53 protein-coding genes and 3 tRNA genes (2 of these 56 running past the window's edge) are annotated in these 55424 nt (G+C 64.3%); 14 read left to right on the top strand and 42 right to left on the bottom strand.

The window, feature by feature from the left end; all coding sequences use genetic code 11:
- On the top strand, window positions 1-573 hold the 3' end of the coding sequence (locus Herbaro_RS09215) for an AAA family ATPase (RefSeq protein ID WP_275013515.1). 1221 nt of this gene lie to the left of the window's left edge; only the last 573 of its 1794 coding nucleotides appear in the window; the start codon falls outside the window, past its left edge; its stop codon occupies window positions 571-573.
- Between the two features lie 8 nt (window positions 574-581).
- On the opposite strand, the gene Herbaro_RS09210 is transcribed toward Herbaro_RS09215, so the two are convergent.
- Complete coding sequence (locus Herbaro_RS09210) at window positions 582-1235, bottom strand: hypothetical protein (protein ID WP_275013514.1); 654 nt, start codon at window positions 1233-1235, stop codon at window positions 582-584.
- Between the two features lie 32 nt (window positions 1236-1267).
- On the opposite strand from Herbaro_RS09210, the gene Herbaro_RS09205 reads away from it, so the two are divergent.
- The gene (locus Herbaro_RS09205) at window positions 1268-2491 is read left to right on the top strand and encodes a phosphoadenosine phosphosulfate reductase domain-containing protein (RefSeq protein ID WP_275013513.1); all 1224 of its coding nucleotides are present in this window, start codon (window positions 1268-1270) and stop codon (window positions 2489-2491) included.
- A 14-nt stretch (window positions 2492-2505) separates the two neighbouring features.
- Here Herbaro_RS09205 and Herbaro_RS09200 read toward each other — a convergent pair whose 3' ends face one another.
- On the bottom strand, window positions 2506-2757 hold the full coding sequence (locus Herbaro_RS09200; protein WP_275013512.1) for a hypothetical protein: 252 nt from the start codon (window positions 2755-2757) through the stop codon (window positions 2506-2508).
- 29 nt (window positions 2758-2786) lie between these two features.
- Here Herbaro_RS09200 and Herbaro_RS09195 point away from each other — a divergent pair, with 29 nt between their 5' ends.
- Both Herbaro_RS09195 and Herbaro_RS09190 read left to right on the top strand, forming a co-directional pair.
- Window positions 2787-3698, top strand: coding sequence for a phage Gp37/Gp68 family protein (locus Herbaro_RS09195; RefSeq protein WP_275013511.1), 912 nt, complete (start codon window positions 2787-2789; stop codon window positions 3696-3698).
- Window positions 3695-4105 (top strand): hypothetical protein, encoded by a 411-nt coding sequence (locus Herbaro_RS09190; protein WP_275013510.1) that lies wholly within the window; start codon window positions 3695-3697, stop codon window positions 4103-4105. The genes Herbaro_RS09195 and Herbaro_RS09190 overlap by 4 nt, the downstream gene beginning before the upstream one ends.
- A gap of 20 nt (window positions 4106-4125) precedes the next feature.
- On the opposite strand, the gene Herbaro_RS09185 is transcribed toward Herbaro_RS09190, so the two are convergent.
- Entirely contained in the window at window positions 4126-4356 is a 231-nt protein-coding gene (locus Herbaro_RS09185; protein ID WP_275013509.1) for a hypothetical protein, read from the bottom strand.
- 34 nt (window positions 4357-4390) lie between these two features.
- On the opposite strand from Herbaro_RS09185, the gene Herbaro_RS09180 reads away from it, so the two are divergent.
- From Herbaro_RS09180 to Herbaro_RS09170, 3 genes are read left to right on the top strand one after another with little or no spacing between them, the layout of a single operon-like run.
- The gene (locus tag Herbaro_RS09180; RefSeq protein ID WP_275013508.1) at window positions 4391-5101 is read left to right on the top strand and encodes a hypothetical protein; all 711 of its coding nucleotides are present in this window, start codon (window positions 4391-4393) and stop codon (window positions 5099-5101) included.
- Complete coding sequence (locus Herbaro_RS09175) at window positions 5098-5325, top strand: DUF4224 domain-containing protein (RefSeq protein WP_275013507.1); 228 nt, start codon at window positions 5098-5100, stop codon at window positions 5323-5325. The genes Herbaro_RS09180 and Herbaro_RS09175 overlap by 4 nt, the downstream gene beginning before the upstream one ends.
- Entirely contained in the window at window positions 5322-6485 is a 1164-nt protein-coding gene (locus tag Herbaro_RS09170; RefSeq protein ID WP_275013506.1) for a tyrosine-type recombinase/integrase, read from the top strand. The genes Herbaro_RS09175 and Herbaro_RS09170 overlap by 4 nt, the downstream gene beginning before the upstream one ends.
- An 80-nt stretch (window positions 6486-6565) precedes the next feature.
- Here Herbaro_RS09170 and Herbaro_RS09165 read toward each other — a convergent pair.
- The 4 genes from Herbaro_RS09165 to Herbaro_RS09150 all read right to left on the bottom strand — a co-directional run bounded on the left by Herbaro_RS09165 (window position 6566) and on the right by Herbaro_RS09150 (window position 8513).
- A tRNA-Pro gene (locus tag Herbaro_RS09165) sits at window positions 6566-6642 on the bottom strand.
- A gap of 99 nt (window positions 6643-6741) precedes the next feature.
- Window positions 6742-7008, bottom strand: a complete 267-nt coding sequence (locus Herbaro_RS09160; protein ID WP_275013505.1) for a hypothetical protein — start codon at window positions 7006-7008, stop codon at window positions 6742-6744.
- Between the two features lie 169 nt (window positions 7009-7177).
- Window positions 7178-7984, bottom strand: coding sequence for a hypothetical protein (locus Herbaro_RS09155; RefSeq protein WP_275013504.1), 807 nt, complete (start codon window positions 7982-7984; stop codon window positions 7178-7180).
- Window positions 7985-8294: 310 nt separating this feature from the next.
- A complete protein-coding gene (locus Herbaro_RS09150; RefSeq protein WP_275013503.1) occupies window positions 8295-8513 on the bottom strand; it encodes a hypothetical protein in 219 nt (72 codons plus the stop codon).
- A 315-nt stretch (window positions 8514-8828) separates the two neighbouring features.
- Here Herbaro_RS09150 and Herbaro_RS09145 point away from each other — a divergent pair, with 315 nt between their 5' ends.
- Window positions 8829-9995: a glycerate kinase gene (locus Herbaro_RS09145; RefSeq protein ID WP_275013502.1), complete on the top strand. Its 1167-nt coding sequence runs from the start codon at window positions 8829-8831 to the stop codon at window positions 9993-9995.
- A 320-nt stretch (window positions 9996-10315) separates the two neighbouring features.
- Here the strand turns inward: Herbaro_RS09145 and Herbaro_RS09140 are convergent, their stop codons facing one another.
- The 5 genes from Herbaro_RS09140 to Herbaro_RS09120 all read right to left on the bottom strand — a co-directional run bounded on the left by Herbaro_RS09140 (window position 10316) and on the right by Herbaro_RS09120 (window position 15498).
- The gene (locus Herbaro_RS09140; RefSeq protein ID WP_275013501.1) at window positions 10316-11329 is read right to left on the bottom strand and encodes an LLM class flavin-dependent oxidoreductase; all 1014 of its coding nucleotides are present in this window, start codon (window positions 11327-11329) and stop codon (window positions 10316-10318) included.
- Window positions 11330-11405: 76 nt separating this feature from the next.
- Window positions 11406-12626, bottom strand: a complete 1221-nt coding sequence (locus Herbaro_RS09135) for an acyltransferase family protein (RefSeq protein ID WP_275013500.1) — start codon at window positions 12624-12626, stop codon at window positions 11406-11408.
- 118 nt (window positions 12627-12744) lie between these two features.
- Window positions 12745-13821, bottom strand: a complete 1077-nt coding sequence (locus tag Herbaro_RS09130; RefSeq protein WP_275013499.1) for a glycosyltransferase family 2 protein — start codon at window positions 13819-13821, stop codon at window positions 12745-12747.
- A gap of 55 nt (window positions 13822-13876) precedes the next feature.
- Window positions 13877-14908, bottom strand: a complete 1032-nt coding sequence (gene galE / locus Herbaro_RS09125) for a UDP-glucose 4-epimerase GalE (protein ID WP_275013498.1) — start codon at window positions 14906-14908, stop codon at window positions 13877-13879.
- Between the two features lie 59 nt (window positions 14909-14967).
- Complete coding sequence (locus tag Herbaro_RS09120) at window positions 14968-15498, bottom strand: serine acetyltransferase (RefSeq protein ID WP_275013497.1); 531 nt, start codon at window positions 15496-15498, stop codon at window positions 14968-14970.
- A gap of 397 nt (window positions 15499-15895) precedes the next feature.
- Here Herbaro_RS09120 and Herbaro_RS09115 point away from each other — a divergent pair, with 397 nt between their 5' ends.
- The 3 genes from Herbaro_RS09115 to Herbaro_RS09105 are packed head-to-tail and all read left to right on the top strand — an operon-like array spanning window position 15896 to window position 19207.
- Entirely contained in the window at window positions 15896-17239 is a 1344-nt protein-coding gene (locus tag Herbaro_RS09115; protein ID WP_275013496.1) for a lipopolysaccharide biosynthesis protein, read from the top strand.
- Window positions 17236-18240: a polysaccharide pyruvyl transferase family protein gene (locus Herbaro_RS09110; protein WP_275013495.1), complete on the top strand. Its 1005-nt coding sequence runs from the start codon at window positions 17236-17238 to the stop codon at window positions 18238-18240. Before Herbaro_RS09115 ends, Herbaro_RS09110 begins: the two co-directional genes overlap by 4 nt.
- Before the next feature lie 7 nt (window positions 18241-18247).
- The gene (locus Herbaro_RS09105; RefSeq protein ID WP_275013494.1) at window positions 18248-19207 is read left to right on the top strand and encodes a beta-1,6-N-acetylglucosaminyltransferase; all 960 of its coding nucleotides are present in this window, start codon (window positions 18248-18250) and stop codon (window positions 19205-19207) included.
- A 68-nt stretch (window positions 19208-19275) separates the two neighbouring features.
- On the opposite strand, the gene Herbaro_RS09100 is transcribed toward Herbaro_RS09105, so the two are convergent.
- From Herbaro_RS09100 to Herbaro_RS09090, 3 genes are all read right to left on the bottom strand, one after another.
- Entirely contained in the window at window positions 19276-20691 is a 1416-nt protein-coding gene (locus tag Herbaro_RS09100; protein WP_275013493.1) for a mannose-1-phosphate guanylyltransferase/mannose-6-phosphate isomerase, read from the bottom strand.
- 304 nt (window positions 20692-20995) lie between these two features.
- Window positions 20996-22195 (bottom strand): WecB/TagA/CpsF family glycosyltransferase, encoded by a 1200-nt coding sequence (locus Herbaro_RS09095; protein WP_275013492.1) that lies wholly within the window; start codon window positions 22193-22195, stop codon window positions 20996-20998.
- Window positions 22182-23369: a glycosyltransferase family 2 protein gene (locus Herbaro_RS09090; RefSeq protein WP_275013491.1), complete on the bottom strand. Its 1188-nt coding sequence runs from the start codon at window positions 23367-23369 to the stop codon at window positions 22182-22184. Before Herbaro_RS09090 ends, Herbaro_RS09095 begins: the two co-directional genes overlap by 14 nt.
- 298 nt (window positions 23370-23667) lie before the next feature.
- Between Herbaro_RS09090 and Herbaro_RS09085 the strand changes: the two genes are divergently transcribed.
- Entirely contained in the window at window positions 23668-25074 is a 1407-nt protein-coding gene (locus Herbaro_RS09085; protein WP_275013490.1) for an Atrophin-1 multi-domain protein, read from the top strand.
- A gap of 53 nt (window positions 25075-25127) precedes the next feature.
- Here Herbaro_RS09085 and Herbaro_RS09080 read toward each other — a convergent pair whose 3' ends face one another.
- The 11 genes from Herbaro_RS09080 to epsL all read right to left on the bottom strand — a co-directional run bounded on the left by Herbaro_RS09080 (window position 25128) and on the right by epsL (window position 40024).
- On the bottom strand, window positions 25128-27197 hold the full coding sequence (locus Herbaro_RS09080) for an acyltransferase family protein (RefSeq protein ID WP_275013489.1): 2070 nt from the start codon (window positions 27195-27197) through the stop codon (window positions 25128-25130).
- 45 nt (window positions 27198-27242) lie between these two features.
- Window positions 27243-28373 carry an acyltransferase family protein gene (locus Herbaro_RS09075; RefSeq protein ID WP_275013488.1) on the bottom strand — a complete coding sequence of 377 codons (1131 nt, stop codon included), beginning with the start codon at window positions 28371-28373 and terminating at the stop codon, window positions 27243-27245.
- Window positions 28370-29626: a glycosyltransferase family 4 protein gene (locus Herbaro_RS09070; protein WP_275013487.1), complete on the bottom strand. Its 1257-nt coding sequence runs from the start codon at window positions 29624-29626 to the stop codon at window positions 28370-28372. Before Herbaro_RS09070 ends, Herbaro_RS09075 begins: the two co-directional genes overlap by 4 nt.
- A gap of 74 nt (window positions 29627-29700) precedes the next feature.
- Window positions 29701-31131: an O-antigen ligase family protein gene (locus Herbaro_RS09065; RefSeq protein WP_275013486.1), complete on the bottom strand. Its 1431-nt coding sequence runs from the start codon at window positions 31129-31131 to the stop codon at window positions 29701-29703.
- A 140-nt stretch (window positions 31132-31271) separates the two neighbouring features.
- Window positions 31272-32912 (bottom strand): exosortase B, encoded by a 1641-nt coding sequence (gene xrtB, locus Herbaro_RS09060; protein ID WP_275013485.1) that lies wholly within the window; start codon window positions 32910-32912, stop codon window positions 31272-31274.
- 23 nt (window positions 32913-32935) lie between these two features.
- On the bottom strand, window positions 32936-33817 hold the full coding sequence (gene epsG / locus Herbaro_RS09055) for a chain length determinant protein tyrosine kinase EpsG (protein ID WP_275013484.1): 882 nt from the start codon (window positions 33815-33817) through the stop codon (window positions 32936-32938).
- A gap of 55 nt (window positions 33818-33872) precedes the next feature.
- Window positions 33873-35273: a chain length determinant protein EpsF gene (gene epsF / locus Herbaro_RS09050; protein WP_275013483.1), complete on the bottom strand. Its 1401-nt coding sequence runs from the start codon at window positions 35271-35273 to the stop codon at window positions 33873-33875.
- Window positions 35274-35343: 70 nt separating this feature from the next.
- The gene (epsE, locus tag Herbaro_RS09045; protein WP_275013994.1) at window positions 35344-36132 is read right to left on the bottom strand and encodes a polysaccharide export protein EpsE; all 789 of its coding nucleotides are present in this window, start codon (window positions 36130-36132) and stop codon (window positions 35344-35346) included.
- Between the two features lie 80 nt (window positions 36133-36212).
- Complete coding sequence (locus Herbaro_RS09040) at window positions 36213-37142, bottom strand: EpsD family peptidyl-prolyl cis-trans isomerase (protein WP_275013482.1); 930 nt, start codon at window positions 37140-37142, stop codon at window positions 36213-36215.
- Window positions 37143-37260: 118 nt separating this feature from the next.
- Window positions 37261-38676, bottom strand: a complete 1416-nt coding sequence (locus Herbaro_RS09035) for an undecaprenyl-phosphate glucose phosphotransferase (RefSeq protein ID WP_275013481.1) — start codon at window positions 38674-38676, stop codon at window positions 37261-37263.
- Between the two features lie 10 nt (window positions 38677-38686).
- Entirely contained in the window at window positions 38687-40024 is a 1338-nt protein-coding gene (gene epsL, locus Herbaro_RS09030; protein WP_275013480.1) for an XrtB/PEP-CTERM-associated polysaccharide biosynthesis outer membrane protein EpsL, read from the bottom strand.
- A gap of 346 nt (window positions 40025-40370) precedes the next feature.
- On the opposite strand from epsL, the gene Herbaro_RS09025 reads away from it, so the two are divergent.
- A complete protein-coding gene (locus tag Herbaro_RS09025) occupies window positions 40371-40979 on the top strand; it encodes a phosphatase PAP2 family protein (protein ID WP_275013479.1) in 609 nt (202 codons plus the stop codon).
- A 57-nt stretch (window positions 40980-41036) separates the two neighbouring features.
- On the opposite strand, the gene Herbaro_RS09020 is transcribed toward Herbaro_RS09025, so the two are convergent.
- The 9 genes from Herbaro_RS09020 to thrS all read right to left on the bottom strand — a co-directional run bounded on the left by Herbaro_RS09020 (window position 41037) and on the right by thrS (window position 49562).
- Window positions 41037-41525, bottom strand: a complete 489-nt coding sequence (locus tag Herbaro_RS09020) for a GNAT family N-acetyltransferase (RefSeq protein WP_275013478.1) — start codon at window positions 41523-41525, stop codon at window positions 41037-41039.
- 112 nt (window positions 41526-41637) lie between these two features.
- Window positions 41638-42039: a MerR family transcriptional regulator gene (locus Herbaro_RS09015; protein WP_275013477.1), complete on the bottom strand. Its 402-nt coding sequence runs from the start codon at window positions 42037-42039 to the stop codon at window positions 41638-41640.
- A 3-nt stretch (window positions 42040-42042) separates the two neighbouring features.
- Window positions 42043-42456, bottom strand: coding sequence for an integration host factor subunit alpha (locus tag Herbaro_RS09010; protein WP_275013476.1), 414 nt, complete (start codon window positions 42454-42456; stop codon window positions 42043-42045).
- 66 nt (window positions 42457-42522) lie between these two features.
- The gene (pheT, locus tag Herbaro_RS09005) at window positions 42523-44949 is read right to left on the bottom strand and encodes a phenylalanine--tRNA ligase subunit beta (RefSeq protein WP_275013475.1); all 2427 of its coding nucleotides are present in this window, start codon (window positions 44947-44949) and stop codon (window positions 42523-42525) included.
- 65 nt (window positions 44950-45014) lie between these two features.
- Window positions 45015-46043 carry a phenylalanine--tRNA ligase subunit alpha gene (gene pheS / locus Herbaro_RS09000; protein ID WP_275013474.1) on the bottom strand — a complete coding sequence of 343 codons (1029 nt, stop codon included), beginning with the start codon at window positions 46041-46043 and terminating at the stop codon, window positions 45015-45017.
- 193 nt (window positions 46044-46236) lie between these two features.
- A complete protein-coding gene (gene rplT / locus Herbaro_RS08995; RefSeq protein ID WP_006712690.1) occupies window positions 46237-46599 on the bottom strand; it encodes a 50S ribosomal protein L20 in 363 nt (120 codons plus the stop codon).
- A 25-nt stretch (window positions 46600-46624) separates the two neighbouring features.
- Window positions 46625-46822: a 50S ribosomal protein L35 gene (gene rpmI / locus Herbaro_RS08990; RefSeq protein ID WP_006712688.1), complete on the bottom strand. Its 198-nt coding sequence runs from the start codon at window positions 46820-46822 to the stop codon at window positions 46625-46627.
- A gap of 233 nt (window positions 46823-47055) precedes the next feature.
- Window positions 47056-47580: a translation initiation factor IF-3 gene (infC, locus tag Herbaro_RS08985; RefSeq protein WP_446719333.1), complete on the bottom strand. Its 525-nt coding sequence runs from the start codon at window positions 47578-47580 to the stop codon at window positions 47056-47058.
- 74 nt (window positions 47581-47654) lie between these two features.
- Window positions 47655-49562: a threonine--tRNA ligase gene (gene thrS, locus Herbaro_RS08980; RefSeq protein ID WP_275013473.1), complete on the bottom strand. Its 1908-nt coding sequence runs from the start codon at window positions 49560-49562 to the stop codon at window positions 47655-47657.
- 536 nt (window positions 49563-50098) lie between these two features.
- Between thrS and Herbaro_RS08975 the strand changes: the two genes are divergently transcribed.
- Window positions 50099-50290 (top strand): hypothetical protein, encoded by a 192-nt coding sequence (locus tag Herbaro_RS08975; RefSeq protein WP_275013472.1) that lies wholly within the window; start codon window positions 50099-50101, stop codon window positions 50288-50290.
- Between the two features lie 122 nt (window positions 50291-50412).
- On the opposite strand, the gene Herbaro_RS08970 is transcribed toward Herbaro_RS08975, so the two are convergent.
- From Herbaro_RS08970 to Herbaro_RS08940, 7 genes are all read right to left on the bottom strand, one after another.
- Window positions 50413-50820 carry a response regulator gene (locus Herbaro_RS08970; protein WP_275013471.1) on the bottom strand — a complete coding sequence of 136 codons (408 nt, stop codon included), beginning with the start codon at window positions 50818-50820 and terminating at the stop codon, window positions 50413-50415.
- Window positions 50821-51196: 376 nt separating this feature from the next.
- Window positions 51197-51273 (bottom strand) — tRNA-Val (locus Herbaro_RS08965).
- 161 nt (window positions 51274-51434) lie between these two features.
- The gene (locus tag Herbaro_RS08960) at window positions 51435-53687 is read right to left on the bottom strand and encodes a RelA/SpoT family protein (protein ID WP_275013470.1); all 2253 of its coding nucleotides are present in this window, start codon (window positions 53685-53687) and stop codon (window positions 51435-51437) included.
- A 6-nt stretch (window positions 53688-53693) separates the two neighbouring features.
- The gene (locus Herbaro_RS08955; RefSeq protein WP_275013469.1) at window positions 53694-54044 is read right to left on the bottom strand and encodes a RidA family protein; all 351 of its coding nucleotides are present in this window, start codon (window positions 54042-54044) and stop codon (window positions 53694-53696) included.
- Between the two features lie 61 nt (window positions 54045-54105).
- The gene (locus Herbaro_RS08950; RefSeq protein WP_275013468.1) at window positions 54106-54972 is read right to left on the bottom strand and encodes an alpha/beta fold hydrolase; all 867 of its coding nucleotides are present in this window, start codon (window positions 54970-54972) and stop codon (window positions 54106-54108) included.
- A gap of 181 nt (window positions 54973-55153) precedes the next feature.
- Window positions 55154-55246: transfer RNA gene (locus Herbaro_RS08945), tRNA-Leu, on the bottom strand.
- A gap of 149 nt (window positions 55247-55395) precedes the next feature.
- On the bottom strand, window positions 55396-55424 hold the end of the coding sequence (locus Herbaro_RS08940) for a hypothetical protein (protein ID WP_275013467.1). The gene runs 193 nt beyond the window's last position; only the last 29 of its 222 coding nucleotides appear in the window; its start codon lies off the right edge, out of view; its stop codon occupies window positions 55396-55398.

Here is a 55424-nt window from a genome sequence, read left to right as displayed (position 1 = left end):
CGCGCCAGCCACGCGAAGATGGTCGAGGCGATCAACGTCGCTGTGGCCGCGCAGCGCAAGCTGGAAGCCGCCGACGAGCTGACCGCGAAGGCCGGCAAGGTCAACGCCGAGATCAAGGCCTGGCTGGCCATCGCCGACGCCTGCGCGCCGGACGGCATCCCGGGCGAGCTGCTGGCCGAGGCCCTGAAGCCGATCAACAGCGCCCTCACCGCCTCGGCCGCCTTCAGCCGCTGGGCCTCGGTCTACATCGCCGAGGACATGGCTATCACCGCCGGCGGCCGCGCCTACGCCCTGCTGTCCGAGTCCGAGAAGTGGCGCACCGACGCCATGATCGCGCACGCGGTCGCCCAGGTCACCGGCCTGCGCGTGCTGATGCTGGACCGCTTCGATGTGCTCGACATGCAGGGCCGATCCGACGCCATCAACTGGCTGGACGCCTTGGCCGACGAAGGCCACATCGAGACCGCCCTGGTGTTCGGCACGCTCAAGCAGCTGCCCGCGCAGCTCCCGTCCACCTTCTCGTCGTTCTGGATCGCCGATGGCGTGATCTCGGCGTTGCGGGAGGCCGCGTGAAGTTATTCTTAACTCACAACTGCGCCGAACCTTTCGACGTAGATCTGGTGGCCAACGCGCTGGCATTCCTCCGCTCTTCCTTGCACGGCCTCCAAGGTCTGGCCAATCAAGTTGTGCAGATTTGCTCCGAACATTTTCCGTCCCATGGCGTCGGGCGCCGCGCCAGACAAGCGAATTTGCAGCGAACGCTTGGCCATTTCGTACTGAGTCATGAACTCAATCAAGCTCAACGCCAGTACTGGATCGACATACTGGATTGGAGCGACTTCATCAGCGGACCAAGTGGGCACCGCATCGAGAGCATTCAACGCTTTCTGCAGCGGAACGTCCCCAGCGTCGGCACCGAGGAATTGCTGCGTTTCACGCCACGCGGCGGCCATGGCGCCTTGCGCATTAGCTACTCTCAACTGAAAACCTGCTGCGATCAGCCTTGCATTTACGACTCGCTCTTTATGGCTGCGCCGGCGCTCTTGTGTGGCCAGCACGATGGTCCCGGCAAGCGTCAGGACCGTGCCAATAGCTCCTACCCAAGTAGCAAGATCGCCGCCTTCCCGATGCGCATCGACAATATCGGCCGCAGTGCGCAGCAGCGAAACAGCAACCGACAGTATCGCCAGAGCCACAAGGCCAAAGCCTACCCAAGCCAAGAATCGCTTATCCATCTCACCCCCTCATTTTTTGGAGGGATCGTAGCATGACGGCCCGCGACCTGTCCCTGTTCGAGACCGGCGCTCGCCTTCAGATGAGCGAGAGTATCGACCTCACGATCCAGAGCCTACTGGCCTACGGCCCAGAGCATGACCACTGGGTCGTTGCATGGTCAGGAGGCAAAGATTCGTCCGCCACCTTGACGCTCCTGACCTGGTTGATCGACTCCGGCAAGGTGCCGGCGCCACAGCGCTTGACCGTTCTCTACGCCGATACTCGCCAAGAGCTGCCGCCGCTCGCCGTCGCCGCGCAGGAAATCATGGAATGCCTGACCGAGCGCAACATCGCGCACCGTACCGTGCGTGCGCCGCTGGAGCAGCGCTTCCTTCCCTACATCCTGGGCCGCGGCGTGCCGCCTCCGAACAACAACACGCTGCGGTGGTGCACCCGCCAGATCAAGGTCGACCCGATGACGGCCGCGATCGCTGAAGTGTTGGGCGACGGCACTGCCCTTGTGATCACTGGCGTTCGCCAAGGCGAGAGCGCGATCCGCGATCGCCGGATCGAAATGAGCTGCAGCAAGGATGGCGCCGAGTGCGGCCAGGGCTGGTATCAGCAGGCGCTGCCGGAAAGCAAAGGCGTGCGCGGGCGCATCGCGACGCTGGCGCCGCTGCTGCACTGGCGTGTGTGCCACGTATGGGAATGGTTGCGCTACTGGGCGCCGAAGCAAGAGTTTGGCGAGTGGCCGACCGAGATCATTGCCGATGCCTATGGCGGCGATGAGGCGGAAGAGATCAACGCGCGCACCGGCTGCATCGCATGTCCGCTGGCGCAAGAAGAAAAAGCCCTGCAGGCCGTTCTGGCGATGCCCCGCTGGGCGTGGCTTGAACCACTCACCGGCCTGAAGGCCGTCTATCGCGAACTGCGCGCGCCGCGCAGCCGCATCCGGAAGTCTGGCGCCGAGCGGCTGAAGGACGGATCCATAGCCAAGAATCCGCAGCGCATGGGGCCGATTACCCTTGAAGCGCGCTCGGCCGCGCTGGAACAGATCCTGGCGATCCAGGCCGAATGCAATCGACTGCGGCCGCTGGCCATGCCGGAGTTCTCGATCCTCGACGCCGAGGAAGAGGCATGCATCCGCCGGCTCATCGCGGCAAACACATGGCCAGAGAAATGGGACGGCACCGAGCCGCGCGCCGACCAGTTCCTGCCCATTACCGTCTACAGCAACGGTGCCGAGCAGCACGACATGTTCGGGCTGGAGGAGTGACCGTGGCGGAATCGTCAGAACGTATCGAGCTGGATGATGATCCGCTGGAAGTCGGCGTCGCAGGCGACACCACGCACCTGAATCTCGCCTGCCGCGGTAACTGCCTCGGTCGCCCGCGCGTAACCGCCGTTCATCCGCACGGTCCGGCTGTTCCTCACCACTCGACCATCCGGCAACGTCATCTCCACGTCGATGCACGGATAGAAGGTCTCGCCCTCCTGCATCCACGTGCGTGTGACCAAAAATCCGTCAACGATTTCAGGCATAGCAGTCTCCTTTTTTCGGGAATCCTAACATGAGCGAAAACACAAAAATCGAATGGGCAGATCATACCTTCAACCCTTGGGAAGGTTGCCAGAAGGTCGGCCCGGGCTGCGACCACTGCTACGCCGAGACCCGTAACGCGCGCTTCGCCGGTGGCACGGCCTTGAACTGGGGGCCTGGCGCGCCGCGCAGGCGCACCAGCGCTGCGAACTGGAACAAGCCGCTGGCCTGGAACGCAGCAGCTACCGAGTTCCAGGTCTCGCATGGCCGGCGCCAGCGCGTGTTCTGCGCCAGCCTGGCCGATGTGTTCGACAACCAGGTCGACCAGCAATGGCGCGACGACCTGTTCTCGCTGATCGAGGCCACGCCGCACCTGGACTGGCTGCTGCTGACCAAGCGCATCGGCAATGTTGGCAACATGCTGCCGGTGCCATTTAGCTTTGCCACGCTGTACCCGAACGTCTGGATCGGGATCACTGTGGTCAACCAGGCGGAAGCCGACCGCGACATCCCGAAGCTGCTGAAGGTCGACGCCGCCAAGCGCTTCCTGTCCATGGAACCGCTGCTGGGGCCGGTCGACCTGAACCAGGCACTTCCGCCGGTCCACTGCGAGACCTGCAACGCCGATTACGGCGCCCTGTCGGCGCACGGTGCAGGCAAGCCCACCGGGCTGGATTGGGTGATCGTCGGCGGCGAGAGCGGACCCGGGGCACGGCCGATGTCTCCGGAATGGGCGCGAGAGCTGCGCGATCAGTGCACGGGCGCGGGCGTTCCGTTCCTGTTCAAGCAGTGGGGAGAATGGCTCCCAATGCTTGGCCAGGCCGATGGTGTAACCGTTGCGGAGACACTGACCATGCAGGATGGCTGGGTCATGGGGCGCGCCGGCAAGAAGGCCGCGGGCCGCCGTCTGGACGGCCATACCTGGGACGAGGTGCCCGCATGAACTCCCGCGTGCACCTGACCTTCCAGACCAAGCCCGCGCGCAAGCGCATCGAGAAGATCCGCGCCGCGCTGGACGGGCACCAGCTCAGTGCCCGGCAGCTGTCCAAGGCCATCAAGCTGGACGCGACCTGGATCTACTCCTACATCCACTACCTGCGCGACCTCGGCGAGGTGCATATCGCCGCCTACGCAGCGGACAAGCGCACCGCGCTGTTCACCCTCGGCCCAGGCGAGGATGCCGCGCGCCCTGCGCCGGCGCCGGCCGTCCCGAAGCCGAAAGCGCCGGTGGTCGACCAGGTGGAAGAGGACATGCGCAAGGCGGTGGAGGCCGCGCGCCGTAAGGTGCGGCTGTGGAAGCCGCAGCGGGATCCGCTGATTGCGGCGTTCTTTGGAGGGGCGACGGTATGAGCCACGATCACCGCGCCTCTCTACGCATCGGCGTCAGGCGCAGCATTTTCGTTGAGCCACTCTTGAGCCGCGTAGTGGGCCTCGTTCTCGCTCCCGTAGTTCGACGGAATATTGATCCAGTCCGCTTCACCAATCTTTCGAACTTGTGCGCGAATTCTCTCCACAGGAGGTGCGTCGGGCTCGCCCTGTCTGGGCAGCACATTAACCTTGAGAAATCTGGTCTCGTATTCAATTTTGGGGCGATTGCTCATAGCTGTCCCTTTGAGATTGGAAGGTCATCCTATCATGCGTGAAAGGCCCATCCTCTTCAGCGCGCCGATGGTGCGCGCCCTGCTCGCTGGCGAGAAGACGCAGACCCGGCGGATCGTGAAGCCGCAACCGCTCGATGACTTCCCGCGCCGCGGCTCCGTCGACTTCGACGGGTTCCTGCCTTATGAAGACGTGGCGCAGTGGAGCGCCGAAGCCGCCGGTGGGGGCGCCTTCAAGACCGAGGTGCAGGAGTGTCCCCATGGCACCGTCGGGGATCGCCTGTGGGTCAGGGAGGCATTCAGCGGTCCCTACCACCAGCACGGCCAGCCGCCGTCAACCTGGAATCAATCCAGCCCGATATGGCACTGGGCGGACGGCAACCCTGACGCCGGCGACTGGACGCCGCCCAAGCCATCCATCCACATGCCGCGCTGGGCCAGCCGCATCCTGCTGGAAATCACCGGCGTGCGCGTGGAGCGCCTGCAGGACATCAGCGAGCAGGATGCGCTGGCCGAGGGCATCGAGAAGAACTGGACCGGTGACCCCAGCGAGGGCCAGAACGGCTTCGGCACCATCGGCTGGGTGCCGGACTGCGGCTGGATCAACTACATGGAGGACATGGACGGCGACCCGGCGTACACGCCGCGCGACAGCTTCCGGTCCCTGTGGCAGTCCATCAACGGCCGCGACAGCTGGGCGGCCAATCCCTGGTTGTGGGTGGTCGAGTTTCGGAGGATCGAGCCATGATTGCAGTCCGCAGCGACCTCACCCTGAGCGAGGCAGAAATCATCGAGATCACCGGCTATCACCGGCCCAAGTTCCAGCTGCAGCGCCTGCAAGAAATGGGCATCCCAGCGCACCGCCGGCCGGATAATACGGTCATGGTGCTGCGTGTCTACGCCACCACCAGGCCGGCCACCGCCGCGGCGCCGGAAAAACAAGAACCCAAACTCCGCTTGATCCGCAAATGAATCGCTCCCGAAAGACCGGCAAGGGCCTCCCGCGCCGCGTGTACCTCAAACATGGCGCCTACTTCTTCGTGCCGGCCGAGCCGATGCTGGACCCGAAAGACGGCAAGATCAAGCGATGGATCCCGCTGGCAAAGGCTGACGAAGGCGAGGCCGCCATGCTGCTGGCCCTGGGCAACCTGATCCAAGACGCCGCCATCAGCAGCGAGAGCATGAAATACGTGTGCGCGGAATTCAAGAAACACAAGCTGCACCGCTACACCGAGGAGACCAAGGCCACCTACGGCCGATACCTCGATGCCATCGCGGAGGCCTTCGCCGACTTCACCGCGCGCCAGGTCACGACGAAGAGCTGGGCGCAGTTCTTGCGCGACAACTTCAGCGACAAGCCGAACACCGCGCAGAAATACACCGCGCTGGCGCGCAAGCTGTTCAAGTTCGTGATCTCCGAGCTGGGCCTACGCGAGGACAACCCCATCGACCAGATCGAGCTGGACGACTATGAGACAGAGCGCCGCCTCATCCTGCCGACCCATGAGCAGGTGCAGGCCATTCGGCAGGCCGGCATGACCAGCAAGGTGCGCAGCGACACGGGCAAGAGCTTGCCCACTGCCAGCGGGCCGATGTTCGCCTGCCTGGTCGACGCCGCTTACCTGCTGTGGGCGCGCGCCATCGACGTGCGTGAGCTGAAGGAAGCGCAGATCGACGGCGGCCTGGGTGGTTTCATCCGGGTCACGCCTTCGAAGACCATCAAGAGCAGCGGCAAGTCGGTGGACATCAGGATCACCGCGCCGATCTGGGAGGTGATCGAGCGCGCACGCGCGATCAAGAAGGAATACAAGGTGCACGGGAAGCCGTTGATCACCGGGTACTTGTTCCCCACGCAAAAGGGCACGGCGTACTCCAAGAGCGGCTTGTTTTCGATGTGGGATCGCGCGCGCGACCGCCTGGGCATCGGCAAGGACTCACCACCAGAGGAAAGGATTCAATACAGGGATTTGCGCGCGCTGGGCGCTACGGACGCGGCCAAGGCCGGTAAGAAGATGGAAGAGATCCAGGCCCGGCTGACGCACACGTCGTCGAAGACCTCGGAAATCTACATCAAGGAAGTGATTGCGGAGGTATCGGAAATGGATCTGCCGTTACCCTGGACTACAAAGTAAAACAGCACTGATATTAGACAAGTGTCTAATATACAGTGCTGTCTACCCATACAGCTTTCGCCGTAAGTCTTTGATTCTAATGGTCGGGACGGAGTGATTCGAACACTCGACCCCTTGCACCCCATGCAAGTACGCTACCAGGCTGCGCTACGCCCCGACTGAGCCTGCGATTATAACAGCGAATATGTTTTTTGTTCAACTGTTTCTCAAAACCATTTAAATATTTTCTTTCATGGCCTTGATATCCGCTCGCAATTCAGCCGAGAGGCCCTTTGCTGCGCCGCTTGTCGGCGGCGCGGATGATATGCATCTCTTCCTCTTCCGCCCAGGCCTGGTAGCCCTGCGGCGTGCGGCGGAACACCTCCTTGCCGGCGCGCGTCAGGTTGAAGGCCCCGCCCAGGTTGGGCACGCCCAATCCCTTGGAGATGATGCTCCTGACGATACCGCGGGGGATGATACGGAATTCGCCCTTGAACACGCTGTACATCCAGCGCAGTTCTTCGCCCGTAAGTTCGTTGCTCATCATGATTGCTCCTTTTCCATGCGGAAACATGCTGAATGCTATCACGGAACATTTTGATTTTCCGTAAGGAAATCCCTGAAGTCAGGCAAAAGCCTGCCTTTGCATGGCAAAGCGCAAACGAAACGTTGGATTTTGGCCGGAAACTTGCCGGCGCGGCATCGGGGGGCGATCAGCCGCCGTTGCGGAAGAACTCCTCCATCAGGAAGTTTTGCAGGCCGCGGGTGTCGGCGACGCGGGCTGACAGCACCACGACGCGCCCAAGGCGCTGCGACTCCCAGTTGAAATCGCCGGTGTAGTACTTGCGGATCAGCGCGATCATGCTGTCGACGATCGCCAGTTCCACGTTGCCGCCCGGCCCGGCGTCGACCTCGATGGTCTGGCGCTGGCTGCGGCGCTGGTCGTTGGTCCAGCCGCGGAAGCTGTATTGCGCCATGCGCGGCCCCTTGCTGACGATCTCGAACACGCCGTTGGTGCCGCGTCCGCGACGCTCCTGGAAGGCGATGTTGGCCTTGGCGATGTCGTTGGCGGAGGGGTTCTCCGCCGCGCGCGCGGCGGCGTTCTCCGCTGCCGCGGATTGCTCCAGCGCCTGCCGGCGGTCGCGGTTGCGGTTGATCATGGAGCTGAAGTCCATCTCCGGCGCGGCCTGCGCCACCGGCGGCGCGTTGCCGTCAGGCGCAATCGGCGCCGGCGTGGCGCGGGCGCTCTCGGCGCGGCTGGGCAGCGGCGGTGCAGCGCGCCTTGGCGCGGGCCTGGCGACCGGCTTCTTCGGGGGCGGCGTCACCTTTTTCGGCGGTTCAGGCTCGGCCTTGGGCACATCCGGCTTGGGCGCCGGCGCAGTGGGACGGATGAAGGTCACCTGCAGCGGCTGGTCCGGCTTGCCCTCCGCCTCCAGCTTGGGCGGCATTTCGTTGAGCTTGGCGCGCAGCAATGCGAACAGCGCGGCGTGGATCAGCACCGACAGCACGAGTCCCAGCACGGTGCGGCGCCGCGCTCGGGAAACGGTGTCTGTACGGGTGAACGAACTGAAAAAACTCATACCTTGCGGCAGCTGATTCCTGGTAGACGGCCTGGCGGCAGACATGGGAGCGGGCACAATGGGAGCGGGAGGAACGCTGAACGCCGGCGCGATACGGCTTTGCGGGCATGCCGGAACGCTGTCAACCTGTCCTTGGCCTGCCCCATCGTCCATCCCTGATGCGGCCAATTTTTTGAATGCAATATTTTAACGTTTTTTGGCCGTCTTTCAGGCCGGCGCCGTCCGTATTTTTACCCGGCGCCGCCTCCATTCAGCGATGCCAGCGACCGCGACCGCCCCAACCGCCGCCATAGCCGAAGTAGACCGAAGTCGAGGGATAGGAATAATACGGGTAATACGACGGTTGCACCGGGTAGGCTGGATAGGCCGGATAGGCCTGGGCGCCATAGTAGGGATCGTAGGGGACGGCCACGCAGCCGCCGAGCAGCAGCGCGGCAGGTATCGCCAGCAGACTGAGGTAACGCTTCATGGCAAGACTCCTCGGGCGCGCAACGGCGCCAATGTTGAAAACTATGGCCCAGCCTCCTCCTGCTCGCCACCGCCCTTACCAATTGTTACGCCGCCCTTGCACCCTTGCCTTGCATGGCCGGCTTGCCGCCGGACAAACCGCCGCGGCAGTCGCTACTGTTTATACGGCGGCAGCCATAATCGGACGCGGCTCTGCTTATATAATGGCCCGGCCGCAAGCTGCGCGACATTCGCGCCCGCCCGGCGCACACCATCACAACAGAGACCAGCCCATCCGGGCCGGCGCGCGGCGCCGCCCATCAACGACTCCTGCCCCATGACCAACACCCGCACATCGCCCCGCCCGCCCGTCGTCGTCATCGCGCCCGACTCCTTCAAGGGCTCGCTCACCGCCGAGGAAGTCGCCGCCGCCATCGGCGCCGGCATCCAGGCCGCCATTCCGGATGCGCAGGTGCGCCTGCGCCCCATCGCCGACGGCGGCGAAGGCACGCTCGATGCGCTGATGCACGCCGGCGGCGAGCGCCTGGCGCTGTCCTGCCGCAACGCCGCCGGCCAGTTGGCCGAAGCGCCGGTCGGCATCCTGAAGGACGGCAGCGCGGTGATTGAATCGGCCTCCATCGTCGGCCTGACCGACGCCGCCGGCACCGCCGTCGCCGTCGAACAGCGCAGCACCCTGGGTGTGGGCGACGCCATGCGGCAATTGCTCGATCGCGGCGCCCGCCATTTCCTGGTGGGCCTGGGCGGCAGCAGCACCAACGATGGCGGCGCGGGCTTGCTGGCCGCGCTGGGGGTGAAGTTCTTCGACGACGCCGGCGCCGAAGTGGCGCCGCGCCCGGCCGAGCTGCACAGGGTGGCGCGGGTGGATGCCGCCGGCCTGGATGCACGCATCGGGCAGGCGCGTATCGTCGCCATGTCCGATGTCGACAATCCGCTATGCGGCGAGATCGGCGCCACCGCCGTGTTCGGTCCGCAAAAAGGCGTGACGCCGCAACAGGTGCCGCTGCTCGATCGCTCGCTGGCGCACTTCGCCGCCGTGCTGGAAAAGGAAATGGGGCTGGCCGCCGCCGGCCGTCCGGGCGCCGGTGCGGCCGGTGGCCTGGGCTATGCGCTGTTGATGCTGGGCGGGGAATTCCGCTCGGGCGCCGAGACCGTGGCCGACCACATCGGCCTGGACGATGCGCTGGCCGGCGCCGACTGGCTGATCACCGGCGAAGGCCGCAGCGACGCCCAGACCCTGCACGGCAAGGCGCCCTTCATCGCCAGCCAGCGCGCGCGCCGCGCCGGCGTGCCGACCACCCTGCTCTCCGGCGGCATCGACCGCACATCGCTGGACGAATTGCAGGGCAGCTTCTCCGGTTGCTTCTCCATCGTGTTCGGCCCCGGCAGCCTGCAGGACGCCATCGCCGGTGCGCCCGAGCTGCTGCGCGCCAGCGCTGAACAAATGGCCCGCCTGTGGCAGAGCGCCGTCGGCGCGCGCAGGTAAATGATTTACGCTTTCCACAGGCCGCGAAGTTGTTCACACAAACCGGGGACAGGCCTGTGGAAAAGCTGAGGAAAAGCCACTCAAGTCATTGATCGCAAAACCTTTTCCGATATCGATGCAGACGCGTGCAATGTCGCCGCATGAGCATGCATTGCGCCGAAAATCCCGGCCGGGCTGCCCGCGCCATCTCCCTTCGCCCAGTTATCCCCAGAAAATGGGGGCAAGCCTGTGGAAAACCTTGGGAAGAGTTTCCCAAGTCATTGATCCGAAACCGCTTTTCGATTCTGTGCGCAGTGGATGCATGACTGCGCGCGACGCCATCACCGCGCAGCGGCCTCCAGCCCGAAGGCCTGCGCCAGCAGCTCGTAGGAGCGCAGTCGCGCCTGGTGATCGTAGATGATGCTGACCGCCATCACCTCCGCGGCGCCGTAGGCCGCCGCCACCGCCTCGATCTCCTCGCGCACGCGCTGCGGGCTGCCGACGATGGCGCGCCGCCCCGGCGGCAGGCGGTCGATGGGCATCTGTTGCTGTTCGAAGAAGCGCAGCGCGGTTTCCACCGAGGGAATCTTGTCCAGCCGGCGGCCGGTATGCATGTGGAAGAGGCGCATGGCGTAGCTGCTGGCCAGCCGCCGCGCCTCTTCGTCGGTCTCGGCGCAGATCACCTGCACCGCCACGCCGCTATGCGGCTCGGCCAGCGCATCCGAGGCCGTGAAGTCGCGATGGTAAGCGGCGCAGACGCTCTCGCCGGCAGCCTGGATGAAGTCGGCGAACATATAGGGCAAACCCAGTTCGGCGGCCCAGATGCCGCTCTGCGGCGAGGACCCCAGCAGCCAGGTCTGCGCCGACTCCGGCCGGCCCGGCAGCTCGGCCAGGCGCGCGAAGGGATGCTCGGCCGGCACGCGATCCCACTGGTAGGCCAGCAGCTCATGCAATTGATCGATGAAGTCGTCCTGCGGACGCTGGCGGCGGTCGCGCTGCAGCGCCGAGGCGGTCAGCGAGTCGCTGCCCGGCGCGCGCCCCAGGCCAAGGTCGATGCGCCCGGGATAAAGTCCGGCCAGCATGCCGAAGGACTCGGCCACCTTCAAGGGGCTGTAGTGCGGCAGCATCACGCCGCCGCTGCCTACGCGCAATCGCCGCGTGGCGGCGGCGATCGGGCCGATCAGCACTTCCGGACTGGTGCAGGCCAGCGAGGCGCTGCCATGATGTTCCGCCACCCAATAGCGATGAAAGCCCAGGCGGTCGGCCAATTGCGCCAGCTCCAGCACATTGCGCAAGGCTTGCGCGCTGCTGGTGCCCTCCGACACCGGGGCCTGGTCAAGCACGCTGATCTTCATGGCGACTCCATCACAAGAAAGGAAGCGACGATATCAGCAAACGCGATCCGGCGTGCGGCGCCGCTTGCGCGGGAGCTCAGCCGGCGTCGGCATTGACCCGGCCGGGCGCCGCGCGCGGCCGCCAGCGCCCGATCGCCTTCACCGCCTGGCGGCCGAGATGGATGCCATAGGTTTCGACCGTGCGGAACAAGCCCCACGAGACCAGGTAGACCGGCGGCAGCACCAGCGCCAGGCACAGCAGGAAGCGCAGCGGCGCCGGCAGCGCGACGTAGTCCGGACGCGCGGCCAGCGCTCCCGCCACCGGCAGCAGGATCAGCAGGTGCAGCAGGTAAGTGCAATAGGAGGTGTCGCCCAGGAAGCGCGCCACCCGGCCCGAGAGCCAGCCCCGCAACAGCTGCAGCGGGCGCGCCAGCCAGGCGCTGCCCGGCAGGCTGCCGTCGTTCATCAGGTAGAACATGCCGGCAACGATCGCGAAGCGGCACAGCGTCATGATGCGCGGCTCGCCCAGGTGGAAATGGCGCGCGGCCAGCGCCCAGATCAGCATCATGGCCAGCGCCGCCGCCAGCGCGCGCGTCATCTTCCCCTGCCGGCGGCCCAGGGCGATCCACATGCCGGCCATGAACACGCACAGCTTCATGGCGATGAAGGCCGGCATCTCGAAGCTGGCGAAGTAGCCGGGGAACAGGAACCACAAGCCCAGGCAAAGCGCCAGCGCGCCGAAGGTGGCGGCGTAGGCGCCCAGCCGCAGCACGGCCAGCATCACGAAGGGGAACACCAGGTAGAACTGCATCTCCAGGCCGATCGACCAGTCCGGCAATGCGGTGCGGAAGGCGTAGTCCGGCAGGAAGCCGAAGGCGAAACTGACATGCGCAAGGTAGTTGGCGAGGCTGCCGTCGAGGTAGCGCCGCAATGGCGTGGCCGTGTTGGGCCAGATCGCGGCGATCGCCGAGCGGTCGTCGGCCAGCATGCCGCCGATGCCGACGGCGACGATCAGCAGCAGGTAATAAAGCGGCGCGATGCGGAAGAAGCGGCGCAGCCAGAACAGCGCGAAGGTGCGGGCCTCGCCCCAGGGCTCGGCCTGCTGGCGCAGCAGGTAGTTATGCGCCATCAGGAAACCCGACAGCAGCATGAACAGGTCCACCGCGATGCCGCCCCAGGACAGCAGCGGCAAGTCGCGCAAGCCCGAGAGGATCTGCACGTGCGAGGCCAGCACCCAGAACGCGGCCAGCCCGCGCAAGCCGTCCAGCCAGGGAAGATGATTCGGATTGGACGCGGGCGTCCGGGGCGATTCGGTCATGGCGCGTTACCTCTGCTGCCCAATGGATGAGCTGGGGCGGGATGGTGGCAATGGAAGGCGATACGCCACTGACTGCGCGCGCGGCGGGCAGGTTCCCGCCGGCGCCGTGCGCATGGGCTCAGGCCGCCATCTCGGCCGGCGCGCTCATGCGCGGCTTGCCGGGGAAACGCCGGATCAGCCACGACCGCACCGCATTCCACTCGCCGGTCTCGGGCGCAGTGCTGCTCTGGAAAAAGAAATAGCGCCACAGCAGCGAGAGCTCGTTGCGCGTCGTGGCCAGCTTGCGAAACTTCAATTCGCGCTCGATCTCCGGCGCATGCTCGAAGCCGGCGCGCACGCTGGCCGCCATGCGTTCGAACTCGGCCGAGAAATCGCTGCGCCCGTCGATGTCGAACAGCAGGCCGCCATGGTTGCAGAACGGCGCCGGGTCGAAGTACCTGACGTCGTGCATCAGGCAGAAGGCGTGCGCCAGATAGCGCGACACCTGCAGCGACACCGTCATCTGCTCGTCGAAGCGCTTGGCGCTCACGTTGTTGCCGTGCCAGCGGTACTTGATCAGCTTCTCCGGCACGTTGTTGCACTTGCCCTGGATGCCGAGCTGGCCGAACAGGAAATAATCCTCCGCCAGGTTCTTCACCGTCATGCGGTGCTCCTCCGGGAACACCTTCAGGAAGTCGACGCCGTAGCGGATGCCGGCCTTCTGCACTTCGGCGAAGTCGAGCATCGCAGTGGGATGCGCAATCGGGTTGCGGAACAGGCACGCGGCGCCCACGCGCTGGCCGCCGATGGGCATCTTCATGTCGCCGATGGGCGCGCCCTGGGCGTCGATGACGTCAGCCTGGCCGCCGATGGCCATGCATTCAGGATGGCTCTCGAAGGCGGCCAGCGAGATTTCCATGCGGCGCGGATAACAGATGTCGTCGGCGTCATGACGCATCGCATACTTGCAGTCGGCAATCTCCAGGCCCTTGTTGAGCAGGCCGGACAGGCCGTCCGCCTCCGGAAAGGAATGCAGCTCGATGCGCGGATCCTTCTCGTGGTAACGCTCGGCCATCTCGCGGCTGCCGTCGGTGGAGCCGTGATCCAGCACCAGCAGGCGCCAGTCGCGATAGGTCTGGGCCAGCACGCTGTCCAGCGATTCGGCCAGAAAATCCACGCCGTTCTTTACCGGCAGCAGGACGTCGATGGTCGCCATGGTGAAGCTCCTGAAAGTCGATCTGAAAATAGGGAATGAGGGAGCACTGCGCGCCTCAGGCGGCGTCGCTCTCGGCCAGCGTCCTGGCCAGCGCCTGCCAGCGCCAGGTATCCGCGCACATGGCTTCCACGCCGCGCTGGGCACTCCAGCCGAGCTCGGCCTGGGCGCGCGCGGTGGCGGCGTAGCACATCGCGATGTCGCCCGGACGGCGCTCCGCCAGCTGGTAAGGCAGCGTCTTGCCGCAAGCCTTCTCGAAGGCGGCCAGCATCTCCAGCACACTGTTGCCGCGGCCGGTGCCGAGGTTGTAGGTATAGACGCCGGGGCCCTCTTCCAGCTTGCGCAGCGTCTTCACGTGGCCCAGCGCCAGGTCGACCACGTGGATGTAATCGCGCACCCCGGTGCCGTCCACCGTCGGGTAGTCGCTGCCGTACACCGACAGCGCGGCGCGCCGGCCGTCGGCCACCTGGGCGATGAAAGGCAACAGGTTGTTGGGAATGCCGCTGGGGTCTTCGCCGATCAGCCCGCTCTCGTGGGCGCCGACCGGATTGAAGTAGCGCAGCAGCGCGATATGCCAGCCCGGATCGGACTTGTGCAGGTCGCCCAGGATCTGCTCCACCATCAGCTTGCTGCGGCCGTAGGGATTGGTGGCCGACAACGGAAACTCCTCGGTGATCGGCACGCTGGCAGGATCGCCATACACCGTGGCCGATGAGCTGAAGACGATGTTCTTCACGCCGTGCCGCGCCATCGCGTCGAACAGCACGTTGCTGCCGCTGACGTTGTTGTCGTAGTAGCGCAGCGGCTGGGCCACCGATTCGCCGACCGCCTTCAGGCCGGCGAAATGGATCACGGCGTGGATCCGATGCTGGCCGAAGATGCGGTCCAGCACCTCGCGCTCCCGGATATCGCCCTGCACGAAATGCGGCCGGCGGCCGGCGATCTTCTCCACGCGATCGATCACGCTGGCGCGGCTGTTGCAGAGGTTGTCCAGCACCACCACGTCATAGCCGGCATGGATGAGCTCGACGCAGGTGTGGGAACCGATGTAGCCGGCGCCGCCGGTGACCAGGATAGTGGGACTCGTCATGTGTGCATTCCTTGTTGAGCTTGTGCGCTGGGTAAGCCCAGCGCATTGAGCGGTTTGATTCAATTCCTGAGGGCCAGCGCCTCGCGCGCGACGATGCGCGCCGGCGCGCCCACCGCGGTGGCGCCGGGCGGGACGTCATCCAGCACCACCGACATGGCGCCGACCTTGCCGCCGTCGCCGATGTGCACGGCGCCGAACACCTGGGCATATGCGCCGAACTCGACGCCGTCGCCGATCACCGGCACCGGCCCGCCTTCGCGCCGGTTGCCGATGGTCACGCCCTGGCGCAACGTGCAGCCGGAGCCGATCACGACGTCGCCGTGCAGGAAGATGTTGCCGAAGTGCCAGATGCGCAGGCCGGGACCGATCCTGGCCGTGCGCGGCAGGCTGATGCCGAAGGCGGTTTCGACGAAGCGAAAGGCGATCCAGTAGAAGGCGTTCTGGATCTTCCTCGACAATCCGGGTGGACGGGCCTCGATACGGCGGCCCCAGCGATACACCCAGATCGCCCAGATCGACTGTTCCTTGAGGAAGGGACGGCGCATGTTGTAGCGCAACAAATCCGCATCCCAGTCCGGGTCTCTGCTCATGGCGATTGTTTCCTATCGGACAGAGGCAGGCCGGAGCGGCCCGCTTTCATTTTTATAGATACAGTGAGCTCGGCAGAACACAAAAAGTTCTGCGGGAAGGGAATTATTTTCTAGAACGAGACCTCAAAGCTTGCGGTTTTATCTCGTCAATAACCAATGTGCGCCGCAACAATTTGAAACATTCAAGGCGCCGGCCCGAGGGTATCCACACCCCGACGGCGAACTTCCCGGCTGGGGATTCCACGACCAGCCAGCTCGATCCGCCGCCTGCAAGGCAATGCCGGCAGCCGCATTCGCAACAACGCAAACGAGGGATACGCAGCGCCCGCAAGCCCGGTCGCGCAAGCTCAGCAGCAGGTATCCCGCCCGTTGAAGTCATCATTACGCCAAACGCCGAATGTCATTCAAAGAAATCGTCAAATCCTCGGGCAAGACCCTGCTCACCACGGTGGGCGTCACCGCCATCGGCTTTTTCATCTCGGTGCTGACCGCGCGCATGCTCGGCCCCGAAGGCCGGGGCCTGCTCTCGGGCGCGGTGCTGATCGTCACCCTCTCCAGTTCGGTCGCCGCCTGCGGTCTGGCCTTCAGCTACATCTACCACCGCGGCGCCGGACAGCAATTCCATCAGAAGCGCTTCGTGTTCCTCTCGGCGCTGTTCATCGGCGCGCTGGCCGCGGTGCTGGCGCTGGGCGGCCTGCTGTTCAACCATGATCCGCAATTGCGCGGACACATGGCGCTCATCACCGGCTTCGCGCTGGTGACGGCGCTGCAGAACTACCTGGTCAACCTGACCCAGATGCAGCCCAGCCTGAGTTTCCTCAACGTCACCCGCATCGTCGGCGTGGTCCTCAACCTGGCGGCGCTGGCATTGCTGTTCCTGGCGTTCCGTCCGGTCGAGTTCGTCTATGTGCTGGTCGGCCAGTTGGTCTGCGCGCTGCTGCTGATCGCGCTGTGCCTGCGCTGGGCCAGCGGCAACGTGTTCCGCCCTGTCGTTCATCCGCAGGGCGACCCGCAGCAGCAGCCGCGCGCCGCCTCCAGCGGCCATCTGCTCAAGTACGCCTTCAACCAGCACGGCACCGTGCTGATCGGCCTGGCGCTGACCAACTTCGACAAGGTCTACCTGCTCAAGGTCGGCACCATCGTCGAGTTCGGCTACTACTCGCTGGCCTTCACCACCTCGCGCCTGATCGGCGTGCTGTTCGAGGCGATGAACACCGCGCTCTACTCGCGCTACGCCGGCCGCGACGAGAAGGAGCTGACCCACAGCATCAACATCGCCTTCCGCCTGACCTTCATCCCCATGCTGACGCTGGCCGGCATCGGCGCCCTGCTCTCGCCCTGGCTGATCCAGTTGGTGTACGGCCCCAAGTTCGCCTCGGTCACGCCGACCTTCTGCATCCTGATGTTCGAGTGCGTGGTCTCCGGCGCCGGCTGGACCCTGGCGCAACGCTTCAATGCCGCCGGCCGCCCGGGCCTGGTGCTGGTGCGCCAGCTGATCTCGGTGCTGCCCGTGGTGGCGCTGCTGCCCTTCCTGCCCAAGGAAAACATCTCGGTCTACCTGGGCCTGCTGATGCTGCTGGGCGCCGCGCTGCGCATGGCCATCACGCTGGCCATCTACCCCTACGTCCTCAAGGAGCCGGTGCCGCGCCTGTTCCCGTCCAGGGACGAACTACAGAAAGGCCTGTCCATGATCAAAGCGCGCCTGCAAGCACGTCGCGTCAGCAAGGGAGAAACCGTATGAGCACCATCCAGGCCGGCGGCCTTCCGCGCCAAGACCTGATGCAGGAACAGCCGGCCCTGCAGAAGCACCGCGAGATCATGCAGGGGCTCAAGCAGCACCATGCGGCGATCGCCTCCCTGCTGCAGGGGCGCCGCTTCCACTACATCGACATCCCGGTGCACGACAACATCGGCGACCTGCTGATCATGCTGGGCACGGTGCGCTTCTTCAAGGAGCACGGCCTGTCGCCGGCGACCGTATCCAACACCTACTACTTCAAACACCAATGGGTGCGCCCCGGCGACGTGCTGGTGTTCCACGGCGGCGGCAATTTCGGCGACATCTACGGCAGCATCCACGACCTGCGCGAAAAGCTGATCGCGGCCTTCCCCGACAACCGCATCCTGCTGATGCCGCAGACGGTGTTCTTCTCTTCGGCCGAGGCGCGCGCCCGATCGGCGGCGGTGATCTCGCGCCATCCCGACCTGCACCTGTTCGTGCGCGATACCGTGTCGCAACGATATGCCCACGAGTTCACCGACAAGGTCTACCTGGTGCCCGACATGGCGCACCATCTCTATCCGATCCGCTACAGCGGCGGCGCGGCGCAAGGCTATGTGCGCATCCAGCGCGTCGATCCGGAAAAACCCAAGACGCCCGAGAGCCTGCGCCAGCTGCCTATCCGCACCACCACCGACTGGGTCGACGTGATCGGCGACGAGCGCCGCCTCATGACCCTGTTCGCCAAGCTGGAGTGGCGCTTCGACCGCTATGGCTGGGATCGCGCGCTGACCCGGCTGGCGCTGTGGTTCTGGGTGCCGGTCTCGCGCCGCTTCATGGGCAAGGCGGTGCGCCTGTTCGCCGATCACGAGACCATCGTCACCGATCGCCTGCACGGCCATATCCTCTCTTGCCTGATGGACAAGAAGAACATCGTCATCGACAACAGCTACGGCAAGAATTCCACCTACATGAACCAGTGGACCGCCAACAGTCCGCTGACCACCCTGGTCAAGGAGTGATGCGACCATGAAGATTGCCTACCTGATCCTTGCGCACAACAATCCCCGGCTGCTGTCGCGGCTGGTGGGCGAACTCTCTTCCGAGCGCGCCGGCTTCTTCGTGCACATCGACAGCAAGGCCGACATCGCAAGCTTCGAGGCGCTCAGGGCGCAGCCGCGCGTGCATTTCTGCGAACGCCGCGTGAGCGGCGCCTGGGGAGATTTCTCGCTGGTGCAGGCCACGCTGGACATGATGGCGCTGGCCATGCGGCACGACTCGGGCTTCACCCGCGTGGTCTTGCTGTCCGGCTCGACGCTGCCGGTGCAGCCGACCGGCTACATCGAGGACTTTTTCGCGCGCCAGCCGGACGCCAACTTCATGGAAGCGTTCCCCATGCCCAATGACGACTACGGCAAGAGCCTGGGACGCCTGGAACATTACTGGCTGCGCCGCGCCCGGCCGCTGCTGCGGCTGAAGTGGTCGCTGCAGGACCTGATCAACAAATACGCGCCGCTGCGCGACTACCGCGCGGCCCTGGGCGAGCTGCAGCCGATGGCCGGATCGCAGTGGTGGGCCGTCACCGGCCGCGCCTGCCATTACATGCTGGACTACGCGGCGGAGCATCGCCGTTTCGTGCGCTTCTGCCATCACGTGGATTGCTCGGACGAGTTCTTCTTCCAGACCATCCTCGGCAACTCCCACCTGGCCGGCACGCTGGCGCCCAGCATCACCTACACCAACTGGCGGCCCAACCAGATGAGCCCGGACACGCTCAAGGAATTCCACCTCGAACATTTCGCCCAACCGGTGGTGATGAACTCGGCCAACCATAACTGCCCCACGCCCGGCGGCGAGGTGCTGTTCGCGCGCAAGTTCGACGAAGAGCCCTGGGAGGTGGTGGAGGCGCTGTTCGCGGCCAACCGGCGCAAGGCGCATCCGCCCGGCGAGGTAGTGATGGATATTCCGGTGGCGGCCATCAACGGCTGACCCGAGCGCGGTGGCGCAATGAAAAAAGGAGAGCCCCGGCTCTCCTTTTTTTCAACTGCGGCGCAGGCTCAGGCCCGCTTGTAGACGTCGTCGAAACGCACGATGTCGTCCTCGCCCAGGTAGCTCCCGGACTGCACCTCGATCAGGTGCAGCGGCAGCTTGCCCGGATTCTCCAGGCGATGGGTGACGCCGATGGGCAGGTAGATCGATTCGTTTTCGCTCAGCAAGGTGGTTTCGTCGCCGCGCGTCACCAGCGCCGAACCGCTCACCACCACCCAGTGCTCGGCACGGTGGTAATGCATCTGCAACGACAGCTTCTCGCCCGGCTTGACGGTAATGCGCTTGACCTGGAAGCGCTCGCCCGAATCCACGCTCTCGTAGCTGCCCCACGGGCGGAACACGCGCTTGTGGTGCACATGCTCGCTGCGCTTGCTTTGCTTGAGCCTGTCGACGATGCCCTTGACGTCCTGCGCCTTGTCCTTGTGCGCCACCAGGACCGCGTCGTCGGTCTCGACCACCACCAGGTCCTGCACGCCCAGCACCGCCACCATGCGGCTCTCGGCGCGCACCAGGCTGTTGGAGACCTGATCCAGGTGCACGTCGCCGCGCACCACGTTGCCGTCGGCGTCGGCCGGCATCACATCCAGCAGCGCGCTCCAGGAACCGACATCGCTCCAGCCGATGTCGGCCGGGACCACCACGGCGCGCCGGGTGTTCTCCATCACCGCGTAGTCGATCGACTCCGACGGCGACGAGGCGAACGCCGCCTCGTCCAGGCGGCAGAAATCGAGGTCGGCATAGGCCTTGGCCACGGCTTCCTTGACGGCGGCGGCAATCAGCGGACGATGCTGCTCCAGCTCGTCGAGGAAATCGCGCGCGCGGAACAGGAACATGCCACTGTTCCAGTAGTAGCGGCCGTCGTCCAGGAAGGCCTGGGCGCGCTCGAGGTCGGGCTTCTCGACGAAGCTGTCGACCGCGAAGTTGCCGGTGTCGCCATGCGCCTCGCCGCGCAGGATGTAGCCATAGCCGGTCTCAGGCGTGGACGGCTGGATGCCGAAGGTCACCAATGCGCCCTGCCCGACCGAAACCATCGCGCGACGCACCGCCTCGTGGAAGGCGGCGCGGTCCTTGATCACGTGATCTGCCGGCAGCACCAGCATGACCGCTTCCGGATCCTGGCGCAGCAGCTGGAAGGCCGCGGCCGCCACCGCCGGCGCGGTATTCTTGCCTTGCGGCTCCAGGGTGATGGCATGCGGACGCACGTCGATCTCGCGCATCTGCTCGGCGATCATGAAGCGGTGCTCGTTGCCGCACACCAGCACCGGCGCCAGCGCCTCCGGCCATGCGCATACGCGGGTCACGGTTTCCTGCAGCATGGTTTGCTCACTTACCAGCGGCAGCAGCTGCTTGGGATAGGCGGCGCGCGACAGCGGCCACAGTCGGGTACCGGCGCCGCCGGAAAGGATGACGGGATAGATTTTCATGTTCAGGTTCTCCTGGCTTGCAGAAGCTCGTTGCGCGGCGTCCGCAGAGCGCCGCGCGCATCGTTCCAAGGGTTGTTTTGTCGTTGCTCGACTGCCAATATCGAGGATCCGGCCACGACCGGCAATTCAGTGTCTTCGAGGACAGTGTCCGATGCCCCGCAAGTGTACTCGAACCGGCTGCCCGGAACCAGTCCGGCGCGCGCGTGCGGCGCGCTGCGGTGCGGTGTTCCACCCTGCTCCGACTTAATTTCTCTCATGCCTGCCTCAATGTTGTGGTGAAGAATGAACCATGCCTGCGCGCGGCTCACGCCAGCGGCCGCAGCAGGTACTCGGCGCAATGCAGGTAGAACTGGCGGCGCAGCGCGGGATCGGGATTGATCACGGCCCACGGACGGCCGCGCGCCACGCAATGGCCGTACAGCAGCATCAGCGCGGCCAGCGCGGCGGCGTCGAGATGCGTCACTTTCGCGCAATCGACCACCACCGGCTCGTCGGCCTGGGCGGCATCCTTCAGGACCGGACGCAGACGGGCGATATTGGCCGCGCCGATGGCGCCGGAGAGCAGCAGTTCGCAATCGCCGCGATCGCGCCGGCAGCGCATGCCGGCCTGGTCGAAGGCCTCCGAATCCGGACGGCGACGGCGCGACTCCCAGGCGTTGGGCAGCACGCGCTGCGCCAGCAGGGTCAGCAGCGCCACGCCGTCGTCGCGATAGCGGCGCCACAGCTTGGGTTCTTCCTTGATGCGCCACAGCCATTCCAGCCCGGTCTTCTGCGCCCACTTGGGCGCGCGCGAGACGGTGCCGGCGACGAAATTCACCACCGCGCCCAGGTGGCTGACCAGGGGCGCCTTGAGATGCTTCAGGTTGTGCTGGATCCAGGCCTGGCCTTTTTTCGCGCCCAGCGCCACCACCACGAAATCGGCGCCGCTGTCGTTGATGGCGGCGATTGCCGCCGGCGCGCTCATCTGCTCGATGCTGCCGAAACCGGGGGCGGCGAAACCGACGCTGCGCATGCCGGAAGGCTCGGCGTTGAGGCGCTCGGCGGCGGCCTCGGCCACGCCCGGCGGGCCGCCGAAGAAATACACGCGCATCGGCTGTTCCGCCGCGCCGGCGCGTCGCTCGCGCAGCGCCTGGAACAGCGAGGAGCCGGCCACGCGCTCGCGGATGGGCAGGCCCAGCGCCTTGGCGATCCAGACCAGCGGCATGCCGTCGGCCACCGACAGATCGCTCTGGATCACCGAGTTCCTGAAGGCGGCGTCATCCATGCAGGCCACCGCGAAATTGAGGTTGGGGGTGGAGAGGAAACAGCGGCGCCGGGAGGCGGCCGCGCCGCGCATGATGCCGCCGGCCTGCTCCAGGCTGACGCGGTCGAACGGCAAGCCGAGGATGCAATACACGTCGCGCTCGAAATCCGGCAGCGCGTGCTTGGGCGATGCGGGCGCCTCCTCTTCCAGCAAAGGATCGGGCAGCGCAGGCTCCAGCCATTGAGCGTTATTCAGAGTCACGTTTTGACCTCACCCATTCAACCTGGCGGTTGAAGACGAATTTGAAATAAAGCGGCAGCTTGCGCGCCACGTAGCCGAAAGCGGCCATCAGTTCGCCCAGGCTCAGCACCTGGCGCGCGAAACCCGACCAGGCCAGCAGCACCGACGCGCCGATGGACAGCAGCAGCACCGTGGCCAGCGCCAGCGGCCAAGACCAGGCCAGCAGCAGCCAGGTCAGCGCCGAGACGCTCCAGGCCACTGCCGTCATCACGATCAGCAAGGCCAGCGGCGGCACGCACAGGTCCAGCGCCAAGGCCGCCAGCGCGCTGTTGCCGGTCTTGAAAGACGCCGCGAGCAGGCGCGGCACGTAACTCATGATGACGCTCAGGTGGCCATGCTCCCAACGCGTGCGCTGGGTCTGGGCGCCGCTGTCGCTGCTGGGGAAGAAGCTGTAGACCATGGCGTCCGGGCAGAACAGCGGCGCCCGGCCGGCGGCGGCCAGGTCCACGCCCAGCTTCATGTCCTCGACAATATGGCCGCTGGCCAGTTCGGCGCTGCGGATCTGTTCCCAGGTGAAGGCCATGCCGGTGCCCATCAGCTGGCAGGGTTGGCCCAGCTTGTGGAAGCCCAGCGGCCGCACCAGGTTCTTCACGACCCAGGCGAACTCGGCGATGCGCCGCATCGGCCCGCTGCTCTCCGGCGCATGCATCAGGTATAGCGCCTGCACCGGACGGCCGCTGTCGGCGCACACGCGGGCGATGCGGTCCAGCGCGCCGCGGCCCAGCAGGCAGTCGGCATCGACCATGATCAGCACCTCGGGCGGCTGCGCCGCCAGGCGGCCGATGCCATGGTCCAGCGCATAGCCCTTGCCGCGTTGCGTCTCATGAAAACGTTCGCTCACCTCGGCGCCGGCCCCGCGCGCCAGCGCTGCGGTGGCGTCGGTGCAATTGTCGGCGACCACCAGCAGGCGGTCGCCCGGCTGCAGCTGGGCGCGGATGCCATTGACCACTTCGGCGATGCCGGCAGCCTCGTTGTGCGCCGGCACCAGCACCGCCACGCTTGGGCGACGCTGGCTGGCGGGCGATATGACGGCGCGCGCATAGCGCGCGGCCAGCACCTGCGTGAGCAGCACCAGCACCGGGACGGCCAGCGCCAGCAAGGCCAGCAGCAGGAGATATTGCAGCGCAAGAATCATGTCGAACTTCCTTTGTTACGTGCCTTGATGGCATCCTCGCAATGCCGCGTGGAAGCTCATCGTCAGCGTCGGTAGCGCTTGCATGGAGATCCATGTCGCATCGCATCTATTTTTGGAGAGCTCATCATCGAAAAAATTCCATGTGAATCTCCGCTCGGCCAAAAGATTTCGAAACGCACCGCCGATTGGACGGTCAATGCATCGTGGTTTTGTTTTCGCGGCGCCGGGCCGCAGCTTCTACAACGACAACAACATGCCTCTTTCATCACCTCATCCCGCTCAACCCAAAGGAGCCTTGATGCAACCTCAACCACGCTCGCTTCGCCTTGTCCCCATGGCCGTGCTGATCGGCACAGTCTGGACCTGCGCCTCGCCCGCGGCTGCAGCCGATGACTGGGGTACCTACCTCAAGCCGTTCGCGGCCGACTCGCTGTGGAACAGCAGGCCGGTCAACCCGAGCTTCGGCGAGGACGCCATCCCGACCTCCAGCTACTTCCCGGCGGTGACCGCCAACGCCTACTCCACCGGCGTCTACCTGGCTTCGCCGCAGGATCCGCCGGTCACCGTCAGCGGCGCCGCCGGCAGCAAGGGACTGTTCAACACCGACGACGAGAACTATCACGACGTCACCATCCCGCACTGGCCGGCCTCAGCCAAGCCGGCGCCCGGCTCCGACGGCCATGCCGATATCGTCGACCCGGCCAACAACATCATCCATTCGTTCTGGCAGTTGAAGCAGCAAGGCACGCAATGGACCGCCGCGCAATATTCGTGGGCCCGCCTCAACGGCCGCGGCTGGCCCGATCCCGGCCACTACTACCAGGGCGCGCGCGCCACCGGGGTACCGGCCTCGGGCGGGCTGATCCGCATCCATGAAGCCGCGCAGAAGCCGGAGTTCTATCCGCATGCGCTGGCGATGTCGCTGACCTTCAACGGCCTCTCGCCCAACCCGACCTACGTGTTCCCGGCCACCTCGGCCGATACCAACGCCGCCAAGCTCAACAGCGGAAAATTCCCGGAAGGCGCGCTGGTGATGCTGCCGCCGTCCTTCGACACCGGCAAGCTCACCGACCCCGAACTGCGCCGCATCGCCGAGACCCTGAAGCGCTACGGCGCCTATATCGTCGACGCCAATACCGGCACGCCCTTCGTCATCTATGTCGAGATCGGCGCCGCCTACAACCTGCACCCGAGCGGCTGGAACAACACCGTGGCCAGCGAACTGCAGGTCATCCGCGCCGGCCTGCGCCGCGCCAGCGCCACCAGCTGGATCGACGGCAACGGCAAGACCTTCACGCCCACCCAGAACCTGAACCTGCTCTCCATGCGCGGCACCTGGACCCAGCAATCCGGCAGCACCCTGGGCAAGTTCAGCTCCTGGGACCAGGCGGTGGTGTTCCCGGCCGCCTCGTCCGCCTCGGAAGTGGTCAACTACAGCAACCGGGGCATGAACGCGGTGACCTGGGCCAAGCCGGTCATGGGCGCCAGCTACAAGATCACGGCCCGCACCACCGGCGGCGGCAAGCTGCGCTTCTCGGTCTACGACCAGGCCGCCGGCAAGATGATGGTCGACACCGGCTACCTCGACAACGGCCAGAGCAAGACCTTCACCTGGAGCGCCATCACGCCGGCGCTGGCGATCTATGCCAGGAGCGGCGCCGGCGGCGCCTCCTCCGTCAGCGGCGAGTTGATCAAGGCCGACTGAGGCCGCGGCGCGCCGCCAAGGGCCCCGCCTTCCTCATGGAAGGCGGGGCCTTTTCATTGGCCCGGCGCCTTTGCCGGCGGCGACAGCAAGCCCTGCTTGCGCATCTCGTCGAGCAATTGCTTGGAGGCCGCCAGGCTGATGTGCTGGGTGTCGTTGTAGAGATAGGCGTCGCCCAGCTTGGAACGGCACATGCCGTCGCGGCAGAACAGCGGCTCCGGATCGAAGAAGGCCGCGCCGGGATGCCGGCGCTGCAGCTCGGCCACGGCGGCGTCGTAGTCCTTGCGGATGCTCTTGTGCTCGGCCTGGGTAAAGGCGCATTCGCGCGAGACGCCGTCCTCGAAACGGTTCACGCAAGCGTGCGGGTCCAGTTTCAGGTAAGGCACGTCGGCCATGAACACCACCCGCTTGCCGGCCTTGATGAAGCTGTCGATCAGCGCGCCGTAGCCGGACAGGAAGGCCTCGCGCGCGCTCAGCGTGCGGCCGCCGGCAGCGTATTCGGAGGGCCGCTCCAGGTTGTCGCGCGGGTAGGCGCCGCTGATGACCACGGTGTCGATCGAGGGCAGCTTGCCGGCCACCGCGATCGCCTCGTTGGCGATCGCCGTGCAATTGTTGGACCAGCGCAGCCGGTGCGTAGCCTCATACGGGAGGTTCGGATAAACGCGGCAGGCATGGCCGGCCACCATCATGGCCGGCATCTTGACCTGGCCGGCGAACACCGCCGAATGCAGCGCCATGACGTGGCTGTCGCCGACGAACAGCGTGCGCGGCGCCGAGGAGTTGGAGAGGCAGACCTCTTCGTCCACGCCTGGCATGCCGTTCAGTCGCGCGCAGCTGCCGTCCGAATTGCGCGAGCCTTCGAAGATGTCGTTCTCGGAAATGTAGTCGAGCTTCTTGTTGATGGCGCGCTGGCCGAAACCGTCGTTCAGGTAGATCGCCATGCCGCCCAGGCCGACAGCGACATTCACCGCCAGCAGCGCCAGCACCACGCGCAGGTTGCCGGAGCCGCGCAGCGGCCGCTCGATGAAGCGGAAGGTCAGCCACGACAGCAGCAGCGCCGCGCCTACCGCCGCCACGCGCCAGGACGACGGCGCGGTCTGGCCGGCGATGATGGCGGAGAAGGCCAGCAGCGGCCAGTGCCAGAGGTAGAGCGGATAGCTGATCAGGCCGATGCTCACCATCGGCTTGCTGGCCAGGACGGTGCGATTGAACCACGCCTGCGGCCCGGCCGACAGCAGCAGGAAGGCGCCGATCGCCGGCAGCAGCGCCCACCAGCCGGGGAAGGCGCGCGAACCGTCCATCAGGACGAAGCCCGCGCCCAGCAGCGCCACGCCCAACCAGGCCTGCAGGTTTTTGTGGCGGCCGTTGAGATCCTGGCGGTGCAGGTTGATGTAGCCCAGCGCGCCGCCCACCATCAGCTCCCAGAAGCGCGCCAGCGGCGAATAGAAAGCCGCGGTCTGGTCGTAGCCGATCAGGTAGATGTTGATTGCGAAGGACAGCGCCGCGATCACCGCCATGATGCGCAGGAAGCCCCAGCGGCGCTTCCACACGAAGGCCAGCAGCAGCGGCCAGAACAGGTAGAACTGCTCCTCGATGGCCAGGCTCCACAGGTGCAGCAGCGGCTTGGTCTCGGCCGAGTTGTCGAAGTAGCCGCTCTCGCGCCAGAACAGGATGTTGGAGATGAAGGTGGAGCCGCCGAACAGGTGCTTGCCCAACTGCTTGTATTCGTCGGCGAACAGCACTACCCAGCCGGCGGCCAGGCACAGCGTCATCACCGTCATCAGCGCGGGGAAGATGCGCTTGACCCGCCGCACGTAGAAATCCACGATGGAAAAACGGCCGTGCTCCAGGTTGTTGAAGATGATCAGCGAGATCAGGAAACCGGAGATGACGAAGAAGATGTCCACGCCGATGAAGCCGCCGGCGAACCACTCCGGGAAGGCATGGAAGATCACCACCGAGCCGACGGCGACGGCGCGCAGGCCGTCGATGTCGGGACGGTATTTGGGATGCAGCCCCGGATGCGGAGATTGGATCGCCGCCGGCGCGGCCTCTCCTGCCGCTTCCCCGGGGCGGCTCTTCAGGTTTGCCGGTTGGCCGGCATCGTTCTTATTGATCAATAGCACGTATGTGCCTCCAATCTTGCGTTGGAACAAACGGACTCAGCGGAATCAGCGGAATCGCGCGCGAACAGCGCGCAGCGGCGCGTCGATGAAGCGATCCACCAGCATGGCGAACAGCAGGGAAAACACCAGCGCCGCGGCGATGTTGAGCGCCGGGTTGGCGGACACCCAATCCACGTTGCTCAGCATGATTTCATGCGAGAGGTAGATCGAATACGAATAGATCCCCAGCCGCTGCACCCAGCGCAGGTTGAGCCAGCGGAACGGGAAACTGTCCGGACGGGTGACCGAATAGAAGAACAGCGGGATCAGCGCGATGCCCTGCACCGAATAGCGCAGCGTTTCGCGGAAGACCGCATCGCGCACCAGCAGCGACAGCAGCAGCAGCAAGACTCCGGCGCCGACGCCGGCCATGCGCAGGGCGGGCCGCTGCAGGGTGGCGCGCAGGCTCTCGGGCAGCTGCAGCGTGGCGAGGATGCAGCCGAACAGGATGGAATCGATGCGGGTGTCGGTAGCGTAATAAGTGCGCTCCATCGACACGCCCTCGCCCGCCACCAGGTAGTAGCGCCACGCCAGGAAGGCCAGGCACAGGCCGAACAGGTAGAGCGGGATGCGGCGATGATCGGCGCGGCGCATGAGCAGCATGAACAAGGCCGGGAAGACGAAATAGAAATGCTCCTCCACCGCCAGCGACCAGAACACGCCGGTGCCCTGCGGCACCGCGTTGCCGGCGTCGAAGAACAGCACGTAGTAGTTGGCGAAATAGAACAGCTGGGCGAAGAAGCCGCTCCAGGCGGCGTGCCCGGTGAACAGGCCGTAGTGCGTCAGCAGGTAGGTCACCGCCAGCACCAGCAGCAGCGGCGGCGTCAGGCGCAGCACGCGGCGCACGTAGAAATGGCGGATGTTGATGCCGCCGCTGGCCGTGAACTCGCGCACCAGCAGCGTGGTGATCAGGTAGCCGCTGAGGAAGAAGAAGATCGTCACGCCCAGTCCACCGGGAATGATCTTGCCCAGCCCGGCGTGGCTCAGGAACACGATGGCGATGGCCACGGCGCGCCAGCCGTCCAGCGAGGCGATCTCCTTGTGCTTGGTATGCACCAGGCTGTCCGCGGCCCGCTCGGGCGCCGGCACTGCCGCGCGGGATGCGGCTTCGCGCTCCTTGACGTGGGCCAGGCTCATTGCGCGCCCTCCGGCTGCGGCGCGTGCGCGCGCTGCGCCTGCGGCGCCGCATGCAGCGTGAACAGGCGTGCCAGCTTGGCGGCCTCGGTGCCGATCGAGTGGCGTTCCACCGCGCGCGCCTGCGCCGCCGCGCCCATGCGCTCCAGCTGCTCTGGCGAGGCGGCCAGGCATTCTTCCATCGACGCCGTCAGCCGCTCCAGGTCGCCGGCGGGGAACAGCCAACCGTTCTCGCCCTGCAGCACCAGTTCGGGAATGCCGGCCACATAGGTGGTCAGCACCGGTCGGCGCAAGGCCATGGCTTCCATGATCACCACCGGCAAGCCCTCGGCGAAACTGGGCAGCACCAGCGCGCGCGCGGCCAGCAGCTCATCGCGCACCTGCTTGCCGCTGATCCAGCCGGTGATGCGGATCCGATCCTGCAGGCCGTGGCGGCGGATGCGTTCCTCGATCTGCGCGCGCATCTCGCCGTCGCCGGCCAGCACCAGCTCGAAGGCGATGCCCTTGCGGTGCAACTGCGCCGCGGCCTCCACCAGCAGCAGCTGGCCCTTCTGCTCGCACAGGCGCCCCACGCACACCAGGCGCGGCGCGATCGAGGCCTGGGCCGGAGCGTCGGCGTAGAAGCCGCGATCCAGGCCGCAATGCACGATCTCGATCTTGCTCCAGGCGTCCTGTTCCACCCAGCGGTACAACTGGCTCTGGCAGAACGAGGTGATCGCCACGGTGAAGGCCGAGCGGCGGATCTTCTCGTCCAGGCCCAGCGCATGCGGCTTGTCGAACTCTTCCGGGCCGTGCACGGTGAAGCTGTAGGAGGGGCCGCCCAAGGCTTGCGCCAGCATCACGATCTCGGTCGAATTGGTGCCGAAGTGGGCGTGGATATGATGCGCGCCGAAGGCCGCAGTCCACTCCACCACCTGCGCCGCTTCGGCCAGGTAGACCAGGTGATACGGCAGCGGGCGCTCGCCGCGCGCGGCCATCCTGCAGGCCAGCGCCAGCGCCGCGAAGAACCGGCCGGGCCGCGCCAGCAGCTGGCGCGCCAGCGGCGCCAGCAGGCCGGCCATGCCGCGCCGCAGGACGTACTGCGTGCGTTCGCGGTCGGCGCGGTCGTCGTCATCGACGATCTCGGCGTCCCAGCCGCGCAGCGCGATGCGCTGGACGGCGAAGCCCTGCTCCTCCACGGCGGCGATCTCGCGCCGGATGAAGCTGTGGCTCACCTTGGGATACTGGTTGATGAAGTAGGCTATTTTTGTGGGCATGTCATCTCTTGTGGCAATGTTGGCCGGCCGGCGTTCGGACACGCCGGGCCGGGGCGATGCGGGGCGCGCCGCCGTCAGGCCCGGCGCAGCCCTTGCTGCACGCCGGCTGGGCGCGCGGCGCGAGGTTTCTTCACCTGTTCGCGCTGGAAGGCCTCGCTGTTGAAATAGACCGAACAACCCATGCCCAGCAGCAGCCAGAAGTACCAGTTGAACGCCAGGTAGGCCAGCAGGTTGTCGGAGGCCGAGACCACCAGGTATTCGATCAGGGTGCAGATCAGGATCACCGCGCCCAGGCGGTCCAGCGCATGCAGCTTGATGAGCATGCGCAGCACCTGGAAGAACACGGCGAGATAGGCGAGCGTGCCGATGATGCCGGTGTCGAAGAACCACTGCACGAACACGCTGTGCGCGCCCCACTTGGTGCTGCCGGCCAGCGGGAAGAACACCTGCGAGTAATACGGGAAGGACTCCACGCCGTAACCGGTCAGGTAGCGCGACACCGACATCCACTTCAAGCCCGACTCCCACAGGTAGACCCGCCAGGCGAAGGAATTGAGCTTGGCATAGGTCTGGACCGTATTGCCGGCGTCGAGTTGCATCACGCGCTCCTGCACGCTGGGCACCAGCAGCGCCAGCAACGGCAGCACCGCGAGATAGACCAGGTAGCGCCGCTCGAAGAGCAGGCCGTACACCGCGAACAGCAGGAAGCAGGCGATCCACGCGCTGCGCGTCTGCGTCAGCAGCAGCAGGCCGAACAGTCCCACCATGTAGCCCACCAGCGCGAAGCGCTTGAACTGGCCCAGCGCGAACGCCTTGTTCTTGACCATGTAGAGGCCCAGCGAAATGATCAGGGTCAGGTAGAAGGCGAAGATGTTGGGGTGGCCGAAGGTGCTTTGAAGCCGAAAGCCGGCCAGCCCGCCCCTGGCGTGCAAGGCTGTATTGACGATTGCGTACAGCGCGGGAATGACGGACGAGGCCACCATCAGGCGGATCATGGAACGGAAGTCTTCCGGCGAACGCACCACGTAGAAGGCGCAGATGAACACGGCGAAATAGGACGACAGCGACAGCACGATCTTGATCGCCGCGCCGCGGTCGGGCGAGATCACCACGCCGGCGCAGGCCACCGCCATCAGCACCAGCCACGGCACGATCACGCGGCGCGGCAGCAGCTTGGGCTTTTCCACCACGAACAGGAAGGCGATCAGGATGATCAGGGCGTTGATGGCGCCGCCCAGGCCGACGCCGCCGGTGCCGCCCACCCGGGTGGATTCCAGCACGATGTCGCCGGAGGCGCGGAAGAAGAAGATCATCAACAGCAGCAGGCGGCGATTGAAGATGAACAATCCGCCCAGGATGAACAGCGCCGGCACCGCGGCCAGCTTGGCGTAGCTGTCGCCCAGCAGGCCGGTGAACACCGGCAGCGCCATGCCGATCAGGATCGACACCAGCAGCGCGCCGGCCAGGATCATCAGCTGCGATGTTTCGAGGTAGGTTTTCTTCATGCTTTTATTCCTCTGCGTGCGGCCGCAAGTGCCGGCGCGACGGTCGCTGCGCGGCCATTGCCTGGCCACGTCCCGCTGCGCGCGGCGTGGATGAAAATTGAGCACGGTTCCGGCGGAACCGCGGCCGTTCGGATATCAGTTCATACGGGCGCCATCAGGCCCGGATGGCCGCCCTGCATCGCCGCCTCCAGGTCTTGCAGGAAGCGCTGCTGCAGCGCATAGGCGCCCGCCTGCTGCGCCGGCTCCTGCACCAGGCTCGATGCGCGCACCAGGATGCCGTCGGAAATGCGCCCCGCCATGCCCGCCGTGAAGATCTTCCAGCGCGCCGCCAGGCCGCCGTCGGGGAAGGCGTCGCCGATGCGCATCCAGTAGCTGACCGCTTCCAGGCGGTCGTTGTTGCGCGCCAGGAATCGCCGGCCGGTGATCTCGCGGCCCGTAACCGTGCGCATGGCCAGCGGCGCGCCGTCCACCATCACGAAGCCCTGGGCGACGTAGCACGCCTCCGGCGGATGGATCTTCACGTCCTGCATCTGTTCGTTGGCATAGGCCAGCGCCAGCATCACCTGCTCCCCGCGGCCGTTGACATAAGTGCGGCTGAGCACGTCGTCATAGGGCTGCTCGTAGCTGCGGTCGGTGCCGTCCTGCACATCGACGCTGACCTGCACATAGGGCGACGGCACTTCGCGCCATTGCCCGAATTGGCGCGGCACGAAAGCCTCGAACCGGGCGCTCTTGACCACCTGCGCCTCATGCGGCGCCAGCATGTGCGCCACCGCGACCGAGGCCGCCATGCCCAGCGCCAGCAGCAACGCCGATGGCAAGCCGATGGCGAACAAGGCGCCGCGCTCCTGGCGCGCCGGCTGGCGCACGCGCGGAACCGCCTCCGGTTCGGCCACGCCGCGCCAGCGGGCATGGCGCACGGCGACCACGCGCAGCACGCTGTCCATGCCGATGATCAGGGCCAGCGCCACCAGGAACAGCAACATCCCGGCGAAGCCGTGCAGGAAGCCCTGCCCCGCCGCATCGCCCAGGTAGTAGGTGATCAGCGCCAGCACCACCACGCGCACCGTGTTGGCGGTGAAGGAAATCGGCACGATCAGCAGCGCCAGCGCGGTATTGCGCAACAGCGACTGGTGCCGCACCAGGTTCATGTACAGCAGGCCCAGCGCCTCCAGCGTGAACAGCGAGTTCAGGCCGGCGCAGGCGTCCGCCACCAGCAGCTGGTACTGCCCCATGTAGAGGACCACGCCGCTGCGCGCGATCGGATAATCGAAGGCGCGCAACAGATGCTCGGAGGCATAGGACACGCCGATCTTCAGCGGCTGGGTCAGCAGGTCCACCACCGACGCCGGCAGCGGCACCATGAACAGCATGAAGAAGAACGCGAACCAGAGGCGGCGGCAGGTGCGCGCGCCGAAGAACATCAGCACCAGCCCGGCCAGGATGGGGATCAGCGAGCCGGCCTCCAGGAACAGCACCGTCTGCGAGCGTCCCAGGGTGAAGCACAGCAGGCCGAAGAGCAGCGACAGGCCGCCGGCCAGCGGCGCCGGGCGACGTTCGACCAGCCCTTCCTCGCGCAACTGGCGCACGCGCACATACAGGTAGCAACAGGCCACGGCCAGCACGATCGGGCCGTGCGCATTGCGGTCGGTGCCCCAGACGCCCTGGAACAGGTCGATGAAGCTGGGCACGTACATCGCCGCCAGGCCGGCCGCGATCACCAGCCACGGCGACAGGCCGAGTTTCTTGCCTTGCAGCGGATAGGTCTGTTCGATGGTCATCGTCGGCCCGGCCAGCGCCGCCGTCAGAACTCGTTGAGCACGCTGCCCACCACATGCACGTGGGCGTCGGCGAGGGTATCGGCCAGCGTGCGCACGCCGGCGATGTGGCTCACGTTCTTGCGCACCACCATCAGCGCGGCGCCGGTGCGCGCGGCCACCATCTGGGCATCGGCGCATTCGACGCCCGGCGGCGTGTCGATGATGATCGCGTCATAGCTGGGCGCCAGCTGCTGCAGCAGCTCGGCGAAGGGCGCGCGGCCAAGCAGCTCCTGCGGGTTGGGCGGCGTCGGACCCGAGGTCAGCACCGAGAGATCCACCAGCGCGGGCACGCGGTGGATCGACTCGGCGGCGCCGGCGCGGCCGGCGATCACGGCCGACAAGCCGTAACGGTTGTCCAGCCCGAACAGCTCATGCTGGCGCGGATTGCGCATGTCGCCGTCGATCAGCAGCGTGCGCTCGCCCAGCTGCGAAAACACCACCGCGAGATTGGCCGCCAGGAAGCTGCGCCCTTCCCCGCTACCGGCGCTGGTCACCGCCAGCGCCTTGTGGCCGTTGTCGGCGTCGAACCAGCGCAGCATCAGCTGGCTGCGCAGCGCGCGCAGGGTTTCCACCTGCGGGCTGAAGGGGTTGTAGGCGGCCACCACTTCCTCGCTGACGCGGCTCTCGCCTTTTTGCAGGTAGGGATAGTCGAACTGGGACGACAGCGCGTGATCGATGTCGTCCTGGCTCAGCAGGCCGAGCTGGATGGCGGCGTCGCCGAAGCGCATGCCGCGCTCGCGCTGCAGGCGCAGGATGCGCTCGGCCTTGTCCGGCGTGAGCTTGCCCATGTCGATCAGGATGGCGCCGATGGAGCGGCTCGGCAAGGCGTTGCTGGCCTTGTTGCTGATCAGGATTGCAGTGTCCATATGAATTCCGATTCGTTGTATGCGTTGACGATCGAGGAAACCTCGCCGCTGCGGCTCAGGCCGCCGGCAGCGACCGGATGTTGCGGGCCAGCGCCGGCCGGCGGTCGCGCCTGTTATGCAAGCTGGGGCGTGCGATGCTGCCCAACACCGGCAGGCCCAGGCCTTCGATCAGGTCGACCTCCGAGCGCACGCGGCGGTTGATCAGTTCCAGGCCCAGCGCGGCCATCACGCCCAGGATCAGGCCGACGAACATCGACAGCACCAGGTTGATGAAGATGCGCGGGCTGGCAGGGCCGGTCGGCGCCACGGCGCTGGCCAGCAGCGAGATGTCGGACTGGTTGGACTGGCCTTCCAGGTTGGTCTGCATGTAGCGCTGCGAGGTCAGCTCGTAGGCGCGCTGGGCGCTGTCGAGGTCGCGCTGCAATACCGAGAGCTCGTCGCGGCTGCGGTTCAGGTCCAGCACCTTCTTCTTCTGCGCATCGAACTCGCCGCGGATCTCGGCCTCGCGCTTTTGCAGGATGCTGGCGTTGGTGCCGACGCTGGCCGACGTGGAGGCGATCGCCGCGTTCAACTGGGCGCGCAGGCCATCCAGTTCGGCCTTGGCGTTCAGGTAGTCGGGATGGTTGGTGCCCAGGCGCTTGGCGGCCTGCGCGAAGCGCGCCTCGGAGGCGGCGACGTTGGCTTTCAGGTTCTGCACCAGCGGGTTGGCCAGCACGTCGGGCGAGTTGCCGGTGCCGGCCGCCTGGCGGCGCGACTGCGCTTCAGACAGGGCGCCCTGCGCCGCCACCAGTTGCGTGGAGAGGTCGTTGAGGCGATTGTTCTCGACGTCCATGCGGTTGTCGAGGTTGGTGATGCCGTTCTCCTGCTGGTACTTCGACAGGCGCCCCTGGGCCTTCTCGTAGTTGTCGCGCAGGATCTTGATCTGGTCGTTGAAGTAGGACGAGGCCTTGCGGGTCGGGTCCAGCTTGAGCTGCATGCTCACCTGCTGGTAGGCCTCGGCGAAGGCATTGGCCATGGTCGCCACGAACTGCGGATCGCGCCCCTTGTAGGTGATGTCGATCACGCTGCTGTCGCGCGAGGCCACCGCGTCCAGGTTGCGCAGCAGGATGTCGGCCAGCCAGTTGCGGATGTCGGTCGTGGTGCCGCTGTTGGCATAGCTTTCCTTGACCGAGGGTTCATTGGTCAGCTTGAGGTTGTCGATCACCGCCAGCGCCACGTTGCGGCTGTTGATGATGTCGACCTGGGTGGGCATGTAGCCCGGCAGCGCCTGGGCGGTCATCACCAGCCCAGTGACCGGGTCGTTGGCCTTGTAGTTGAGCACGACCGAGGAAGTCGCCTTGTAGGTCTTGGGCAGCAGCAGGCTGACCACCAGGGCCGCGACCACGGTGACGCCGAAGATCAGCATGATGATCTTCAGGTGCGCCCGCAGGATCAGCAAAAACTGGGATAGGTTCATTCTCGATACTCCTGGCAAACAGTCCGCACCGCGCGCGGACCGGGGTTGTTCGTTGGACTCGCCGCGCCGGTCAGAACCAGCTTTCCTTGACGTAGACGATGTCGTCGGCCTGCAGCAGGTCTTCCTTCTTGACGCTGATTTCCTGCAGCGCGCCGTCCGGTTCGCGACGCTTGACCTTGAGGCCGCGCTCGGTGCCGCGCGGGGTCAGGCCGCCGCCCACCGACAGCGCCTGCAGCACGGTGGTGCCGCGTTCCAGCTTGTACATGCCGGGCCGCTGCACCTCGCCATAGATGTAGAAGCGCAGCGAGCGTTCCACGTAGATCACGTCGTTGGCCGAGATCGTCGGCAGCTCGGTGGTGTCGCCGTTGTGGGTCACGGCGTAGATATCCACCGGGGTGCGGGTGATCTGGCCGTTGACGTTGCGCACGATGGTGATGACGTCGCCGCCGTCGGGATTGACGCCGCCGGCCAGCGCGATCGCATCGGCGATGTTGCGGCGGCCGTCCAGCGGATAGCGTCCCGGCTTGTAGACCTGGCCCAGCACCGACACCATCTGGCTCTGCGGCGTGGTGACCAGGATGTTCACCTGGGGATTGACCAGGTAGCCGCCCTTCTTGAGCAGGCCGGCGATCTTGGCCTCGGCCTGCGAGGTGGACAAGCCGCCCACCTGCACTTCGCCGATCAACGGATAGCTGATGGTTCCCGCCTCGCTGACGCGGGTCTCCAGGGTGAGATCCTGGCTGCCGTAGACGTTGACGCGGATGACGTCGCCAGGTCCCAGCGGAATGTTGTCGGCCACGGCGGAGGAGCCGAATCCGGCAATCATCAGGCCGGCGAGCAGGAACAAGATTTTTTTCATCATTTTTTTAACTCCGGATTGCGTCTGTAAATACGTCGGTTGGTCCACATTGCGGATTCGAAAGGGTGAAAGCGGCGCCCTCACTTGATGCCCGACAGGCCGCGCGACACCGCGTCGCCCTGGGCGGGAGCCGCCGGCTCGGCCGCCGCCTGCGCGGGCGCCTGGTCCTTGAGCGACTTGGCCTTGTCGAAGTAGTCGATCTTGGCTTCGGCCCTGAGCTGGTTGAGCGCCTGGTCGGTGATCTGGCCCTGCTTCTGCGCCATCAGGTAGCCTTCGATCTGAGGAGCGGCCGCGACTTGCGACAGCGGCGCGCTCCTGACGTCGGCCAGTGAAGCCAGGATCGCCGACTCACCTTCCCTGACGATGAAGAGATGGCCGCGCTCCATGGTCTTGAGCTCGTCGAGCATCGCGGGCGGCAAGTCCATCGAAGTCTTGGTCACCTGCAGCCGGGTGAACGGGATGCGCTTGGCGTTGAGCCAGGACGCGATCTCGTCCAGCGGCCGCGTACCCACCATGAGCGCGTTGAGCTCGTCGCTGAGATTGGCGGCGCCGATCACCAGCTCCGAAAATTCGAATTGCCTGCGCTGCGCAAACCACTGCGGATGCTTGGCGTAGAAATCGTCGATCTCCTGCGGCGTGGGCCGGGCCGGCTTGCCCAGCTTCATCTGCACATAGCTCTGGGCCAGCACCAGGTCCTTGGCGCGCTCCATGTTGGCCAGCACGGCCGGATTGGCATCCAGCTTTTCCTTCCTGGCGGCGTTGATCAGCAGTTGCCGCGCCACCAGCCCGTCCAGCACCTGCTTGCTGGCTTCGCGCGCGCCGCCCCGGCCCAGCTCCGCATTGAGCTGGTGCACCGTGATTTCCTTGCCGTCGACGCTGGCCAGCGCCTGCCCGGAGGAGGCTTCGTTCTTGCTGCCGCAGGCGGCCAGCAGTCCCAGCAACACGACGCCGGCTGCGATCCTCAGTGCGCCCGTGGCGGCGAACTGTCCTTGATGTGTTCTTGTTGTCATCCTCTGAACCTTCTATTCGATACCTCGTTGAGCGACCAGGCGGCCACCACCCCGCATTGCGGCCGCAAAGCGCCGCAATACTTGTCATCGTTGCAGGAGCCGCCCTTTCTATTTGTTGCTAGTAGGCGTTTTCCCGCTTGAGCACCAGATGCACGGTTTGGACGATGATCCACAGGTCGAAGGTGAGCGACCAGCGGCGCAGGTACTCCAGGTCGAATTCGATCCGGGCCTTCATCTTGTCCAGCGTTTCGGTTTCGCCGCGCAGGCCGTTGACCTGGGCCCAGCCGGTGATGCCCGGCTTGACCTTGTGGCGCAGCATGTAACCCTTGATCTGCTTGCGGTAGAGCTCGTTGTGGGCGACCGCATGCGGGCGCGGCCCGACGATGCTCATGCGCCCCTGCAGCACATTGACGAACTGCGGCAATTCATCCAGCGAGCTCTTGCGCAGGAAGCCGCCGATCTTGGTCAGGCGCATGTCGCCCTTCTGGGCCTGCTGCACGGCAGCCCCGTCTTCCATGACGGTCATGGAGCGGAACTTATAGACCACGATCTCTTCGCCGTCCAGGCCGTAGCGTCGCTGCTTGAAGATGACCGGCCCCGGCGAGGTCGCCTTGACGCAGATGGCGATGACCATCAGCACCGGCAGCAGCATGAGCAGGATGATCGAGGCCAGCACCACGTCGCTGACGCGCTTGACGAAATTGTTCATGCCGGTGAACGGCGTCTCGCAGATGGCCATCACCGCCATGCCGCCGACATAGTCGAAGCGGGCCTGGATCAGGTTGAAGATGTAGATGTCGGGCACGAAGTAGATCGAGGCGGTGGTGTCCTGCAGCTCGTCGATCATCTGCAGCACGCGCGGCTGCGCCGAGATCGGCATGCTGATGTAGACCATGTTGATGTTGTGCTTGCGCACGTAGGCGGCCACGTCCGACATCTTGCCCATCAGCGGCGTGAAGGTGCCTTGCGGCTGGCGGTTGATCTCGCGATCGTCGAAGAAGCCCATCAGCTTGATCATCAGCGCCGGATAATTTTCCATGCGCTCGGCCATCTTCAGGGCGGCGGGATTGACGCCGATGATGATCGCCTTGCTGACCTCGCCCTTGGTTTGCAGGTCGCGCATCACGCGCGATTGCGCATACTGCGAGATCATCAGGCCGAATGGCGTGCCGATCGCCCAGGCGCTGATCACCTGCGACGAGAACTGCTGGTAGAACTCGCAGAAGTAGCCGATCAGGCCCAGCACCGCCACCACGGCCAGCCAGTCGACGAAGATCGGCGTCACCGAGTGCACGCCCTTGGGATTGCGGCGCAGGCGGCGCTCGTGGAATTCCGAGAAGAAATAGGAGCTGATGAAGAAGGCCATGATGGCCAGCACCCAGTAGTCGCCGGTGAACGACAGTCCGTTCAGGCGCACCAGCACCCACAGGTAGGTCACGATCAGGGCCGGCTCAAGCAAGCGCTTGAAGACCATGACGATCACGTTGGGCTTGACGTTGACCAAGGGCAAAGTGTCGTGGATTTCATTATTCATTTTGGGGGCCTCAGAACTCATAGCGCGTGGTCAATGCCATTCCGTTGGAGACATAGCCGAAGCTGTCGATGTTCGACTGCACATCTTCCCGATAGACCCCAAACATCAGCGACAGCGATCTGGTCGGGTAGTAGGTAACGCTCAAACTGGCCTTCTGGTACTTGTCCTTCCGGTTGGAAGGCGTCACGCCCGTAATCACTGCCGCGCCGTTGTAGTTGCGCCGCTGGTAGTCGAACGAGCCGTCGAACCTCAGCTTCTCGGACGACTTGAGCGTCGCCGCCAGGCTGATGCCGTTGGTCAGCGCATAGTTGGCGTCCACGTCGCTCAGACCGCCGATCTCGCGCCAAAGATTCAACTTGAACGCGGTCTTCGCAGTTGCCTGCCAATCCGCAATGAGCCGCGCGTTGAAGCCGCTGTAATCCGCTGAGCCGCCGTTCACGCGCTCGCGGGTGACATAGCCGCCCAGGAACTGCAGCTTGGTCTTGGCGCTGTAGAGCCACATCACGCGCGCCTTGAGCTCGTCCTGGGTGAACGAATTGTTGATGGCCGCGCCGCCGAGAATGGTCGATTCCGGGTAGTTGGCCTTCGTATGCCTCACGACCACGCCGGCGATGCTGCCGCTGCGCGCCGTGTAATCCAGGCCCAGGTCGGCAATGTCCTGGGTGAAGTTGTTGGCCTGCTGCGAAGCAAGGTCATAGTCCAGCCCGAAACGCGAGTACTGTGCACGCACCGTCCAGTCCGGGTGCAGCTGCCAGGCGACGGTCGCGTACTTGGTCTGCATCGTGCGGATGTTCTTCTCCAGCACGCGCAGGTTCTGGAACGGCGTCAGGGCCTGTGAATACACATACCCGATGTCGCCCGTCAGGCGCTCGCCGAGAGCCCAGCCCCAATAGGCGTTGAGATCGCGGCCGTTGTTATCGAACTGCTTGAAGTAATCGAAACTGTTCTTGTTGACGCTTGCATCCAGCTTGATGTGCTGGCGGCTGAACATCCTGTCGAAGCGGATCCCGGCCAGCGTGGAGTGGACGTAATCCGACATCTGGGTCGTGCCTACGGCAGCTTGCGCGGCGGCGGGATCTCGCAGCCGCAGCAAATTGTCGTCATAGAGAATCGAGTACTGCGCATAGGGCGTAACGACCTGGTCCGGATCTGCGGCGCGCGCCTGATTCATGGTCGCAAAGGCAATCAAAGCAAGGACTTGCGTGCGCTTTCGACGGGTACTCCAAGGGTTAACCTGCCATGCCATATTTCCCAATGTCCTTTCTTTTTTTAATTCGTCTTTTAAAACAATGGCAACTTCCGGCGCCAGCATTGCTGCGTCGCAACAGGAAAAATCAGATTTCATCATGCATCATTTTCGCCAATTAATCAAAAAAAATTGGAGAAAATTGTTGCGAAGTGTAAAAATATGTGTTAATGCAAAAACACGGATGGTTCGTCAATCGGAGAACCTCGATAGCGCTTGTAGGAAGGCAGGAAGTTTCACCTTCGCGCATCGCCGACAAATGCACATCGACGCCATGCTTTGCAAATTGGGCCGAACTTGCGGCGCGATCCGCACTCAACATCATCTTCAGCCGTTGAGCTTGATCCGGCGCACAGCCGGTGCTCGTAATTAATCGACGAGCGGCTCGAACAAAACATAAGATCGTTTCAAATCGGAGAAGGTTCTTTCGAATGTCGGATTTGCGTACATGAGCTGGTGGCATGCCATCACCTTTCTAGGCGACAGCGCCTTCACCGTTCCCGGCGCCTGCGTGGTCGCGCTGTGGCTGGGCATGAATGGCTGGTGGCGGCAGATGCTGCGCTGGCTATTCGCCTTCGGCGCCGCGATGATGGTGGTGGTGTTGAGCAAGCTGCTCTACATGGGCTGGAACATCGCGCCGCCGCTGCTCTACAACTTCACCGGGGTGAGCGGGCACACGGCCTCGGCGAGCGCGCTTTACCTGAGCACTGCAGCGCTGCTCACGCAAGGAAGGCCGCCGCAGGCGCGCGCCATCGCAGTAGCGGGCATCGGCGCGCTGGTGCTGGCAGTCGCCCTGTCGCGCCTGATGATCAAGGTGCATTCCACCTCGGAAGTGGTAACCGGCCTGTTGCTGGGCGGGTGTGCGGCATGGTGGTTCTGCCGCGGACTGTCGCAGGTCGGTCCGCGCCTGCGCGGTGGGCTGGCGCTGGCCGCCGCCGCATGCTTCATGCTGATGGGAACATCGGGACAGCCGGCCCCGACGCATGCGCTGCTGCAGCAGATCGCGATGGCGCTGTCGGGACACGCCCAGGTCTACACGCGCACCATTCCCCTCTGACAGACAAAAAAAATGCCGGACGCAAGTCCGGCATGATCATCGATGCAAGGCTGCGCGTCAGTCTTGCTGCGGCTTGACCATGTAGATGGCTTGCGCGTCGTAGCTGGCCAGCTTTTCACGCAGAGCGGCCGAAGCGCCGGCGAAGGCATCGAATCCGCACGCGCGCCAGTAAGGCGCGGAACCATGCACCGCCACCAACGCAGCATACGCCCGGCGCTCGCCGCGCATCAGCCCGGACAGCAGCTGCATCAAGGCGCGCCCCAACCCGGCGCCGCGCGCCTGCGGCAGCAAGGCGACATCGTGCAGATAAAGGCAGTCGGCGGCCGGATCGATCTGCAGCAACAGGCTGTCGAGCGCGGGCGGAAGGCCCAGACGCGCCGGATGCATCACGGCATAGCCGCCGACCGCGCCGCCCTCCTCCTGCGCCATCCAGCATCCCTGCGGATACAGCGCCAGCCGCTCGGCGAACACCTCGCGCCGCTCGAAGAAGCCGGCGTGCACCACCGCCCCGACCGCCATGACCGCATCGAGGTCGGACGGCGCCATCGGCCTCCATATCTGTTTCATCCATCCTCCCTGGTTGACGCCGACATAAAAAAACCGCTGCGCGAGGCAGCGGTTTCATCGACATGTCATCGACGATGCGGCGTTGATCCGATCAGGCCTGCGCGTTGGGACGCAGGATCTGCAGCACGCCCAGCAGCTCCGCGCGCACCCGCTCGATGCCCTCTTCGTCCAGGCTGACGGCAGGAGGCTGGACGATCTCCGGCTGCTCCGGCTCATTGCTGCCATCGAGCTTGTTGCGCGCGCCGCTGATGGTGAAGCCTTGCTCATAGAGCAGCTCGCGGATACGGCGGATCAGCAGTACTTCGTGGTGCTGGTAATAACGGCGATTGCCGCGCCGCTTCACGGGCTTCAACTGGGTAAATTCCTGCTCCCAGTAGCGCAGCACGTGCGGCTTTACGCCGCACAGCTCGCTGACCTCGCCGATCGTGAAGTAACGCTTGGCGGGAATCGGCGGCAAGACGATTGCCGCTGGTTTGTTGACGCGATCGTTCATAGATTAGACGGGCAGTTCAACGGGATTGCCGCTGGAGAGCTCCACCATTTCCTTCAGTTTCTGGCTGGCGTGGAACGTGACCACGCGTCGCGCCGTGATGGGAATTTCTTCACCGGTCTTGGGGTTGCGGCCAGGCCGTTGCGGCTTGTCGCGCAGCTGGAAGTTGCCGAAGCCCGACAGCTTGACGGCCTCGCCGCGCTCCAGCGCGTTGCGAATCTCGCCGAAGAAGGTTTCCACCATGTCCTTGGCTTCGCGCTTGTTCAGACCGACCTGTTCAAACAAAAGTTCGGCCAGCTCGGCCTTGGTCAGCGTGGGCAGGCTCTTGTCGGCCTGCGAGCGCGCCTGCGATTCGAGCACGGCGCGATGCAGATCGGCGTCCAGCACGGATTGAAATTCGTTCGAATTCACGTTGTTCATGGCGATGGATGACTAAGCCTGTAGTACCGATTCCGGTCTGTTTTATTTTTACTCGCGGGGATCACATCAGGCACGCAATCTGGCGCCAAGCTTTGCGGTTGCAGCGGCCACCAATGCACTTATCGCAAGGTCGACTTTATCATCCTGAAGGGTGTTTTGAGTATCTTGCAAGGTGATCCGGAACGCAAGACTTTTTTCGTCATTTTCCAGGCCACGGCCTTGATATTCGTCAAATAAAACAATGGCTTGGACGATTCCGCATGCTGCGTTGGCCTGCTTCTCGGCAGCCATCGCATCCAGCAATTGCTGGGCCGCTACCGGCTGCTTGACGACCAGCGCGAGATCGCGGCTGACCGCCGGGAACTTGGAGATCTCGGCATAGGAAGGCAGGTCGCGCTGCTGCAGCGCGCCAGCCTCCACCTCGAACACCACGGGCGCCAGCGGCAGGTCGTATTTCTGCTGCCATTTCGGATGCAGCTCGCCGATCACGCCGATGACCTTGTCGCCCAGCAGGACCTGCGCCGAACGCCCCGGATGCAGGGCCGGATGATCGGCCTTGGCGAAGCGCAGCGCGCGCGGCGCGAACAATGCCTCCAGATCGGCCTTGACGTCGAAGAAGTCGACGTTGCGGCTGGCCTGGCCCCACTGCTCTTCGGCCGCCGCACCATACGCCAGGGCGGCGACGCGCTTGGGCTGGTCGAAACCGGCCACCGACAGCGGTCCATCGACGACCGCGGCATTCTTGCTGAACACGGCGCCGACTTCGAACACGCGGATACGCGAGGCCTTGCGGTTGATGTTGTAGCGGGCGTTGGCGACCAGGCCGGCGACCAGCTGCGAACGCATCACGCTCATCTGGCTGGCGATGGGATTCAACAGCTTGATCGGATCGGCATTGCCGGCGAAATCCGCTTCCCAGGCCGTCTCGACGAAGCTGAAGTTGACCACTTCCTGGTAGTCCTGGTCGGCCAGCAGGCGGCGGATGGCGAACAACGAACGCGTGTCTTCCGGCGCGATGCGCATGGCGTTGGCGGCCACCGGCGGCAGCGTCGGGATGTTCTCGAAACCGTAGACGCGCGCGACTTCCTCGATCAGGTCTTCCTCGATCTCGATATCGAAGCGGTAGGACGGCGGCGTCACCGAGAACAGGCCGGGCTCCTGGTCGAACGACAGGCCGAGGCGCTTGAAGATGTCGGACACCATGTCGTCGGTGATCTCGACGCCGATGACCTTGGCCGCGCGCGCGGTGCGCAGCTTGACCGGCTCGCGCTTGGGCAGGTTGACGACCTGGTCGTCGACCGGGCCGATCCTGGTCGACGGCGTGCCGCAGATCTCGATCAGCAGCGCGGTGATGCGCTCGATGTGATCGACCACGGTGGCGAAGTCCACGCCGCGCTCGAAGCGGTGCGCGGCGTCGGTGGAGAAATTGTAGCGGCGCGCGCGCCCCTGGATCGCCTGCGGGAACCAGAATGCGGCTTCCAGATAAATGTTGGCGGTGTCGAGCGAGACGGCGGTGGCGTCGCCGCCCATGATGCCGGCCAGCGATTCGATCTCCTTCTCATCGGAGATCACGCCCACCCACTCATCGACTTCCACGGTGTTGCCGTTGAGGAGCTTGAGCGACTCGCCCTTCTTGCCCCAGCGCACGTCGAGGCCGCCATGGATCTTGTCGAGGTCGAACACGTGCGAAGGACGGCCCAGCTCCAGCATCACATAGTTGGAGATGTCCACCAGCGCCGAGATCGGGCGCTGGCCGCTGCGCTCCAGGCGCTGCTTCATCCATTGAGGGGTGGCGGCGCGGGCGTTCAGGCCGCGGATCACGCGGCCGGCGAAACGGCCGCACAGGTCGGGCGCGGAAATGCGCACCGGCAGCTTCTCGTCCAGGTTGGCGGCGGCCGGCTGAAACGCCGGCGCCTTCAGCGGCGCGCCGGTCAGCGCCGACACTTCGCGCGCCACGCCCAGCACCGAGAGGCAGTCCGCCTTGTTGGGGGTCAGCTTGATGGTGAACTTGAGGTCGTTCAACTGCAGGTAGTCACGGAAATTCTGGCCTACCGGCGCATCGTCGGGCAGCTCCAGCAGGCCGCCATGGTCTTCCGAGAGCTTCAGCTCGCGCGCGGAGCACAGCATCCCCTGCGACTCGACGCCGCGCAGCTTGCCGACCTTGATCTCGAAGGGCTTGCCATCCGCGCCCGGCGGCAGCACCGCGCCGACCATGGCGCATGGCACCTTGAGGCCGGCGCGCACATTGGGGGCGCCGCAGACGATGTTGAGGATGGTGCCGGTGTGCACGTTGACGCGGCACACGTTGAGGCGGTCGGCGTCGGGGTGCTTGCTCACTTCCAGCACCTCGCCCACCACCACGTTGGTGAAGGGAGGCGCGACCGGCTCGACCTCTTCCACTTCCAGGCCGGACATCGTCAGCAAATGCGAGAGCTCATCCGACGTCATGTTCGGATTGACCATCGTGCGCAACCAGTTTTCAGAGAATTGCATGATTCAGACTTTCAGCTATCAGCCGGACGCGCGGCGGCCGAGCGCGGCGCCCTTCTTTATCGGTTTTAATTGAATTGCTTCAGGAAGCGCAGGTCGCCTTCGTAGAACAGGCGCAGGTCGTTAATCCCATAGCGCAGCATGGTCAGGCGCTCCAGGCCGGAGCCGAACGCGAAGCCGATGTACTGCTCTGGATCCAGGCCCATGTTGCGCACCACGGTCGGGTGCACCTGGCCGGCGCCGGAGACTTCCAGCCAGCGGCCCTTGAGCGGACCGCTGCCGAAGGCGATGTCGATCTCGGCCGAAGGTTCGGTGAACGGGAAATAGGAGGGACGGAAGCGCACCTGCAGGTCGTCGGTCTCGAAGAAGGCCTTGACGAAATTGAGGTAGACGCCCTTCAGGTCGGCGAAGCTGATGTCCTCGGCGATCCACAGGCCTTCGACCTGGTGGAACATCGGCGAGTGGGTGGCGTCGCTGTCGACGCGGTAGGTGCGACCGGGCGCGATCACCTTGATCGGCGGCTTGTTCATGCGGGCATAGCGCACCTGCATCGGGCTGGTGTGCGTACGCAGCAGCAGCGGCTTGCCCTGAGTGTCGTTGCCTTCGATGTAGAAAGTATCCTGCATGGAACGCGCGGGATGGTTTTCCGGGCTGTTCAATGCGGTGAAGTTGGTCCAGTCGGTTTCGATTTCGGGGCCGTCGGCCACGTCGAAGCCGATCGAACGGAAGATTTCCTCGACGCGTTGCCACGAGCGCATCACCGGATGGATGCCACCCACGCCGCGGCCGCGGCCGGGCAGCGTGACGTCGATGGCTTCGGCGTTCAGGCGCGCCTGCATCTGGGCGTTGGCCAATTCGTCGCGACGCGCGGTCAGCGCGTTTTCGATCCGTTCCTTGGCGACATTGATGATCGCCCCTTGAGCCTTGCGTTCCTCGGGAGCCAGCTTGCCCAGTCCCTTCATTTGCTCGGTGATCTGGCCGGTCTTGCCGAGGTACTTGGCCTTGGCGTTCTCCAGTGCGGCGGCGTCAATCGCGGCGGCGAAATCGCCCTGTGCCTGCGTAACGAGTTGACCCAGAAGTTGGTCTAGGGGATTCATGCGGTAAGTCTCGCTCCAATCGAAAATCCGACGACGAAGTCGAAAAAAGAAGATCCACGAAGGCGGGATCGGAAAATCGGCAGATCAAAAACATACGGGGCATCGGTATTACACCTTTGCCCCGCAGGATTGCAGCGCCGGCTGCTGTACTCGATGTAGAAGCGGCCGGCAACCGCATCAACACGCTGACGATTTAGGCGGCAGCGATGTTGGCCTTCACCTGGTTGACGATGGCGGCGAATGCAGCCTTGTCGGTGACAGCCATGTCGGCCAGAACCTTGCGGTCCAGTTCGATCGCAGCCTTCTTCAGGCCGTTCATGAACACGCTGTAGGTCACGCCGTGCGAACGCGCTGCGGCGTTGATACGGGCGATCCACAGTGCACGGAACACGCGCTTCTTGTTACGACGGTCACGGTACGCGTATTGGCCAGCGCGCATGACTGCTTGCTTGGCGATACGGTAGACGTTTTTGCGGCGACCGCGGTAACCCTTGGCGAGGGCGAGGACTTTCTTGTGACGGGCACGCGCTGTTACCCCACGTTTGACTCTAGGCATATTAGCTCCTTAAATGAGTGTGAGGTTAAGCGAACGGCAGCATCGCGCGAACGGAATTCAGGTTCGTCTCATGGACGCCCTCGGTACCGCGCAATTGACGCTTGTTCTTGGTGGTCTTCTTGGTCAGGATGTGACGCTTGAAGGCTTGACCGCGCTTGACGGTACCGCCCGGGCGGACGCGAAAACGCTTCTTCGCGCTGCTCTTCGATTTCATCTTAGGCATAGCAACTCTGTCCTTCCGGACAGCTCCATTTTTTGATGATTGCAGGTGGCAGCAATGCTCGCTGCTCTTTGATGCCTGCTCTCACTTATTTGACGGCGCGGGTATTTCACCCCCGCCGCTTTTGCCGTGCACGTTTGACTGCGCCCGGCAAATCCTTTGTCGGCCCTTCCCTGCTGCGCCGCTTTCACGGCGCGGACAACACCTGGGGATGTCGTCCGGATACGGCTAACTGCTTACTTCTTTTTCTTCGGCGCCAGGACCATGATCATCTGGCGACCTTCCATCTTGGGAAACTGCTCGACCTGGCCATACGGCTCCAGATCCGCTTTCAGACGCTCCAACACGCGCATGCCGATTTCCTGGTGGGCCATCTCGCGACCGCGGAAACGCAGCGTGATCTTGGTCTTGTCACCATCTTCCAGGAACTTGGTCAGGTTGCGCAGCTTGATGTTGTAATCGCCATCATCGGTGCCGGGACGGAATTTGACTTCCTTGACCTGGATGACCTTCTGCTTGAGCTTGGCTTCGTGAGCTTTCTTCTGCTCTTGATACTTGAACTTGCCATAGTCCATCAAGCGGCAAACCGGAGGCTGGGCGGTCGGTGCGATCTCGACCAGATCCACTTCCGCTTCTTCCGAAAGGCGTAAGGCCTCTGCCAAACTAACGATGCCCAGAGGCTCGTTATTGACACCCGATAAGCGCACTTCCGGCGCAGTGATCTCGCGATTCAGGCGATGCGACGACTTGTCAGTAGCTATTGCAGTTTCCTTTTCAAATCCAATAAATTAAGCCGTGCGTTTGCGCTGGGAGGGAAGCCTTCGGCTTCCCTGTATCAGGCTTTGGTGTCGACCTCATTCTTGAGGCGTTCCACCAAGGTGTCGATGGACATGACGCCCAGATCGACATTGCCCCGCGCACGCACGGCCACTGTGTTGGCATCCCGTTCTTTGTCGCCGACAACCAGGATATAGGGCGGCTTCTGAATAGAATGCTGCCGTATTTTATAGGTAATCTTCTCGTTGCGCAAATCGGTCTCGACCCTAAACCCTTGTTTTTTCAGCGTTTGTGCAACGCTCTTCACATAGTCGGCTTGCGCGTCGGAAATATTGAGGACAACAACTTGCACCGGAGCAAGCCACAGCGGCATGGCGCCCGCGTGGTTTTCGATCAGGATCGCAATGAAGCGCTCGAGCGAACCGACGATCGCACGGTGCAGCATGACCGGCACCTTGCGGCCGTTGTCTTCGGTGACATATTCGGCGCCCAGGCGCGCCGGCATCGAGAAGTCGACCTGCATGGTGCCGCACTGCCAGGAACGGCCGATCGAGTCCTTCAGGTGGTATTCGATCTTCGGGCCGTAGAAAGCGCCCTCGCCCGGCAACTCTTCCCACTCGGAACCGGAAGCGCGGATGGCTTCGCGCAGCGCGTTCTCGGCCTTGTCCCAGACCTCTTCCGCGCCGATGCGCTTTTCCGGGCGCAGGGCCAGTTTCACTGCGACATCCTTGAAGCCGAAGCAGTCATATACTTCGCGCACCACCTTGTTGAAGGCGGCGACTTCCTCCTGCACCTGGTCTTCGGTACAGAAAATGTGGCCGTCGTCCTGGGTGAAGCCGCGCACGCGCATCATGCCGTGCAGCGCGCCGGAAGGCTCGTTGCGGTGGCATTGGCCAAATTCGCCGTAGCGCAGCGGCAGGTCGCGGTAGCTGTGCAGTCCGGAATTGAAGATCTGGATGTGGCCCGGGCAGTTCATCGGCTTGAGCGCGTAGGCGCGGTTTTCCGATTCGGTGGTGAACATGTTGTCGCGGTAGTTATCCCAGTGACCGGTCTTCTCCCACAACGAGCGATCCAGGATCTGCGGCGCCTTCACCTCCTGGTAGCCGCTGTCCTGGTAGACGCGGCGCATGTACTGCTCGACCTGTTGCCAGATCGACCAGCCCTTGGGATGCCAGAAGATCAGGCCCGGCGCCTCGTCCTGGAAGTGGAACAGGTCCAGCGCGCGACCCAGCTTGCGGTGATCGCGCTTCTCAGCCTCTTCCAGCATGTGCAGGTAGGCCTCCTGGTCTTCCTTCTTGGCCCAGGCGGTGCCGTACACGCGCTGCAGCATCTCGTTGCTGGAGTCGCCGCGCCAGTAGGCGCCGGCCAGCTTCATCAGCTTGAACACCTTGAGCTTGCCGGTGGACGGCACGTGCGGTCCGCGGCACAGGTCGGTGAACTTGCCCTCGGTGTACAGCGAAACGTCTTCATTTTGCGGAATGGACGCGATGATCTCGGCCTTGTAGGCCTCGCCGATGGACTTGAAGTAAGTCACGGCTTCGTCGCGCGGCAGGACCTTGCGGGTCACCGGTTCATCCTTCTTGGCCAGCTCTGCCATCTTCTTTTCGATCGCCTCCAGGTCCTCGGGAGTGAAGGGACGCTTGTACGAGAAGTCGTAGTAGAAGCCGTTGTCGATCACCGGGCCGATGGTGACCTGCGCATCGGGGAACAGCTCCTTGACGGCATAGGCCAGCAAGTGGGCGGTCGAGTGGCGAATCACTTCCAGGCCGTCGGCATCCTTGTCGGTGACGATGGCCAGCTCCGAATCCTTGTCGATCAGGAACGAGGTGTCGACCAGCTTGCCGTCAACGCGGCCGGCCAGCGCGGCCTTGGCCAGGCCGGCGCCGATGTTGGCGGCGACCTGCGCCACCGTGACCGGACCATCGAACTGGCGTTGCGAACCATCGGGAAGACGAACTGAAACCATTTTGCACTCCATGTCGGCAGCGTCGCTGCCTTGCCTGTTTTGGGTAGTTGATGTCAAAGATGACGGACGAAAAAAAACGCGGGCCAGCCGCGCTTTTTCATGAGACGAAAAAGAACCCGACTAGCGTCGCTCGAATACCTCGGTGGTAGTTCGCGGTGTCATAACCGGTTTGCCTTTCTCGCTCTTACAGAATGAATGGGTGGATGCAGAAACCATCGCGTTCGCCGCGCGCATCGCAGGCGCATCGAAAAGGAGGCGCCACGTCGGCGAAGCTTGGATTATAGCAAATTAATTTCGCGCCCCGGCAAGTTCGCCGCCCTTCCCGGAAACAACATCGATTCGCAAACGCACGCGTTATCGATAGTCACGCTCGATCAAAAACTCACACAACAATCACCGTCAACAATGTCATGCGGCCAAGCATTCAAAAATCTTCATCATTAACGAATGCAAATGAGCTTTTTTAACGCAACGGAGTCATAAAAAGAAACCCCGTCCCATGCTAGGATTCAGGCTGCCCCACGGAGAACAGCATCATGCCAGACGAACACAATTGCATCGAACATCAAACGGTCATCAACGATGTCGAATACACATTGCAGAGTCGCACGGTAGAGCTGGACAACGGCGAGCGCCACCAGGAATACCGAGTGCTGCTGAACGGCGCCGAGATCAAGTCCTGGACCCGCGGCGACATCCTCCCCTACTTCAATCTCAAGCAGCGCTGATGCGGAGACATCGTCTCGCCTGACATCATCGGGCACGAAAAAAAAACGGCATCCATCTGGATGCCGTTTTTCTTTGCCGCGACTCCCGCAGCGCAGTCAAACGCCGCAGGAAGAATCCGCGCTCATGCCTTGTCGAGATTGGCGCGACGCGCCAGGATCTTCTCGATCTTTTCCTTCAGCGTGGCCGCGTTGAACGGCTTGACAATATAGCCGTCGGCGCCGGACTGCGCAGCCTCGACGATGTTCTCCTTCTTCGCCTCGGCGGTAATCATCAGCACCGGCAAGTGCGCCAGCGAAGGCGTCGCGCGGATCTTCTTGAGCAGCGCGAGGCCGTCCATCACCGGCATGTTCCAGTCGGTCAGCACGAAGGTAACGGGCATGGCGCCCGCCTCCAGTATCTTCAGGGCCGAAGAACCATCATCCGCCTCAACGATCTTGGTGTACTCGAGCTCCTTCAGCAGCCCACTGACAATGCGCCGCATCGTCGAGAAATCATCGACCACGAGAAAATACTGATCATCTGCCGCCATAGCTAAATCGAACGTCCGTAAGAAGGTACTGGGTTGGATAGGGAAATCTAGAAAAAATTCTGATGCAAGTTTAAAGCATTTTTGGAAAGTTGCCGCAATACACTAGACTTTCACACGAGAGAATTAGCGTGCGACTTGATTGCCAGCAGGCGCGGCGACAATTAATTTCATGTCACAAGCGCCCAACTCCCGCTCCACGGGACTTCGCGAGAAAAGACAGGCGACCGACAGACGACACGCTGACCGGGAAAGCGCAATTGGAATCGGGAAACGCGAGGAAGAAAAACCGGAGGCGGAAAACAAAAATGGAAGCCGCGAATGCGCTTCCATTTCAGTTTGACTTCGCTATCCAACCCCACTGCATCAACAGAAGAATTGGTAGGCACGATTGGACTCGAACCAACGACCCCTACCATGTCAAGGTAGTGCTCTAACCAGCTGAGCTACGCGCCTAACGAAGAAGCAAGATTATAGGAGGCTTTTTCAGATTTGCAAAGGGGAAAATGAAATAAATCCAAAATATTTTACGATTCCCTTCCGCAACGCACCCCGCAACACCGGAAAACGCAAGGCAGCGGCGGCATCATGCGGCCGCATGCGCATTCATGTCCCGCTTACTGGCGCTTGGCCTCGATCACGCCCTTGACCTCGCGGATCACCATCAAGGCTTTCTGCAATTGCTCGGTGGAGCCGATCTCGGCGGTGAACGCCATGCGCGCATGGCCCTTGCTGCTCTGCGTGCTCACGCCGATGACATTGATCTTGTCGCGCAGGAAGATATCGGAGATATCGCGCAGCAAACCCTGGCGATCGCTGGCCAGCACGAAGATGTCGACGGGATAAACCGTGTCCTTGACCGGCGCGCCCCAAGTGGTCTGGATCACCCTCTCCGGCGCGTGCCCGCTCATCTCGGCGAAATTCTTGCAATTCACGCGATGGATGGAGACGCCCTTGCCGCGCGTGACGAAGCCTGCAATCGGATCCGGCGGCGCCGGCTTGCAGCAGCGCGCCAACTGCGTCAGCAGGCCGTCGGTGCCGACCACCAGCACGCCCGACTTGGCGCCTTGCACGATGCTGGAGGCGCGGCTCTTGCGCGTGATCAGCGCCTCGTCGTCGATCTCCGGCTTTTTTTCCTCGCCCTCATGCAGCGCCTGCTCGACGTGGCGCAGGCTGAACTCTTCCTTCGCCAGCGAAAGGCAGAGGTCATCCACCTTGGCGAACCCCAGCTTCTGCGCCAGTTCTTCCAGGTTGACCGCGGTCTTGCCCTCGCGCTGCAGCGTCTTTTCCAGCAGGCCGCGACCCACCGACAAGGTCTCCTGCTGCTCGATGGCATTGAACCAGGCGCGTATCTTGGAACGCGTGCGTGAGCTGGCGGCATACCCGGGGCCAATCCAGTCGCGCGACGGCCCTACGCCGGGTCCGCTCTTGGCGGTGATGATCTCGACCGTCTGGCCGTTCTTCAGCGCCGTGTTCAGCGGCACCATCACGCCATCCACGCGCGCGCCCCGGCAGCGGTGGCCGACGTCGCTGTGCAGGTGATAGGCGAAGTCGATCGGCGTCGATCCGCTGGGCAGCTCGATCACGCGGGCCTGTGGCGTCAGCACATAGATCCGCTCATCCAGCGTGGCCGACTTGAGTTTCTCGACCCAGTCGCGCCGCAGCTCTTCCTGATCCACCACGGCGTCGGTGACTTCATTCTTCCAGGCCAGCAGCTGGCGCAGCCAGGCGATCTTCTCGTCGTACTTCTGCGCCGAGAAATTGGAACCGCCGCTCTCCTTGTAGCGCCAGTGGGCAGCCACCCCGTATTCCGCGAAATGATGCATCTCGTGCGTGCGGATCTGCACTTCCAGCGCGCGGCCGTCCTCGGCCAGCACCACGGTGTGCAGCGACTGGTAGCCGTTCTGCTTGGGACGCGAGATATAGTCGTCGAACTCCTCGGGGATCGGCGTCCAGATGTTGTGCACGATGCCCAGCACCGTGTAGCAGGTCTTGATGTCGTCGACGATCACGCGGAAGGCGCGCACGTCGTACAGCTCGGAGAAGTCGATGGACTTGCCGCGCATCTTGTTCCAGATGCTGTAGATGTGCTTGGGCCGGCCGCTGACCTCGGCCTTGACGTCCTGCGCCGCCATTTCCGAGCGCAGGCGGGCGATCGCATCGGCGACGAAGGCCTCGCGCTCCAGGCGCTTCTCTTCCAGCATCTTGGCGATGCGCTTATAGGTGGCCGGCTCGAGGAAGCGGAACGACAGGTCTTCCAGCTCCCACTTCAGCTGCCAGATCCCCAGGCGGTTGGCCAGCGGCGCATACAGCTCGAAGGTCTCGCGCGCGTATTGCGCGCTGACCTCGTTCTCTTGCTTGATGTCGGCGAAATAACGCAAGGTCGCCACACGCGAAGCCAGGCGCACCAGCACGGCGCGCATGTCGGTGGCCATGGCCAGCAGCATCTTGCGCAGCGTCTCGATCTGGGCCGCCGCCTGCTGGGCCGCGTTCTTCCCGCGCAGCACTTCCTGCTGCGGCGTCTGGAAGGTCAGGCTGTGGAAGCGCATCAGCTGGCGCACATTGGCGACCAATTCTGCGATCTCGCGACCGAACTGCTCGTCGAGCTTTTCTTCCAGGCCGGGATGCAGCATCTGCGCCTCGAACACCAGGCCCGCGATGCGCGTGGGGGCATCGACGTTGAGCGCGGTCAGCACCGAGGTCACCGAGAGCACGAACTGCAGCGCGTTTTGCCCGGACAGGATCTGCCTGTCCGCGTACAGCGGCTCAAGCTCGGCCAGCGCCTTCTCGACGCGCGCGACGTCGTCCGCGCCCAGTCCGGCTGTAATCGCAGCCAGACCTTCGCCCTGGATGCTTGCTACCGAAACCATGGGCGCTTACTTCTGTGCGGCGACGATGATGATCTCCACCAGCAGTTCCGGGCGGGCCAGCTTGGATTCGACGGTGGCGCGCGGGGGCGCATTGCCGGCGGCGACCCATTCGTCCCATACCGCGTTCATGCCGGCGAAGTCCTTCACGTCGGAGAGGAAGATCTGGCACGACAGGATCTTGCTCTTGTCGCTGCCCGCTTCGGCCAGCAGGCGATCGATGTGGCCGAGCACTTCGCGCGTCTGCCCTTCGATGTTCTGCGTGGTGTCCTCGGCGATCTGGCCGGCCAAGTAGACGGTGCCGTTATGGATGGCGGCTTCGGAGAGGCGCTTGCCGACATGCAGGCGTTGTACGGACATGGTGTTTCCTTTATTCGTTATTGCCAGCGGACTGGCGGATCAATATCAAATGCGGCGGCCATCAGCCCAGCAGGAACTGCTTGGCGACCTCGATCTGGCTGGCATGCATGAAGGTCGGCGCATGACCGACATCCGGGAGCTCCACCAGCCGGGCCTTGGGACCGCGCTGCGTCATCTGCTGCGCCACTTCCGGCAGCAGCAGGTCGGATTGGGCGCCGCGCACCAGCAGCGTTGGACAGCGGATGGCGTCATAGGCCGCCCACAGCATCTGCTCGGCCGCGCCCGCCATCTCCGGGGTCATCTGCTTGAACGGTTCCGCCAGCGCCAGGTCGTAGTGACGGATCCACTTGCCCTCGTCGTTCCGGCGCAGCACATCGCTGGCCAGCTTGTGCCACTCCTCGTCGCTATGGATGCCGAAGGCGGCGGAGATCGCGCGAATATAACCGGCCGCTTCCTCGAAGGTATCGAAGCGCACATCCTGGCCGATGTATTCGCCGATGCGCGCCAGCGCAGCGCCATTGATGGACGGGCCGATATCGTTGAGCACCAGGCGGCGGATCGGATTTTCCGGCAACGACGCCAGACCCATGCCGATCAGGCCGCCCATCGAGGTGCCGAACCAGTCGACGATATCCGCATCCAGGCGCGCCAGCAGCGTGACCATGTCGCTGACGTACTGCGGCACCGTATAGAACTGGGGATTGCGCAAGCGCCCGGAGCGGCCGCGCCCGACCACGTCGGGGCAGACCACGCGATAGGTATCGCAGAGCTCGCGCGCCATGCGATCGAAATCGTCCGACACCCGCGTGACGCCGTGCACGCACACCAGCACATTGGGATTGCGGGCATCGCCCCATTCCTTGTAGGCCATCGTGTGCAAGCCGGCAGGCGAGATGCACTGCACCGTCTTCACTACTGCTTCAGTCATGGTCGCGGCTCTTCTGGTGGATCAAGCCGTCATTTTACTATTCGTCATGGCTTGCAGGGACGACCGACGCGCACAGAAAAATCCGGGCGAGTTTGCCGGGCCGGGCAAATCACGGCCGTGTCGAGGAACAGGGATATTTTTGCGGAACAGGCGTTTTCCAGGGTGAAGCCGGAAAGCCGCATGGTGCCTGAGGCCGGGGTCGAACCGGCACGCCCCCTCGCGGGTAAGCGGCGGATTTTAAGTCCGCTGTGTCTACCAATTTCACCACTCAGGCAGGTGGAAACGGCGGTCGGCCGCCGAAAAAGGATCGCATTATAACAGCGACTTTACGCAGTTCCCGCGATTGTTCAGGCGGCCCGAAAATAAATGCGGCGCGATGGCCGCAAGCCATGCGCCGGACAGATCTGCCGTGACGAATCGAAATCAGCGCTTGAGCAATTCCAGCGCGTCTT

The sequence above is a fragment of the Herbaspirillum sp. WKF16 genome (assembly GCF_028993615.1).
In the GTDB taxonomy this organism is placed as follows: Bacteria; Pseudomonadota; Gammaproteobacteria; order Burkholderiales; family Burkholderiaceae_D; genus Herbaspirillum.
Note: the sequence above shows the minus strand (reverse complement) of the source record. Positions and strands in the feature narration are given on the sequence as shown.

Excerpts from the sequence above, each read along its gene's own strand:
- Herbaro_RS09210 (WP_275013514.1), bottom strand. The coding sequence starts at position 1,235 with ATGGATAAGCGATTCTTGGCTTGGGTAGGCTTTGGCCTTGTGGCTCTG.
- Herbaro_RS09205 (WP_275013513.1), top strand. The coding sequence starts at position 1,268 with ATGACGGCCCGCGACCTGTCCCTGTTCGAGACCGGCGCTCGCCTTCAG.
- Herbaro_RS09200 (WP_275013512.1), bottom strand. The coding sequence starts at position 2,757 with ATGCCTGAAATCGTTGACGGATTTTTGGTCACACGCACGTGGATGCAG.
- Herbaro_RS09195 (WP_275013511.1), top strand. The coding sequence starts at position 2,787 with ATGAGCGAAAACACAAAAATCGAATGGGCAGATCATACCTTCAACCCT.
- Herbaro_RS09190 (WP_275013510.1), top strand. The coding sequence starts at position 3,695 with ATGAACTCCCGCGTGCACCTGACCTTCCAGACCAAGCCCGCGCGCAAG.
- Herbaro_RS09185 (WP_275013509.1), bottom strand. The coding sequence starts at position 4,356 with ATGAGCAATCGCCCCAAAATTGAATACGAGACCAGATTTCTCAAGGTT.
- Herbaro_RS09180 (WP_275013508.1), top strand. The coding sequence starts at position 4,391 with ATGCGTGAAAGGCCCATCCTCTTCAGCGCGCCGATGGTGCGCGCCCTG.
- Herbaro_RS09175 (WP_275013507.1), top strand. The coding sequence starts at position 5,098 with ATGATTGCAGTCCGCAGCGACCTCACCCTGAGCGAGGCAGAAATCATC.
- Herbaro_RS09170 (WP_275013506.1), top strand. The coding sequence starts at position 5,322 with ATGAATCGCTCCCGAAAGACCGGCAAGGGCCTCCCGCGCCGCGTGTAC.
- Herbaro_RS09160 (WP_275013505.1), bottom strand. The coding sequence starts at position 7,008 with ATGAGCAACGAACTTACGGGCGAAGAACTGCGCTGGATGTACAGCGTG.
- Herbaro_RS09150 (WP_275013503.1), bottom strand. The coding sequence starts at position 8,513 with ATGAAGCGTTACCTCAGTCTGCTGGCGATACCTGCCGCGCTGCTGCTC.
- Herbaro_RS09145 (WP_275013502.1), top strand. The coding sequence starts at position 8,829 with ATGACCAACACCCGCACATCGCCCCGCCCGCCCGTCGTCGTCATCGCG.
- Herbaro_RS09140 (WP_275013501.1), bottom strand. The coding sequence starts at position 11,329 with ATGAAGATCAGCGTGCTTGACCAGGCCCCGGTGTCGGAGGGCACCAGC.
- Herbaro_RS09135 (WP_275013500.1), bottom strand. The coding sequence starts at position 12,626 with ATGACCGAATCGCCCCGGACGCCCGCGTCCAATCCGAATCATCTTCCC.
- Herbaro_RS09130 (WP_275013499.1), bottom strand. The coding sequence starts at position 13,821 with ATGGCGACCATCGACGTCCTGCTGCCGGTAAAGAACGGCGTGGATTTT.
- galE (WP_275013498.1), bottom strand. The coding sequence starts at position 14,908 with ATGACGAGTCCCACTATCCTGGTCACCGGCGGCGCCGGCTACATCGGT.
- Herbaro_RS09120 (WP_275013497.1), bottom strand. The coding sequence starts at position 15,498 with ATGAGCAGAGACCCGGACTGGGATGCGGATTTGTTGCGCTACAACATG.
- Herbaro_RS09115 (WP_275013496.1), top strand. The coding sequence starts at position 15,896 with ATGTCATTCAAAGAAATCGTCAAATCCTCGGGCAAGACCCTGCTCACC.
- Herbaro_RS09110 (WP_275013495.1), top strand. The coding sequence starts at position 17,236 with ATGAGCACCATCCAGGCCGGCGGCCTTCCGCGCCAAGACCTGATGCAG.
- Herbaro_RS09105 (WP_275013494.1), top strand. The coding sequence starts at position 18,248 with ATGAAGATTGCCTACCTGATCCTTGCGCACAACAATCCCCGGCTGCTG.
- Herbaro_RS09100 (WP_275013493.1), bottom strand. The coding sequence starts at position 20,691 with ATGAAAATCTATCCCGTCATCCTTTCCGGCGGCGCCGGTACCCGACTG.
- Herbaro_RS09090 (WP_275013491.1), bottom strand. The coding sequence starts at position 23,369 with ATGATTCTTGCGCTGCAATATCTCCTGCTGCTGGCCTTGCTGGCGCTG.
- Herbaro_RS09085 (WP_275013490.1), top strand. The coding sequence starts at position 23,668 with ATGCAACCTCAACCACGCTCGCTTCGCCTTGTCCCCATGGCCGTGCTG.
- Herbaro_RS09075 (WP_275013488.1), bottom strand. The coding sequence starts at position 28,373 with ATGAGCCTGGCCCACGTCAAGGAGCGCGAAGCCGCATCCCGCGCGGCA.
- Herbaro_RS09070 (WP_275013487.1), bottom strand. The coding sequence starts at position 29,626 with ATGCCCACAAAAATAGCCTACTTCATCAACCAGTATCCCAAGGTGAGC.
- Herbaro_RS09065 (WP_275013486.1), bottom strand. The coding sequence starts at position 31,131 with ATGAAGAAAACCTACCTCGAAACATCGCAGCTGATGATCCTGGCCGGC.
- xrtB (WP_275013485.1), bottom strand. The coding sequence starts at position 32,912 with ATGACCATCGAACAGACCTATCCGCTGCAAGGCAAGAAACTCGGCCTG.
- epsG (WP_275013484.1), bottom strand. The coding sequence starts at position 33,817 with ATGGACACTGCAATCCTGATCAGCAACAAGGCCAGCAACGCCTTGCCG.
- epsF (WP_275013483.1), bottom strand. The coding sequence starts at position 35,273 with ATGAACCTATCCCAGTTTTTGCTGATCCTGCGGGCGCACCTGAAGATC.
- epsE (WP_275013994.1), bottom strand. The coding sequence starts at position 36,132 with ATGAAAAAAATCTTGTTCCTGCTCGCCGGCCTGATGATTGCCGGATTC.
- Herbaro_RS09040 (WP_275013482.1), bottom strand. The coding sequence starts at position 37,142 with ATGACAACAAGAACACATCAAGGACAGTTCGCCGCCACGGGCGCACTG.
- Herbaro_RS09035 (WP_275013481.1), bottom strand. The coding sequence starts at position 38,676 with ATGAATAATGAAATCCACGACACTTTGCCCTTGGTCAACGTCAAGCCC.
- epsL (WP_275013480.1), bottom strand. The coding sequence starts at position 40,024 with ATGATGAAATCTGATTTTTCCTGTTGCGACGCAGCAATGCTGGCGCCG.
- Herbaro_RS09025 (WP_275013479.1), top strand. The coding sequence starts at position 40,371 with ATGAGCTGGTGGCATGCCATCACCTTTCTAGGCGACAGCGCCTTCACC.
- Herbaro_RS09020 (WP_275013478.1), bottom strand. The coding sequence starts at position 41,525 with ATGGCGCCGTCCGACCTCGATGCGGTCATGGCGGTCGGGGCGGTGGTG.
- Herbaro_RS09015 (WP_275013477.1), bottom strand. The coding sequence starts at position 42,039 with ATGAACGATCGCGTCAACAAACCAGCGGCAATCGTCTTGCCGCCGATT.
- Herbaro_RS09010 (WP_275013476.1), bottom strand. The coding sequence starts at position 42,456 with ATGAACAACGTGAATTCGAACGAATTTCAATCCGTGCTGGACGCCGAT.
- pheT (WP_275013475.1), bottom strand. The coding sequence starts at position 44,949 with ATGCAATTCTCTGAAAACTGGTTGCGCACGATGGTCAATCCGAACATG.
- pheS (WP_275013474.1), bottom strand. The coding sequence starts at position 46,043 with ATGAATCCCCTAGACCAACTTCTGGGTCAACTCGTTACGCAGGCACAG.
- rplT (WP_006712690.1), bottom strand. The coding sequence starts at position 46,599 with ATGCCTAGAGTCAAACGTGGGGTAACAGCGCGTGCCCGTCACAAGAAA.
- rpmI (WP_006712688.1), bottom strand. The coding sequence starts at position 46,822 with ATGCCTAAGATGAAATCGAAGAGCAGCGCGAAGAAGCGTTTTCGCGTC.
- thrS (WP_275013473.1), bottom strand. The coding sequence starts at position 49,562 with ATGGTTTCAGTTCGTCTTCCCGATGGTTCGCAACGCCAGTTCGATGGT.
- Herbaro_RS08975 (WP_275013472.1), top strand. The coding sequence starts at position 50,099 with ATGCCAGACGAACACAATTGCATCGAACATCAAACGGTCATCAACGAT.
- Herbaro_RS08970 (WP_275013471.1), bottom strand. The coding sequence starts at position 50,820 with ATGGCGGCAGATGATCAGTATTTTCTCGTGGTCGATGATTTCTCGACG.
- Herbaro_RS08960 (WP_275013470.1), bottom strand. The coding sequence starts at position 53,687 with ATGGTTTCGGTAGCAAGCATCCAGGGCGAAGGTCTGGCTGCGATTACA.
- Herbaro_RS08955 (WP_275013469.1), bottom strand. The coding sequence starts at position 54,044 with ATGTCCGTACAACGCCTGCATGTCGGCAAGCGCCTCTCCGAAGCCGCC.
- Herbaro_RS08950 (WP_275013468.1), bottom strand. The coding sequence starts at position 54,972 with ATGACTGAAGCAGTAGTGAAGACGGTGCAGTGCATCTCGCCTGCCGGC.